46 protein-coding genes, 2 pseudogenes and 1 riboswitch are annotated in these 53,163 nt (G+C 47.4%); of the genes and pseudogenes, 29 read left to right on the plus strand and 19 right to left on the minus strand.

Annotation, left to right across the window (positions count from 1 at the left end):
• Together DXZ20_RS14485 and DXZ20_RS14490 are read right to left on the minus strand one after the other, a co-directional pair.
• The coding region (locus tag DXZ20_RS14485; RefSeq protein WP_250565760.1) for an amino acid adenylation domain-containing protein at positions 1-3,989 on the minus strand (3,989 nt) is incomplete at its 3' end.
• A gap of 1,141 nt (positions 3,990-5,130) precedes the next feature.
• Entirely contained in the window at positions 5,131-5,616 is a 486-nt protein-coding gene (locus tag DXZ20_RS14490) for a GNAT family N-acetyltransferase (protein ID WP_163698868.1), read from the minus strand.
• A gap of 1,031 nt (positions 5,617-6,647) precedes the next feature.
• Between DXZ20_RS14490 and DXZ20_RS14495 the strand changes: the two genes are divergently transcribed.
• Entirely contained in the window at positions 6,648-10,346 is a 3,699-nt protein-coding gene (locus DXZ20_RS14495; RefSeq protein WP_163698870.1) for an NACHT domain-containing protein, read from the plus strand.
• Between the two features lie 38 nt (positions 10,347-10,384).
• Here DXZ20_RS14495 and DXZ20_RS14500 read toward each other — a convergent pair whose 3' ends face one another.
• The 3 genes from DXZ20_RS14500 to DXZ20_RS14510 form a co-directional block, all read right to left on the minus strand.
• The gene (locus DXZ20_RS14500) at positions 10,385-11,935 is read right to left on the minus strand and encodes an IS5 family transposase (protein WP_163698872.1); all 1,551 of its coding nucleotides are present in this window, start codon (positions 11,933-11,935) and stop codon (positions 10,385-10,387) included.
• 259 nt (positions 11,936-12,194) lie between these two features.
• Positions 12,195-12,629: an ExbD/TolR family protein gene (locus tag DXZ20_RS14505; protein WP_163664978.1), complete on the minus strand. Its 435-nt coding sequence runs from the start codon at positions 12,627-12,629 to the stop codon at positions 12,195-12,197.
• On the minus strand, positions 12,616-13,266 hold the full coding sequence (locus DXZ20_RS14510; protein WP_163664980.1) for a MotA/TolQ/ExbB proton channel family protein: 651 nt from the start codon (positions 13,264-13,266) through the stop codon (positions 12,616-12,618). Before DXZ20_RS14510 ends, DXZ20_RS14505 begins: the two co-directional genes overlap by 14 nt.
• A gap of 445 nt (positions 13,267-13,711) precedes the next feature.
• On the opposite strand from DXZ20_RS14510, the gene DXZ20_RS14515 reads away from it, so the two are divergent.
• From DXZ20_RS14515 to DXZ20_RS14560, 10 genes are all read left to right on the plus strand, one after another.
• A complete protein-coding gene (locus tag DXZ20_RS14515; RefSeq protein WP_163698873.1) occupies positions 13,712-15,145 on the plus strand; it encodes a TonB family protein in 1,434 nt (477 codons plus the stop codon).
• A 5-nt stretch (positions 15,146-15,150) separates the two neighbouring features.
• A complete protein-coding gene (locus tag DXZ20_RS14520; protein WP_163664984.1) occupies positions 15,151-16,176 on the plus strand; it encodes a FecCD family ABC transporter permease in 1,026 nt (341 codons plus the stop codon).
• A gap of 4 nt (positions 16,177-16,180) precedes the next feature.
• Positions 16,181-17,242 carry a FecCD family ABC transporter permease gene (locus DXZ20_RS14525; protein WP_163698875.1) on the plus strand — a complete coding sequence of 354 codons (1,062 nt, stop codon included), beginning with the start codon at positions 16,181-16,183 and terminating at the stop codon, positions 17,240-17,242.
• A complete protein-coding gene (locus DXZ20_RS14530; protein WP_163698877.1) occupies positions 17,239-18,045 on the plus strand; it encodes an ABC transporter ATP-binding protein in 807 nt (268 codons plus the stop codon). Before DXZ20_RS14525 ends, DXZ20_RS14530 begins: the two co-directional genes overlap by 4 nt.
• 254 nt (positions 18,046-18,299) lie before the next feature.
• Positions 18,300-18,695, plus strand: a complete 396-nt coding sequence (locus tag DXZ20_RS14535; RefSeq protein WP_163698879.1) for a bleomycin resistance family protein — start codon at positions 18,300-18,302, stop codon at positions 18,693-18,695.
• Positions 18,696-18,737: 42 nt separating this feature from the next.
• On the plus strand, positions 18,738-19,061 hold the full coding sequence (locus tag DXZ20_RS14540) for a hypothetical protein (RefSeq protein ID WP_163698881.1): 324 nt from the start codon (positions 18,738-18,740) through the stop codon (positions 19,059-19,061).
• Between the two features lie 184 nt (positions 19,062-19,245).
• Entirely contained in the window at positions 19,246-20,415 is a 1,170-nt protein-coding gene (locus DXZ20_RS14545; protein WP_163698883.1) for a virulence factor, read from the plus strand.
• Positions 20,412-20,744: a DUF4291 family protein gene (locus tag DXZ20_RS14550; RefSeq protein WP_163698886.1), complete on the plus strand. Its 333-nt coding sequence runs from the start codon at positions 20,412-20,414 to the stop codon at positions 20,742-20,744. Before DXZ20_RS14545 ends, DXZ20_RS14550 begins: the two co-directional genes overlap by 4 nt.
• Before the next feature lie 116 nt (positions 20,745-20,860).
• Positions 20,861-21,121: an AbrB/MazE/SpoVT family DNA-binding domain-containing protein gene (locus tag DXZ20_RS14555; RefSeq protein WP_163698888.1), complete on the plus strand. Its 261-nt coding sequence runs from the start codon at positions 20,861-20,863 to the stop codon at positions 21,119-21,121.
• Positions 21,109-21,438, plus strand: a complete 330-nt coding sequence (locus DXZ20_RS14560; protein WP_163698890.1) for a type II toxin-antitoxin system PemK/MazF family toxin — start codon at positions 21,109-21,111, stop codon at positions 21,436-21,438. Before DXZ20_RS14555 ends, DXZ20_RS14560 begins: the two co-directional genes overlap by 13 nt.
• Before the next feature lie 292 nt (positions 21,439-21,730).
• On the opposite strand, the gene DXZ20_RS14565 is transcribed toward DXZ20_RS14560, so the two are convergent.
• On the minus strand, positions 21,731-23,599 hold the full coding sequence (locus DXZ20_RS14565) for a S9 family peptidase (RefSeq protein WP_163698892.1): 1,869 nt from the start codon (positions 23,597-23,599) through the stop codon (positions 21,731-21,733).
• A 137-nt stretch (positions 23,600-23,736) separates the two neighbouring features.
• Positions 23,737-24,471, minus strand: a complete 735-nt coding sequence (locus tag DXZ20_RS14570) for a nucleotidyltransferase domain-containing protein (protein ID WP_163698894.1) — start codon at positions 24,469-24,471, stop codon at positions 23,737-23,739.
• A gap of 360 nt (positions 24,472-24,831) precedes the next feature.
• On the opposite strand from DXZ20_RS14570, the gene DXZ20_RS14575 reads away from it, so the two are divergent.
• Positions 24,832-25,416: a protein-S-isoprenylcysteine O-methyltransferase gene (locus DXZ20_RS14575; protein ID WP_250564689.1), complete on the plus strand. Its 585-nt coding sequence runs from the start codon at positions 24,832-24,834 to the stop codon at positions 25,414-25,416.
• A gap of 41 nt (positions 25,417-25,457) precedes the next feature.
• Here the strand turns inward: DXZ20_RS14575 and DXZ20_RS14580 are convergent, their stop codons facing one another.
• A complete protein-coding gene (locus tag DXZ20_RS14580) occupies positions 25,458-25,688 on the minus strand; it encodes a hypothetical protein (RefSeq protein WP_163698896.1) in 231 nt (76 codons plus the stop codon).
• 10 nt (positions 25,689-25,698) lie between these two features.
• Between DXZ20_RS14580 and DXZ20_RS14585 the strand changes: the two are divergent.
• Positions 25,699-26,022, plus strand: a pseudogene (locus DXZ20_RS14585) (cation diffusion facilitator family transporter); the annotation flags it as partial.
• 225 nt (positions 26,023-26,247) lie between these two features.
• Here DXZ20_RS14585 and DXZ20_RS14590 read toward each other — a convergent pair.
• The 3 genes from DXZ20_RS14590 to DXZ20_RS14600 all read right to left on the minus strand — a co-directional run bounded on the left by DXZ20_RS14590 (position 26,248) and on the right by DXZ20_RS14600 (position 29,423).
• The gene (locus DXZ20_RS14590) at positions 26,248-26,913 is read right to left on the minus strand and encodes a class I SAM-dependent methyltransferase (protein ID WP_163703495.1); all 666 of its coding nucleotides are present in this window, start codon (positions 26,911-26,913) and stop codon (positions 26,248-26,250) included.
• A gap of 75 nt (positions 26,914-26,988) precedes the next feature.
• The gene (locus DXZ20_RS14595; protein ID WP_163698898.1) at positions 26,989-28,272 is read right to left on the minus strand and encodes a TonB-dependent siderophore receptor; all 1,284 of its coding nucleotides are present in this window, start codon (positions 28,270-28,272) and stop codon (positions 26,989-26,991) included.
• 125 nt (positions 28,273-28,397) lie between these two features.
• A complete protein-coding gene (locus DXZ20_RS14600) occupies positions 28,398-29,423 on the minus strand; it encodes a helix-turn-helix transcriptional regulator (protein ID WP_163698900.1) in 1,026 nt (341 codons plus the stop codon).
• Positions 29,424-29,546: 123 nt separating this feature from the next.
• On the opposite strand from DXZ20_RS14600, the gene DXZ20_RS14605 reads away from it, so the two are divergent.
• The 3 genes from DXZ20_RS14605 to DXZ20_RS14615 all read left to right on the plus strand — a co-directional run bounded on the left by DXZ20_RS14605 (position 29,547) and on the right by DXZ20_RS14615 (position 32,120).
• A complete protein-coding gene (locus DXZ20_RS14605) occupies positions 29,547-30,377 on the plus strand; it encodes an alpha/beta fold hydrolase (protein WP_163698902.1) in 831 nt (276 codons plus the stop codon).
• A gap of 187 nt (positions 30,378-30,564) precedes the next feature.
• On the plus strand, positions 30,565-31,788 hold the full coding sequence (locus tag DXZ20_RS14610) for a saccharopine dehydrogenase family protein (RefSeq protein ID WP_163698904.1): 1,224 nt from the start codon (positions 30,565-30,567) through the stop codon (positions 31,786-31,788).
• A 32-nt stretch (positions 31,789-31,820) separates the two neighbouring features.
• Positions 31,821-32,120 carry a hypothetical protein gene (locus tag DXZ20_RS14615; RefSeq protein ID WP_163660154.1) on the plus strand — a complete coding sequence of 100 codons (300 nt, stop codon included), beginning with the start codon at positions 31,821-31,823 and terminating at the stop codon, positions 32,118-32,120.
• On the opposite strand, the gene DXZ20_RS14620 is transcribed toward DXZ20_RS14615, so the two are convergent.
• The 4 genes from DXZ20_RS14620 to DXZ20_RS14635 all read right to left on the minus strand — a co-directional run bounded on the left by DXZ20_RS14620 (position 32,089) and on the right by DXZ20_RS14635 (position 34,840).
• A complete protein-coding gene (locus DXZ20_RS14620) occupies positions 32,089-32,559 on the minus strand; it encodes a hypothetical protein (protein ID WP_163698906.1) in 471 nt (156 codons plus the stop codon). The two genes, DXZ20_RS14615 and DXZ20_RS14620, sit on opposite strands and share 32 nt — an antisense overlap.
• A 347-nt stretch (positions 32,560-32,906) precedes the next feature.
• Positions 32,907-33,920: an NAD-dependent epimerase/dehydratase family protein gene (locus tag DXZ20_RS14625; protein ID WP_163698908.1), complete on the minus strand. Its 1,014-nt coding sequence runs from the start codon at positions 33,918-33,920 to the stop codon at positions 32,907-32,909.
• Positions 33,921-33,968: 48 nt separating this feature from the next.
• Complete coding sequence (locus DXZ20_RS14630) at positions 33,969-34,520, minus strand: SRPBCC family protein (RefSeq protein ID WP_163698909.1); 552 nt, start codon at positions 34,518-34,520, stop codon at positions 33,969-33,971.
• Complete coding sequence (locus tag DXZ20_RS14635; protein WP_163660162.1) at positions 34,517-34,840, minus strand: ArsR/SmtB family transcription factor; 324 nt, start codon at positions 34,838-34,840, stop codon at positions 34,517-34,519. The genes DXZ20_RS14630 and DXZ20_RS14635 overlap by 4 nt, the downstream gene beginning before the upstream one ends.
• Before the next feature lie 417 nt (positions 34,841-35,257).
• On the opposite strand from DXZ20_RS14635, the gene DXZ20_RS14640 reads away from it, so the two are divergent.
• The 7 genes and pseudogenes from DXZ20_RS14640 to DXZ20_RS14670 form a co-directional block, all read left to right on the plus strand.
• Positions 35,258-35,734, plus strand: coding sequence for a transposase (locus DXZ20_RS14640; protein ID WP_163698912.1), 477 nt, complete (start codon positions 35,258-35,260; stop codon positions 35,732-35,734).
• 103 nt (positions 35,735-35,837) lie between these two features.
• Complete coding sequence (locus tag DXZ20_RS14645; RefSeq protein WP_163698914.1) at positions 35,838-36,683, plus strand: class II fructose-bisphosphate aldolase; 846 nt, start codon at positions 35,838-35,840, stop codon at positions 36,681-36,683.
• A gap of 462 nt (positions 36,684-37,145) precedes the next feature.
• Positions 37,146-38,231 carry a HEAT repeat domain-containing protein gene (locus DXZ20_RS14650; RefSeq protein ID WP_163698916.1) on the plus strand — a complete coding sequence of 362 codons (1,086 nt, stop codon included), beginning with the start codon at positions 37,146-37,148 and terminating at the stop codon, positions 38,229-38,231.
• 301 nt (positions 38,232-38,532) lie between these two features.
• Positions 38,533-39,150: a TMEM165/GDT1 family protein gene (locus DXZ20_RS14655; protein ID WP_163698918.1), complete on the plus strand. Its 618-nt coding sequence runs from the start codon at positions 38,533-38,535 to the stop codon at positions 39,148-39,150.
• 77 nt (positions 39,151-39,227) lie between these two features.
• Positions 39,228-40,406: an MFS transporter gene (locus tag DXZ20_RS14660; protein ID WP_163698920.1), complete on the plus strand. Its 1,179-nt coding sequence runs from the start codon at positions 39,228-39,230 to the stop codon at positions 40,404-40,406.
• A gap of 72 nt (positions 40,407-40,478) precedes the next feature.
• Positions 40,479-40,623: riboswitch (cobalamin riboswitch) on the plus strand.
• A 284-nt stretch (positions 40,624-40,907) separates the two neighbouring features.
• Positions 40,908-41,174, plus strand: coding sequence for a hypothetical protein (locus tag DXZ20_RS14665; protein WP_163698922.1), 267 nt, complete (start codon positions 40,908-40,910; stop codon positions 41,172-41,174).
• A 181-nt stretch (positions 41,175-41,355) separates the two neighbouring features.
• Positions 41,356-41,481: pseudogene (locus DXZ20_RS14670) on the plus strand (SAM-dependent methyltransferase); the annotation flags it as partial.
• Between the two features lie 286 nt (positions 41,482-41,767).
• Here DXZ20_RS14670 and DXZ20_RS14675 read toward each other — a convergent pair.
• On the minus strand, positions 41,768-42,355 hold the full coding sequence (locus DXZ20_RS14675) for a hypothetical protein (protein WP_163698924.1): 588 nt from the start codon (positions 42,353-42,355) through the stop codon (positions 41,768-41,770).
• 252 nt (positions 42,356-42,607) lie between these two features.
• Here DXZ20_RS14675 and DXZ20_RS14680 point away from each other — a divergent pair, with 252 nt between their 5' ends.
• The 6 genes from DXZ20_RS14680 to codB all read left to right on the plus strand — a co-directional run bounded on the left by DXZ20_RS14680 (position 42,608) and on the right by codB (position 48,154).
• Positions 42,608-43,042 (plus strand): ferritin-like domain-containing protein, encoded by a 435-nt coding sequence (locus DXZ20_RS14680; protein ID WP_163660186.1) that lies wholly within the window; start codon positions 42,608-42,610, stop codon positions 43,040-43,042.
• 262 nt (positions 43,043-43,304) lie between these two features.
• A complete protein-coding gene (gene tnpC, locus DXZ20_RS14685; protein WP_163698926.1) occupies positions 43,305-44,879 on the plus strand; it encodes an IS66 family transposase in 1,575 nt (524 codons plus the stop codon).
• A 435-nt stretch (positions 44,880-45,314) separates the two neighbouring features.
• A complete protein-coding gene (locus DXZ20_RS14690) occupies positions 45,315-45,485 on the plus strand; it encodes a hypothetical protein (protein WP_156828462.1) in 171 nt (56 codons plus the stop codon).
• Positions 45,486-45,684: 199 nt separating this feature from the next.
• The gene (locus tag DXZ20_RS14695; RefSeq protein WP_163698928.1) at positions 45,685-46,113 is read left to right on the plus strand and encodes a GIY-YIG nuclease family protein; all 429 of its coding nucleotides are present in this window, start codon (positions 45,685-45,687) and stop codon (positions 46,111-46,113) included.
• A gap of 202 nt (positions 46,114-46,315) precedes the next feature.
• Entirely contained in the window at positions 46,316-46,795 is a 480-nt protein-coding gene (locus tag DXZ20_RS14700; protein WP_163698930.1) for an FHA domain-containing protein, read from the plus strand.
• A gap of 93 nt (positions 46,796-46,888) precedes the next feature.
• Positions 46,889-48,154 carry a cytosine permease gene (gene codB / locus DXZ20_RS14705; RefSeq protein ID WP_163698932.1) on the plus strand — a complete coding sequence of 422 codons (1,266 nt, stop codon included), beginning with the start codon at positions 46,889-46,891 and terminating at the stop codon, positions 48,152-48,154.
• Between the two features lie 192 nt (positions 48,155-48,346).
• Here the strand turns inward: codB and DXZ20_RS14710 are convergent, their stop codons facing one another.
• From DXZ20_RS14710 to DXZ20_RS14720, 3 genes are all read right to left on the minus strand, one after another.
• Positions 48,347-49,882, minus strand: a complete 1,536-nt coding sequence (locus DXZ20_RS14710) for a beta-barrel domain-containing protein (RefSeq protein WP_163659641.1) — start codon at positions 49,880-49,882, stop codon at positions 48,347-48,349.
• 4 nt (positions 49,883-49,886) lie between these two features.
• Entirely contained in the window at positions 49,887-52,865 is a 2,979-nt protein-coding gene (locus DXZ20_RS14715; protein ID WP_163698934.1) for a peptidase domain-containing ABC transporter, read from the minus strand.
• A 39-nt stretch (positions 52,866-52,904) separates the two neighbouring features.
• Positions 52,905-53,163 (minus strand): peptidylprolyl isomerase (locus DXZ20_RS14720; protein ID WP_431732076.1); only part of this gene is annotated, 259 nt, incomplete at its 5' end.

Raw genomic sequence — 53,163 nt, forward strand, 5'->3', positions numbered from 1 at the left:
ATTGCTTTACTCACATAATCAACCGGTGTCATATCAATCATCCAATCTAAATCCGGTGCACTTTCAAGCTGAAGAAGACTACTCAAAAAGCGACACATTAAATCTGTTGGATTACATATTCCTGTTTGGGTGTGCCCAGTTACCATGCCTGGGCGATAGATACAAGCCGGAACCCCCAATGCTATGGCATGCGTAACGAGTTGCTCTGCCACCCATTTACTTTGAGCATAGCCTCCCGAAATACCAGAACCTTGGGCAATATTATCATTCTCATAAATAATCGATGGTCCTGTTGTTACCAAAGACTCAAAGACATCTAAAGTCGAGATATAGTGCACTGGTTTGAGCTTAGTATGAGTAGCGAGATTCAAGACAGATTGGGTCCCAAGTATATTGGTTGCCCTTAATGCTCGATAAGGATAAAACAAGTTAACATTGGCAGCGCTATGGTAGATAACATCTATAGTCTCAGCCAAATAGTTAACGTCTTCAAGGTCTAATCCCAATCCAGGACGGGCCATATTACCAATCAGAGGTTTGATTCTGTTATAGGGAATATCGAAGCCTGGTAAATTTTGTTGCAACGCCTGATGTAACCTTTTTTGACCTTTTTCACGTGTTTGTGCGCGCACCAAACAGTAAACAGTTGCATCTGTCTGTTTTAGTAGCTCATACAATAACGACGTACCAATAAATCCTGTCGCACCTGTGAGTAAAATCGACTGGGGATTGATCCAATTTGATTCAGGTTTTGACCAAGGACCTCCTGAAGAATATAAGTTGACCTCAAACAATGCTTCAGCCTCCAGCTGAGCTAGGGGCATGAACTCAGTAACGGTAGAAGATTTTTGTGTGTGGCCCAGCTGTTTGCATAGATCTGAGATAGTGGGTCGTTGGAAGAAATCGGCAAAGGAAAGCGTTAGTTTAAAGGAGCGTTCAACTTGTGCCATCAGCTGCATCAACCGTAACGAGTCACCCCCCAGTTCAAAGAAACTATCATTAATGCCAATGGGGGATACATTTAGAATGCTTGACCAAATCTCTGCTAGCTTTTCTTCTTGAATGGTTTGAGGGGCAACAAAAGACACCGATAGTTCTGGCCGAGAAGAATCAGGCAATGGTAATGATTTTCGATCAATTTTGCCGTTCGCATTGAGAGGAAATGTCTCTAATATCACAAACGCGGAAGGTACCATATAGTTGGGTAATGTTTGTGCAGCATAGGAGCGTAGCTGACTCGAAAGGATTTGAGTTATCTTGGCTTGCAACGGATTATTAGCATAGACGTTCCAAGGCTGGGGCAGTGGTTGCGGACCCATTGCTGGCAAAGGCTCAATGCTACCTAATTTATAGTCAGCCATATTCGCCTGGGGTTTAAAGAGGGCGTTAAAAGAACCACTATTTTCTGCACTGGGCCAGCTAATGGTAACGTCATAGGATAGCTCAGCGGCAATTTGTCTAAGCTCTTCAGGATCTACGCCATCAATATCTTTGGTTTGTGTCAGATAGCCTTTTAGGTCTGCAACGTTGCCAGAGAGCTGACATTGTTTAAGGACATCCACCGCTTTGATGGATTCTGAAACCCTGGCATTAGGAATATCTCGGAAACCTATGGCTTTCATGGTATAGCTTTTTAAGCGTTGTCGGAGTTTTGCAAGATCAAGGTATTGAGATGTCCAGTCTGACCAACTGGTTTCAACCATTAATTGGGGTGTTGCACCGACGTGTAAGACAACGTCATACCGAAATTGGCTAAGTTCGTTATGAAACTGGCTTTGTTTCAGTAAAACTTGAACCTGGCTAATTTGAGGCAGATAATCTTGCAGGGTTAAGAAAAAGGACGGATCGATGGTGAGTTCTTCTTCCTGACGTAGTCTTTTTTGAATACGTTGCCAGAGATCTGTTACAGGCAGATCATCAGGGGCTTTAAATAATTCTATAGACGTGGCGAATGCCTCTTGTAGGAGGTAGTTTCTAACATCGCCAATGAATAAAGAGCCACCCGGTTTAATGAAACGTACAGCCTGTTCTAGAACGTGGACTAAATAATCAATACTGGGAAAGTATTGTAAAACAGAGTTGAGAATCACTGTGTCATAGGAAGCCGGTTCTATACTGCTAAAGTCATCTGCAGCACAAAGTTTAAGATCAACGCGTGATGCTAGATCTTGTCTGCCTGTCAATTGTTTTTTGATATGTGCCAGCGAAACATCTGAAATATCTGTGCCAACGTAGCCCTTGCAATGGGGTGCCACTTGAAATAGCAAGAGTCCTGTACCACATCCAAGTTCTAACACATGGTCAGGCTTAAGGTTTAGAATTCGTTCAACGGTTGTATCAACCCATTCTTGCATTTCAATATCAGGCAGTAGTGCACCTGTGTAACTGCTAATCCAACCGCTGATATTGAATGTTTCATCCCATTCTGTATTGACAGCATTTAAGTGGTCATCGTTATGGATAACTTGCCACTGTTTGATTTGTTCTTGCTCAAGTTGGGTGCAAATTGACTCGTCAGCGCTGACGCTATCGTCAATCGACTGGCCCATCGTTGAAGACGGTATATGATTGACCACATAGGCAACTAGCCGCTTACTGCCGGAATTATCTTCTTGAGCGACAACAACAGCTTCTTGCACAGCAGGGTGCTGCTCTAGGATAGATTCAATCTCTTGTAACTCGACCCGAAAACCTCGAATTTTAATCTGATGATCGACACGCCCTAAAAATTCTAACTGTCCGTCTTTACAATAACGAGCTAAGTCACCTGTTTTATAAAGTCGAATCGTTTGATTATTTTCGTCTAACGTTGTCACTAAAAACTTATCCGCTGTCAAATCAGGGCGATTTAAATAACCTGATGCTAGACCTCGTCCACCGATATATAACTCCCCCGAACTCTCTGCATGAACAGGTCTCATCTGCTCATCGAGAATATACGCCTGGACATGGCTTAATGGCCTGCCAATGGGAGCAATACCATTATTTACATCCTTATCTGTATAGGGCCCAGCTAAATGGCAATACGTTGCAACCACTGTCGTTTCTGTTGGACCATAGGTATTCACTAGCTGAACCTGAGGGCTCACATACTGTTTCCAGATATTGACCCATTGGGGCAGCACTCGCTCTCCTCCAATAATGGTGAGTCTAATAGTTGGCGATAGGTGTAGAGTATCTAATGAGGCACACAGCTGATGCCAAAAAGCAGTTGGCAAATCTAACACAGTTAGCTGCAATCTCTCGCAGGCTTGCAGAAAATCCGGAATGGATTTCAGCATATCTTTGGTGCGAAGGACTAATGTTGCCCCTTGGGTCAGGGTCAGGAAAATTTCCTCGATAGCCGCATCAAAACTAATCGATGCAAATTGCAATACGCGATCGTCAGCGACAATTCCATAGGCTTGATTGGCCGCAGAGACAAAATTTGCTAAGGCAACGTGCTCAACTAGAACCCCCTTGGGTTGCCCGGTGGAACCAGATGTGTAGATGACATAGGCTAATGAGCCTATTGTCAAAGATGGGAGGTTATAAACAGGATACTGGGCAATAATAGGCCAATCTGCATCTAAACAAATAGTGTTTGCACCATTAACTGGAAGTGCTGAGACTAAAGATTTTTGCGTCAGTAAACATGAAACTTGAGAGTCTTTCAATATCCAATTAAGACGCTCTTCGGGATAGGTAGGATCTAAGGGAACGTAGGCCCCACCTGCTTTTAGAATAGCGAAGACCCCTATGACCATCTCAAAAGAGCGATCAATGCATAGCCCCACCAATACACCAGGTCTGACACCTTGTGTACGCAAGTAATGAGCAAGTTGGTTAGCACGGGAGTTTAAGGCTTGATAACTCAAATGCTGACCCATAAATTCAATTGCCGTCGCGGTAGGTCTGATATTGACCTGGGTTTCAAATAACCGAACAACAAATTTTAGGCTCTCAACAGAACCCTCCGGTGAGCGATTCCTAAGATCTACAAAAACCATTTACTTGATTCCCCCAAACACTGACAACAGGCCTGACAACTTTGGTTCCTAAATCGACTCTAGGGCTGCTGTATCACTAGACACCCACGTTGGTCTAGATAGTGACACTAAAAACCAAGCCCTTATCTAACAGGGACTGTGAAAGGTATGATATAGGACTATTATTGACCACCACCAGGCCGATACCGGTGATCAATGGCCTTGCCTATCCCGACAACAAAGTCATTGCCGAAGCGCCCAAAATCCCTAAAGACCTTGGGGAAGTATAATTCTAAAGAGTGAACATTTTATCGAGCAAACAGAACAGTGAATCCCTCTAAATGGATAGGCTTCATACTTCCCATGACTCTCAAAAAAGACTTTTTGACATCCATAGACTTGGCAATTAGTGAACGTATTATCTCAAATCAAACGTTGACATGCGCTAATTTTCAATACAGTAATATTCTGCATTGATGGGTCGACTGGATTAAAATCGCCAATCATCAATCATCTGAGACAAAGGACAATTCAGTCGAAAAACCAAAACGGGGCTTCTCTCTCCGATCTTGTTTTACGCCTTATCCTACCTTGATAAAAACCGTATTCCACGCTTTGTGTAGTATCAAAGAATACAATAGCTCCATTGCCACAAATTTATATCCAATTAAAATATTAAAGAAACCTTAAGTCCCAAGGGCTGTGCCATAGGTCCTTAGGTGTGAATACTGAGATTTCCCCCTACAAATTAACCTGTCGTACTCTACAGCTTTTTCACGATATGTACTCCAGAACATCGGAGTATGGTCATGAGAACAAAGAAAAACCTTTTTCTTTGTTCTCATTCCGTATTTCCTCTGTTTACATTACAGCTTCTCTTTTGCTAAAGACAATGCCCATAGCGCCAAAAGGCTTTCTGAACCATTTATTGGTGCTATATTGGGCGAGTGAGAGGAAAATATTTTTTGATTTTTAGGTTTTTGTACTGAATAAAATGTACTTAACGCTATTTTTATACTAATAGGCTTATGTATCCCCACGTTAATGTCGTATAATCTGGCAGGGTATCTGTTAAACAATTTTTTCTGTTCTGTTTTTAGAAAACATACGTCAAGAGGATCGTGTTATCTTTTGAGCAAGATAGATTGTTAATGCCATTACATTAACGGTGATCAATTTTAAGTTCTAGTAGGAATAACTCAACCAGATAACGTTCGAACTCTACACCCTGCAGAGAAACCACTTCAGTGTCATACAGTTGAAAACCAAATTTCTTAAATAGCCCTAAGCTAAACTCACTGGCTTCCGCGTAAAGTCTTGGCATGCGATGTTCATGGGCATAGTTCAGTACAGTTTTCATTAATTTAGAACCAATACCCTGATGAAGACTGTCGTATCGAACATAGGCTGATGCCACATGACCATTGTCTCCAATGCCTGAAAATCCTAGGATACCTGTTTTATCAATCGCAACAAACGTGGTAACTTCTAGAATAAGTTGACGAAAATGTTCAACATCTAAAGGGGAAGATGCCCACACTTCCGTTTGAGCCTTTGTGTAGTATTGGGGGGCATGTACTAACACTGTCTGTCGAAACAGAGCTGACAGCTCCAATAGATCTGTTTCATTAGCAAGGCGAATATTCATTACTGATTGCACCTAATTGTTGTCATAAGCTTAATCAGCTTCTGAAGCTATCTTAAACTTCTTCTGACAGAGCGTTAACCTTAGCATTAGATATATGGGTATAGTATTTGCGATTTACAGTGAATATTCCGTACGCGTGCTTTATCTATCTAGATAGCTCTCTATTGAAGTGGAGTATGGATATAACAATTTTTAAGTTATTTTGGGCGTTGCCGCTCTTCAGTATTGTTTCATCTGCCACGTCTAGATTGTTTGAAGGCACTTACGCTTAAATAGCATTCCATTGCCCCATCCACTCATCCACCCCTCTACAGCCCCACCCTGGGCCTTTATTTTTGTACAGTCCCCTAATCCCATGATTACTCAGGGATAAGCTGAAGCTCAGAGGATTATTGGCACTTTAAAGATCTTTGCGTATCTAGCTTTATGGGGAACAGAGCAGAGTCATTGGGCGTGAACATGGGTTTAAAGAGCACCATGGGTTTCTTAGCCAAGCAAGGTTGATGTACAGAAGGCTGTACCCATGATGGGTACCGATCGCCAAGGGGTCCTGAAGCTTCAGAAAGCAAAACTGTAAACACCTTTAGCCATAAACTAATCCCTATATAAAGGGTAATAGAATCAAAGTACAAAGTTTTCTCAACTGTATAAATTAGGCATTGGGTTCAAAAATCCAGTGCCTTACTGATCGTCTGGATTCTGAACACCTAGCTAGTTGGAATTTCTTAACATGAATAGATACGCTAAAATGACTAGATCACGTCCAGAGTGGATCAAGGTAGACTCACAGCATAGTCCCATGTAAAAATCATCACAATGAGTTCTTAAAAAGGAATGATCGTCCTATCATGTCTGAAGAGGCCCAATCGTTATCTAGCCTAATTATTGACGCATTGGGAACCAGGAGAGGATTTTTCTTCGGCCTGCTCAAAAAGCGTCCTAATCCACAGACGAGGCAAGCTATTTTGACTGCCTCTCAGGCATATGTGCACAGATTTAGACAACGTCATGGCAAGCTTAAGGTTCTGGGCATGAGCAAGCCCGTAAGCCTCGACTCGGTTTACGTTCCTGTACGTTTTTTGGAAGAAAGCGAAATTAATAAATCTATGTCAATTGATGACATGGAAAAGGCTTGTCGAGATCGCAACGAGCGCAAGCTACGTTCCAGTTCAAAACGGCAGAAAACAGCCATACATGTTGCCAACGAGCTTCAGTATTTATCAGTGATTGGTGCACCCGGTGTTGGTAAAACGACGCTGCTTCGGAAAATTGGTTTAGAAGCCCTCAAACATGCGAATGAAACTGAGTTTCATCATGCCTGTATACCCCTTTGGATTGATTTAAAAAAATTTACTGAGGGAGCGGTCGGGTTTCAAGCCTATATTGCCAATGAATTAGAATCATTTGACTTTCCAAGCAGCTTAGAAATTACTGAAAATGCCTTAAAGAAAGGACGTTTTTTAATCTTATTTGATGGTCTAGATGAAGTCTCATCAAAGCGTCGTTATAAAGTCCTTGATAAAATTGAGGCCTTTGTAGAACGCTATAAGAAAAATCGCTACGTTATTTCTTGTCGAGCAGCTGCTTATCGTAGTCCGTCGCCAAGTTTTCGAGAGATAACCTTGGCGGGTAATGGTCAAGATCAGATTAAAAATTTTATTTTTAACTGGTTCACTGTCGATCGGGAAGATGGTTCTGAAGCAGCGGAGAAGTGTTGGAAGTCCATTCGGAAATCAGATAATGTTGCGGTTAGAGAGCTTGCCCGTACGCCGCTGCTGCTGACATTTTTATGTCTGGTTTATAGCCGTTCTTTAACATTTTCGGGTAACAGAAGCATCCTTTACCATGAGGGCCTGCGCATTCTGTTAGAGAAATGGTTTGATGAAAAGCGGGTCTCCAACGAAGTCATTTATGAAGGTCTGCATGTAGAGCTTGAGGAGAAACTGTTGGCAGAAATTGCCTACAAGGCTTTTAGAGATGACAAAATTCTATTCACTAAAGTCAATCTAGTCGAGCATATTCGGGAATTTTTGCTCAGAGAATTGAATGCGCCCAGTAACCTGAGTGGAGAGAATATATTAGATGCGATCGCAATTCAGCAAGGCATCCTGGTCGAGCAGTCTGAGGGCATTTATTCATTTTCACACCTTACCTTTCAAGAATTTTTAGTTGCCAAGTACATCCACGAAAACTACAGCAACCAAGCTCTTTCAGAGATGGTACGGCTATACGCCAATGATAAGCGGTGGGAAGAAGTTTTTCTACTGATTGCTGGTCTCAAGTACGACGAAAGTAACGTTATTAACCTGCTGCTCTACCTCAACCAGGTAGCCCAAGGTTATATCAACACAGAACAGCTTAGCTCGCTATGGATGTGGGCTGCCCAAGTAACAGCGGATGAACCTACACCTGAGAAGCTGATCGAAAAACGTGCTAATGCCCTCTACCGAGCATTCCATTATAGTCGAATTTTAGCCCAAAGTTCCAAACTCAAAGGAGAGTTGGAAATCGTCCAAGCATTACTACAACCCTTTATCTATAATCTGAGGGCATCAAGTGATTTAACCCTGACAACCCATCTCATCAATGCATTCCAGAGTGTTGTTTTACAGGTTAAAAAAACGGGAAAACTCAGCGAAACAACAGCAAGAAAACGCACTCAAAGCGAACTTAAAAAAGCTGTTCAGTTAGCGAGACCTTTAGCTAACACAATCCGCAAGCGAGCCAGTGTTCGCAGCATGCGCTACCTGAAGAACCATGGGCAGCGTTCTTCCCTCGATGAAGATCTAAAGAACAACGAAATTTTCTCAGGTTCTGACTTTTTATCACTGTTCGAACAGCTCAACCGATTGAGTCTCAATATACCAGGCACCCAGTTTCCAAGCCATATTCATAAAAAGTTTCTAGATGAGCTTAAGCAAGTATGTCTAGGAATTTTAAAGATCGATGAAGCCTGGTTGATGCTGACTCGCCAGGAAGCCAAGGCCTGTCAAGATTGCTTATACGTAACACTGTTGATGTTGAAGTGCAGACAGGAAGCAAAACGTATATCGCCCGAGCTGTGGGACTCTGTTCAGGAACAAATTCTCTCCCTCACCACAGGGGGGTATCGAACAGCCATGTTGACAGCTCAAAGCTTTTTAGACCAAGTGGGCGCAATATCAAAACAGGAAAATGATGAGAATCTCTTAGTCACCAAGATTTCAGACGAGTTTGGCTTAAACCCACCATTTTTTGTGGCCGCAGTAGCAGAATATCTGACGGAAGATATCCTCAACAAATTATGCCATAAATCTGATGAGATCAAAGCCCATAACGCAGATTTAACTGGGATCATCCTGTATGAGGCGCTACCTGAGAACGCACCGAGAAAGCTAATTGCCGATTTGAGAGCCCATCAAAACTTTAAGGTGATTCCCATTGCTTTGGCGGAAGTCGAACATGTCTTAACTGATGCCGATAGCTGCAAAGAAGTACTGATAAACTATGCTCGTCAATATACTGATACAGTTGACTTCTTCAGGGGCAAAAAGCCGATTCATGACAAACTACTGTTTTTTGGGCACGCTGAACTCCTGGAAGAACTAGCGACCGATTTAAAGGACAATCAAAACATCGGTTTATTTGGCCTGCGTAAGTCAGGAAAGTCATCTGTCCTCCATCAGCTATCTCTGATGTGCCAGGATCACGCTGTTATTTATATAGACTTGCAGAAGTACACCGACATTGGTTATGGCGTTGAGTTACTAGATGATATTTTGCAAACCCTCTATGCTTTAGTAAAAAATAGAAATCCATTGCTAGAGCAGCCCCCTCTTTTCTCAGAAAGTGGTCAACCCATCAAAGACGTATCGCGTGATTTTTACCAGCATTTCAAGAAATTATCTAAGGATCTTGAAGGCGTTGGCTATGAGCTACCGATCCTTTGCTGCCTCGACAATTTAGATAAGATTTTCCCACGTTCCAACGAAAAATTTGAGGAGAAAGCAGAAGAGTTTAATTTTGTATTCAGCGCATTACAGGGGTTGAGCCAGAAAGAACAGCTGGTCTCTTTAGTCGTCACTGCTGTAAGGCCGCAGTGTAATCGGATTAAGCAGTGGAACTTTTCTGACACCGCCGAGAATCCACTGCATCGGTTTTTTAAAGAGACGTTTCTAAAGCCATTTTCGATCCATGAGACCCTGGCTTTAGTTAATGGTCTTGGCAGCCTTATGCAGTGGGAGTTTGACTATCAAACGACCCAGGCTATTCACCGTCTGAGTGGTGGCCATCCCTTTTTGATTAGAAAGGTCGCTGGATTCTTAGTTCGAAAGGCCACCACTCAGACTGAGGCAGGTTCGACAGGGTATATAACGTTTGACTTTGCTCAACAACATCTGAGAAAAGTCTTTCGCGATCAGTCGTTGAAAGCCTATGTAGAACATGGCATTATTGGTGAGCTTAGGGCGTATAAGTCAAAACCTAAGGTGCATCATGTGTTGAATGCTCTGAGTATCATGACAACGGCATCTAATAGTACGGATGGTTGGCTGCGGGCAAGGACACTGTTAGGATTTCTATCTAAGAAATTAAATCTTTCAGAGATCCAATGTTTGGATGCGGTGCATGTCCTACAAAATTTTGGCATTGTGGAGCAGACGGAACATCCAGACGGATATGATTGTTATCGGATTCAGCTATTGTTATTACATCAGTGGTTCCAGATGCTAAGGAAATCTAAAAGTGCTTAATTAGGGTTTGCTGAAAAACTCAATAGAAATCTCAGGGATTATCCAGCAGCCCAGCCAGGGTCAGTAGCCCCTTTCCCAGGGTCGAGCCTTTTCAGCCAGTCCTTGCTGAAGGTGTCTGTAAAGGGTCTCACATCTGCCTGAGAGCGGCGGAGTAAGCGGATCACCCCCATCAAAAACAAGCCAATAAAACGGCGTAGCCGTTTCTCCAAGTTCATCACCAAACAAGTGATGGCAATCATGGTTTCAGCAGTTTGGGCGAGTTTGGCCATGACGTGTCCGAGTCCAAATCGTCGTTTGGCCTGACCAAACTTACCTTCGACAGTGACTCGAATACTCTCATCGTCTCGGGCTTGTTGTCGGAGGAAGGCGTGTTGAGCTTCATCGAGTGACGGTCGACCCAAGGGCGGACCACTTAGACGGATGCCATGCTGTTTACACCACCTCAAGTTATCGCGTGTCCGATAAATCTGGTCGGCATGCACTGAGGCGGGATAGTGTCCGGTGCGGGCGCGAAAGCGTTCTATCTGGGGTATCAAGTCTTCGGATTCATTAAAGTTATCCCAACTGAGACGGTCGAGAAACACATAGCCCGCCACACAACTCATGGCGAATTTGGCTCCAAATTCAACGGGGGTTCCGGCTTTACCGCGCACAATGGGTCGTACATGGGGCTGTGAAATACTCACAATGCGGTCATTAATCCGTCGCTGCTTGTGTTGATACATGTGCTGTTGTTGGCGATAGACCTCATAAATCACCAACAGGGTCTTGTACTCTCGTGGATTCAGCGCTGCAAGCGTTGCGCCTGCTTTGATTAACCGGTCAATGTACCCTAGGTTTCGTCGCACATAGTTGAGTTGTTGTCGGAGGCCTTTACGAATCAACTTGCGTGACTTCTTGCGCCGTTTCACAATCCTGAGGTAGTCTCTGCGGGCGGTTTGTCGATACGTTCGAGGCTTCTTTGGAAGACAGCCTGCTACCTGTTGATACAACTCATCAATGAGCCGTTCACTGTGCTCTCTCGCTTGGTTGAGTAAATCGAGGTCAGTCGGATAGTGAATATCGGCAGGCGCACAACTCGCATCCACAATCAATTGACCTTGATTGCCACTCGATGGCGGGGCTGGTGGATCTGAGTCATCATCGCTCTCGGATGCACTGTCCTCAGATGAGGCGGAGGCGGGGGCCATGCCTGCTTCAACCACCGACTCATTGACCGCTGACACCAGGTCGACACGGATTCGTTTGCGAAAATGAACCAGCATCGACGCATCAAACGGGGGCGTGTCGCTGTACTCATGCAGTCCAAGAAAATATTGCAGATACGGGTTCTCTCGTATTTGGTCTATCGTCTCTCGGTCGCTGGTACCCAATTTCTCTTTGATAATCAATGCGCCCAGAGCCATCCGAAAGCCCTTCGCTGGCGCTCCCATATCCTCGCTAAACTGGCTAGCATAGGTTGATTCGAACTCATCCCATGGGATCATCTCGGCCAGTTTCACCCAGCGATTCTCCGACGATAATTTGCCCCCAAACGGTAGATAAAAATCTTCGAAAGATAACTGGCCAGGTGATGATTGTCGGTACATTTCCCTGAGTAGGTGCAAGGGTTTTAAGCATTTTAGCCACTTTTTCGTGCACTTAAGCACATCTCAATACAATGAAACCCTTGCAAACTATGAAAGCTGGACTTCAACAGCAAACCCTAATTAAAGACGACCTCTGACGACAGTCTTTCTACATAAGAGAACAAAATCTCGATGGCAGCAATTTGGCCACTACTGCATCCACCCATTTACCCATCGACGCATCCACATTGGATAGTGGGCAAACTTACGCCACAAAGTACTAGCGATTTTCAACTGCATTAGGAGAAGCCGGCTTAGGTAAAGTAGCAATACCTAGACTGGCTCCTTCTATGGTTCTTAATTCATCCATGACTGTAATCACCTTGCCATGATAAGTCTGTTCATCTGCTTTGATAGTAATCAACACCGCTTGTTCAGGTTCAAGCTGAACCTGAATTCGCTCACGCAGAGTCTCTTCTGTAACAGATGCATCATCAAGAAAAAGGCTACCATCTGGCTGAATTGTGACCGTGAAGTCAGCCGGATCCTGTGGCTCAGACGTATCGGTTGTAGGTAAATTGACGGGTAGTCCTTCTGTGCGAGTTAGAAAAAGCGTCGAAACGATGAAAAATGCAAGAATTGCAAAAATCACATCGATCATCGGCAGGATATTAATCTCAAACTCATCTTCTTGCTCGTTGTCAAGGATGTGCATATTCTTGGCTTCCTAACTTGTTGGTGTAGTGATTTTCGTACAGTAATTCAAGCTGACCACCATGTTCTTGCAAAAGCGAAATCTGTCGTTTGTAAAGACCACGAAATAAATTAGCGAACAGTAATGTGAAGATGGCAACGACCATTCCCGTTGCTGTTGATACCAATGCTTCGCTAATGCCACTAGTGACCGCATTCGCATTGGTCCCAATACCACCAATTTCAATCGCGCCAAACGAATTAATGAGGCCTAAAATAGTTCCTAGAAGACCTAACAGTGGTGAGACTGTGATAATTGTCTGAAAAACAGTATTAAATCGCTTCAGAATGGGTAATTCTGCTTGGGTAGCACTTTCCAGTGCCAAACGAAACTGGCTAGGAGAAGGCTTCTCAAGCTCTAGCGCTTCAAGAAAAATACGAGAGATGGGTAAGTGAATATTTTGTCGCAAAAGTGTAAACACATCCATGGGCGTGCGACGGTAGGTTGCCAAAACTTGTTTTACGACTTTTCGTTGGCTGCGATTAATACGTATCCAAAAAACTAAGCGCTCAACGGAAAGTGCGATCGCGATTAACGAGAACAACGCAAGTGGCCACATCACAATTCCACCTGCTTGAAAAATCTCAGTCAAAGACATAACAAAACCTAATCACGCCTAAATCTCAAAAATCATCGTTGCTGCCGTCCACAGAAAGCTACCATGACACAAACTGGTAGAGCGTATCAACTGTTGATGACATTAGATGTCATATAGCAGTTCATTCTAATATACATAGATGAAATCTAAACGTACCAAGAACATTTCCCTGACAAGACCGAATAGATTTGATTGTAAGGCTTGGAACCGTTAAGACTTAGATAGAAATTAGATGGAGTCAATCGTAATTAAACTGACTGACTTATTTTCCTTTTTTTATCAATAGAGCTAAAATCAAACAGTCCACACCGAGTCTTAATTGACAAAGGTTATCAATAGCTTTTGTATGGCGCTTTCTCAATCTTGTATAGAGCAACATAATCGGGAAGAAGCTATTGCGCGCAGATGGGTTTGCTGGGGGTTAGTGTGTGCTGCTGGAAGTCATGTGGCACTGGTCCCTTTGTTAGCTCTTAGGCCAAGTTTTCTCCAGCAGAGTGAACCGGAGCGCATTGAGCTGATAGTCACAGCTCCACTTGAACCTGAAACTGAGATAGAGTCAGAGCCAGAGCCAGAGCCAGAAGAACCGCTTCCGCAACCAGAGCCACCCAAACCTCTACCTCAGAACGTCCAGCAGCCAACAGAGCGTGAAGTTGCCACAGAACCTGAGGCTGAGGCAGAACCTGAAGTTACCGAAGAGCCGGAGCCGGAGGCCGAGGTGGCAGAAGAGCCCGATAGCGCTCCTGCCGAAAACGAGCCTGCCGAAGGTCCAAGCGTTCAGCAACCCATACTCGAAGGCAATGGGCCGACTAGGGTGGACGGAACTTCTGGGCCCAGCATTGCCGTGCCTACTCTTGCCACCGGGGGAACAGGTTCAGAGGGCACAGGAACAGGTTCAGAGGACACAGGAACAGGTTCAGAGGGCACAGGAACAGGTTCTGAAACAACAACAGCAGCACGACGGGGGCCTGCTGCGCGCCCCTCGGGGCGAGGGAGTACTCAATTTGGCTGTCGCAATTGTATCCGACCCGACTATCCTGACGAAGCCTTAGACGATGCAGTCGAAGGACAACCAGCAATCGAATTTGAGGTGGATGAGGACGGCAACGTTATTAATGCCCGTGTTACTCAATCTAGCGGTAGTGCAGCTTTAGATCGAGCAGCCTTGGAAGCCGTCAGAGAATCAACATTTACCTCAGGTGGTCAAGGGCGTGCTCGTACAATTGAGGTGGACTTTTCCATTGAAGGTTCTGAACGTAATCGTGCTGCGCGGAGACGAGGTGAACGACAGACAGTGGAGGAATCTGCTCCTGTAGCTGACCCTTCACCTGTAACATCTCAGCCAGAAACGCCTGTTCCTGAAGCAGAAAATCCATCAAATGCAACGCCGCCATTAAATGCCAGCGATGAAACTGATAACAATAGTCAGCCAGCTGGTCCGGCACCAGTTTCTAATGAAACAGATGAAACAGATGAAGATGAATCGTCTTCAGAGCAGGAGACAGATGCGGCATTAGAGTCTCCCGATACGTCTGCCCCTGCTAGCAATGCTAGCCCAGAAACAGCTGAACCAGTTGTTCCTGTAACACCACAGCCATCGACAACACCATCAACGCCAGCACCCAGCAATCCCCAACCGACTACGCCAGCATCTTCGGTGCCCGAAACAAGCTCCCCAACGTCTCCCGCCCCACAGCCGAGTGCTCAACCGGCGGCCCCACAGCCAAGTCCACAACCGGCGGCACAGCCGAGTGCTCAACCGGCGGCCCCACAACCGAGTCCACAACCAGCACTACAGCCGAGTCCACAACCGGCGGCACAGCCCAGGCCACAACCGGCGGCAGATCCACCGCCTACTAGTGCACCAGTACCGGAAAGCTAGTACACATGGAGAGAGTTAAAAATCAATTGTTCATTCCCTCACGAACAACCCTACTCACAGCGGGATATGTTATTGGAATTTCGCTGTTGTTGACATGCTTGATTGCCAGTATCGCTTTAGGCGTTGCTGACATTGCACCCATGGATGTTTATCAGGCATTAGTCTCTCCCAATGGTTCTACAGAACACTTAATTATTCGTACCGTACGATTACCCCGCTCCATAACGGCCTTGTTGGTTGGGGCCGCCGTAGCAGTATCTGGAGCCATCATGCAGGGACTGACGCGGAATCCCTTGGCTGATCCTGGTATTTTAGGGATCAACTCTGGTGCGGCTTTAGCCGTGGTTGTTTCAGTCTTTTGGTTTAACTCCACATCGCTGAGTGTCTATGCTGGGTTTGCATTAGTTGGGGCAGCTATTGCAGCCGTTACGGTTTATGGTTTGGGGTCCCTAGGGCGAGGGGGACTGAATCCTCTTAATCTAACGATTGCTGGAGCTGCCCTGACGGCTTTGGTCTCATCGTTAACGACGGGGATTTTGATCCTTAGCCAGCGGACCTTAGAAGAGATTCGCTTTTGGTTAGCTGGGTCTGTGGCTGGGCGAGATATGGAACTCGTGCTCCAGGTGATGCCTTTCTTGCTGTTAGGGCTGGTTTTAGGTTTAGCCATGGGCAAACAGTTGACCACCTTAAGTCTGGGGGATGCTGTTGCTAAAGGGTTAGGTCAAAAGACTATCTGGGTCAAGGTGTTTGCCGCCATCAGTGTTGTTTTATTAGCCGGAGGTTCGGTCGCGATCGCAGGTCCCATTGGTTTTCTAGGCCTGATTGTTCCTCACATTGTGCGATTCTGGGCAGGGGCCGACTACCGTTGGATTCTTCCTTATTCAGCTCTATGTGGGGCAATTTTGTTGCTGTTGGCTGACATTGGTGCTCGACTCATTATTCAACCCCAAGAACTACCGGTGGGTATTGTTATGCCGCTACTAGGAGCACCGTTCTTCATTTATCTCACGCGTTCTCGGGTGAGGCGATAGCATTATGCAAAAAACAAGGCAGTCCCAAGACCATCTACAGTGGCTAATCCTACGAACAGGGTTTCTGTCTGTACGCCTGGATCGGCGAGTCCCCAAAGTTTTGTTGGGTCTGATGCTAGTGACTCTGTTGGCCATGGTATGGAGCGTTGGTCAAGGCGAATATCCAGTGCCCCCGCTAGATGTGATCCGCACTGTGTTGGGATTACCGACGGATAACCCAGACTATGGGTTTATTGTCAATACACTGCGTTTGCCAAGAACCTTAGTGGCCTGGGGGGTGGGTATGGCCCTAGGCATGGCAGGTACCCTAACCCAGGGGATTACCCGGAATCCCCTGGCCGCCCCTGGCATTATCGGTGTGAATGCCGGGGCCACTCTGGCTGCGGTCAGTCTAATTGTTGTTTTCCCTTGGGTACCGATAGCCGTACTCCCCCTGGCCGCTTTTATGGGGGCCCTCGCAGTTGCTGTCTTGATATACCTGCTGGCCTGGAATGGAGGGGCTTCTCCAGTCAGGCTAATTTTAGTGGGTGTGGGCTTTAGCTTAGTGGCGGGTGCCTTAACGAATCTAATGGTTACCTTTGGTAATATTTACGATGTTAGTCAGGCGCTGGTGTGGTTGGCAGGCAGTGTGTATGGTCGCAGCTGGGCCCAGGTGTTTGCCTTTACACCCTGGCTAATTGTTTTTGGCTTGTTGTCACTGGTGCTGAGCCGAGAGCTGAATGCTCTACAAATGGGAGATGATGTAGCCCGTAGTCTGGGCAGCCGGTTGGAATGGCAACGTGGCTGGTTGTTACTGAGTTCGGTAGCCTTGGCTGGGGCGGCGGTGGCCACAGCAGGGAGTATTGGTTTTATTGGTTTAATGGCTCCCCACATTGCGCGTCAGCTAGTGGGGCCTTCCCATGAGGGGCTGTTGCCAACGGCAGCTCTGACCGGGGGAATGGTGGTGGTGGTGGCTGACCTGATGGGTCGGCTGTTATTTGCGCCCATTGAATTACCCTGTGGCATCATCACCGCTGTGATTGGTGCGCCTTATTTTCTGTATTTATTGATTCGCGATCGCAAATGACAGATCCCGCTCTCACCACCCGTAAACTGACCCTGGCCTATGATGGCAAACCCATTATTGAGGGATTGGACCTGGCCATTCCCTCAAGCAAAATTACGGTTCTCGTGGGACCCAATGGCTGTGGCAAATCCACGTTACTTAAAGGGTTGGGGCGACTGCTCAAACCACAGCAGGGCATTGTCTATCTAGATAGCACTTCCATTTTCAAACTGCCTACTAAAGATGTAGCAAAACAGTTAGGACTATTGCCCCAGGGGCCTACTGCGCCGGAAGGATTGACGGTGCGAGAGCTTGTAGCCCAGGGGCGCTACCCCTACCAGAGCTGGCTACAGCAGTGGAGCCAAGACGATGAAAAAGAAGTCGAAGCCGCCTTAGCAATGACAGAACTCCAAGAATTTGCAGAAAGACCCGTGGACAGTCTTTCTGGAGGACAGCGCCAGCGTGCCTGGATTGCCATGACCTTAGCGCAAAACACCCAGATTTTACTGTTGGATGAACCCACCACCTTTCTCGACTTAGCCCATCAGATTGAGGTGTTGGATTTGCTCTATGACCTCAACCAGCGAGAGGGGCGCACCATTGTTATGGTGTTGCATGAACTCAATCAGGCCTGTCGCTATGGCGATCACATCATCGCCATCAAAGCTGGCCAGGTATGTGCCCAAGGAAAGCCTCACCAGGTGATGACCGAAACATTGGTGAGAGATGTGTTTGGTCTCGATTGTCAAATTGTCAGCGATCCGGTAGCGGGCACACCTCTGTGTATTCCCATTGGACGTAAGGTCTCGGTCTCACAATACTAATGTTGCTCTGTTACTCAGGGATTGTCCTATGGGCTCGTCATGCCTGCACACCATTAAGGTAATCGGCTTGCTAATCCCATATAAGTTATGTAAAGCAGGTTGCCACAGTACAAATTTACTATACTACGATCTAGAGGTCCGGTTTTTAATGAGCCACTGGGTGTTGAATCATGGGCTGGGCTAACTATCGCTCTTTGTCGTGTCGATTAGTGCCGATCGCTTAGCACCGACTTAAAATCACAGAAACTGAGGATATGAAAGCTAAAGTAATCACCCCGATTCTAAATGTTTCGAGTCTACAGGAAAGTTTGGAATGGTTCGAGAAATTAGGTTGGCAGAAGCTCTGGGATTGGGGCGATCCCCCTGGATATGGAGCCGTGGGTTCTGGAGAATGTGAGATTTTTCTATGTCAGGATGGTCAGGGTGGCCGTGGTAAGGGCAACAACTCAAGTACATTCGGCCCTGGTGGTGATGAAACCCAAGACAAAGGGGCCTGGATGTCCATTTTGGTGGAGAATGTGGATCAGGTTTATGCCCTTGCTCTTGAGAACGGGATTGAGGTTGTTTTTCCTCCCGAAGATATGCCTTGGAAAGCCAGGGAATGTCACCTAAGACATCCCGATGGTCATGTGTTTCGGGTCAGTCAGTAGCTCAGTGCGTTGTAGCTAGGATTAAGGGAACGAGGTTTCAGCATGAAGCGTAAAAAATCAGATGACTATTACGTAGAGCTACCGGAGGGTATCTCTACGGATGAAATGCATGGGGTTTTAGAAAAAGCGGCAGAGACTGTGGGCATGTACATCTCCCATGTGGGCGGTTACTCACGTAAGAAATATCCCAATTCTGTACACTGGCATTTTAAGCGCGATCGCAAAGAACCCGGTCTTCTAGATGCCACATTCTGGGATGTTAAAAACTTGTTTTGGTTGATGATCCGACACCGCGAACCCCAGTGGGTCCATGAGATAGTGCCAATATTCTTAACAGCTATAAAAAAAGAGATTCAAGCGTTATAAATAGAGCCATCTGGAAACACCATTACCCCATCACTTATCCACCCATCTACAGCCCCACCCTGGGTCTTTATGTTTGTGCAGTCCCCTTAGCCATGCACTATCTCGCTGATGATCTAGGCTAGCAACCCCATGGTCTCCATCGATATATTTAATATGGTTAACTGAGCCCAGTACCATTAAGACCATGCAACTGCTCTCCATCGAAACCACCCCCAGCCCCAACTGCATCAAGCTCAACCTGGATGGGACCATTAGCCCCAAAGCCCTAACCCTAGACAAGGGCAGCACCGTACCCGATACCCCTGCAGTCATTCAACAACTGCTCACCATTGAGGGAGTGAAGTCTGTCTTTGCAGTCCAGGACTTTATCACCCTTACCCGCCAGGGCAGCTCAGACTGGCAATCCATTTTGGCAAAAGCGGCTAAGGCGATTGGTATAGCCGACAATGCGGATGCGAAGCTCCTGACCCAGGTGGCTGAACCGGCACAGCCAGTTAACAATCAGGCCACCAGCTCAAATTTAGGCATGCTCGAAGTGGCAGTCCAGATGTTTCGCGGCATTCCGATACAGGTCAAGGCCACCGCAACAGATGGACAACAGGCCCGAGTTGCATTACCCGACCGCTTTAGTCAGTCACTCCAGCGGGCCATCAGTGAAACGGGCGCTGACTATGTAATGGAACGACGCTGGGACCCCTATCAGGCCCCAGCCGGTGAGCCTGAGCAAGTGGCTCAGCTGGTGGCCGATGAAATCGATAGTTTGTTTGACCCTGAAGAACTGGCCCGGATTGAAGCCGCCGCCGTTAGCGCCATAGCTCAGTCCCCTGACCACGCGGCTCAGCAACAGATGCTTGTGGCTGAGTTGAACGATCCTGACTGGAAAAAGCGGTTAAAGGCACTACAGCAGCTTGATGTGACCACCGATAACTTTGCCGCTGTAGTAGCAGTACTCGATGATGAGAAAAGCGCTATTCGCCGTTGGGCAGCGGCCCTTTTGGGGGCCAGTACTCTAGAGATTGCGGTTGCCCCCCTGTGCCGTGTGGTGCGGCAGGATCCGTCAGCCATGGTCCGTCGAATCGCCGGGGATGCCCTGAGTGATATTGGCGATGCCAGTGCCCTGGCGACGATGGCTGAGGTGCTGACCGATGAGTCTAAATTAGTCCGTTGGCGGGCGGCTCGATTTATGACCGAGCTGGGCGATCAAACGGTGATTGAGCCCCTGCGCCAGGCCGTGGGTCAAGAATCTGAATTTGATGTGCGGGTGGAGATGGCAACAGCCCTGGAACGCATTGAGGACGGTGGCGATACCCAACTGCCCATGTGGATGCGGCTGACCCAGGGAATGGAGGCATGATTAAGGTCGATGCTCGTAATGAATATCGAGAATTATGTCGCAGGATAGAAAATGAAGATGTTGAATCTTTTATTTGTGAAATTGCTCTAAGTCTTGAATCCATTAGTAGGAAAGATCGTCCAATTCAACTGGGCTTACGCGGTGATGTGATTGCAAAATACGCTCGCGAATGGATACCTGATATTCAAGATATTTCTGGCTTTGTTGCCGAACAACGTTCACATGCGAAGTCCCGCGATTACAATCGGCTGTTCACGCCCACTGAGTTTGCTTACCCTGTAACGACTGGAGACGTTGCGGGAAAACTCGGTTTGTCAACTCCGGCATAAACAAACGCCACATAAATACGCCCTGAGGCAGACGAGGTCAATTTCGCACTGCTTGACAGTCCCTTGGCCTGTGATTACGATGTAATTACATGTTCGTGTTCGCAAGTATCTAAACTATGGGCACAGTTATCAGAACTCGGATCGTCAAAATTGGTAACTCTCAAGGCGTTCGCATTCCTAAGCTTCTCTTAGAGCAAAGCGGTATTCATGAAGACGTTGAGATTGAAGTACAGGGTGATTGTCTGACTATTCGCACAGCACACTGTTGGCGTGCCGGATGGGATGAGGCTTTTGCAGCAATGGCTAAGAATCAAGATGATGCACTTCTAGATGATGTCAGCACTACTGATTGGGATCAATCTGAATGGGAATGGTAGTCAAACGTTTCGATGTTTTTCTGGTCAACCTAGACCCCACTGTTGGTAGTGAAATTCAGAAAACGCGACCCTGTGTTGTTATCTCACCGGATGAGATGAACCGTTATATCGCTACGGTTATCATTGCGCCAATGACTACAAAAGGTAAGCAATATCCCACTCGTCTTGTCTGTCAATTTCAAGGCAAAAATGGGCAACTTGTTTTGGATCAAATCCGTACAGTAGATAAAAATCGATTGGTCAAAAAGCTTGGCCGAATCAGTCAAGATGAGCAAAAAATGCTTCTTGATATCTTGGCTGAAATGTTTGCTGAATAGGTTGCCTAACAAGGGCTTGCAACGGAACGGAGAATAAATTTAGATTATGATGCAAAATCATAATCATATCCCCATCCGCTGAAGCCCAAGCCGTTAAACAGCCACTTTCTTGGTCATTGCCCTTAGCATAAGACCAGAACTGCCCTAAATGGTCTGCTAACCTCGTGGTCTGTCAAGCTTCAGCTTTGGGATAAGGTCAGTGAAGGGATAAAGGATAAAAGTGCTGGGGAGACATACAGATAATCATTGCTGACATTCTCCGAGTCTCCCTGGCACCGATCTCCCTAGCCCACTATTTCACCACGCCGCAGTGCCCTTCCACGTCAGCGGCAGGTTCAGCACGACCACCGATATACTTCGCCAGAAATGCCTCCACGATGCCATAGAAGTGCAAGCGGTTTTCTGGGCGCGCAAACCCGTGACCTTCGTCGGTATACAGGACGTATTCAACCGGCTTGCCAGCCCTATGCATGGCCTCAACAATCTGTTCACTTTCCGCTTCTTTAACGCGAGGGTCGTTAGCACCCTGACCAATGAGCAAGGGCTTCTCGATGCGGTCAACAAAAAACAAGGGAGATCGCTCTTTGAGCATCTCTTCTTCGGTTTCAATATCGCCCACACGATGGGCAAACATGGCCATCATCGGTTGCCAATAGGGGGGCACGCTGCGAATTAGGGTGATCAAATTGGATGGGCCGACAATATCTACACCGCAGGCAAACACATCTGGGGTAAAGGTTAACCCCGCCAGGGTGGCATAGCCACCGTAGGAACCGCCCATAATCGCCACTTTAGTACGGTCGGCAATGCCCTGGTTACAAAGCCAATCTACGGCATCGATCAGATCGTCGTGCATGGTTTTGCCCCACTGGCGATTGCCCGCGTTAAGAAAGTCTTTGCCATAGCCATTGGACCCTCGGAAGTTCACCTGTAGGACAGCGTAGCCTCGATTTGCCAACCACTGTACAGGCGGGTTTAGGCCCCACATATCCCGCACCCAAGGACCGCCATGGACAAACAGCACCGTGGGTAGATTTTTAGCTTCGATGCCCACCGGCAAGGTCAAATAGCCGTGGATGGTGAGACCGTCGCGAGCCTGGTATTCGATGGGTTCCATCGACGCCAGGGCCAGATCTTCTAGTTTGGGCTGGTTACTAAATAGGTAGGTGGCGTCTTTACGATTACGATCATAGCGATAGTAGTATACTGGACCATCGTCAGTGAGATAAGCCACCAGCCATATATCATCGGCTGTAGTGCGTGAGCTAATGACAAACTGACCGGGACGCACCTGGGCCAAGGCCTCAAAATCGCCTCGAATAGCCTCGTCAAGTACCGTCCATTCTTCCTTGGCTTTATAGACAGAAACGGCCTGGATGGTGTGCTCAGTGGGGTGGGTGACGATATTACTAATGTCGTACTGGGGGTCTGCGGCAATCACAGTTTCAGTACGAGCCGCTAGATCGAGGGCAATAAAGCGTTGGGCATTGGCATCGTGGGTGCCCACAACGTAAAGAGTGTTGCCATCTTTAGAGAATCCAACGGCACCGCCCTCGTCATCTGGTCCCCAGCGGCGCAAACTCTCCCAGGCATCATCGGCAGTAGCGCGATAAAGCAGTTCGGAGCCGCCATCGGGGGTGGCTGCCGTGGCTGCACGGATCTGGAACTGATGGTCGGCGGTCCAGCTTACGATATTGCCAGGATTATCGGTGTCAAACTCCACTGCACCCGTGGTGAGATTGATGCTGTAAACGTCGAACTTCTGACGATCCTTCAGGTTAAGGCTGACTAGAGCTCGGTCGGGAAAGTCAGGATCTAGTTCGATAGGGTTAGCTTTAACGCCCTGGAAGGGGGTGAGGTCACGGACCATGCTAGTGGTGACATCCACTAAATAAAGATGGAAGTTTTCATCACCATCGGCATCTTGCAGATAAATTAACTGATTTTCCTGGTATGTCCAAAAATATGACCGAATACCGCGTTTTTTATCCTGGGTGAGCTGACGATCATCGCCGCCTGGTTCCTGTAGCCACACTTGTAGAACGTTATTGGCATCCGGCGCAATATACGCCAGGTATTTGCCATCCGGGGACAGGCGTGGACTGGTGCGCTGGGGGTTTCCAAACAGAGTGGCGCGCGGAATCAGGGGCGGTAGGCTCATCGTGACCGTGGTTTCAAGTTATGTTTGCTTTTCTATCTTGCCTTATGGGTTGCTTTCTGGAGATTGTCAGGGTAGCTAGCTGATTTTGATGACGGTGTACCCTATGGTTTAGAGCCAATAACCTGTTTAGATAGGGGTTAGATAGGTTTTTTCCAGGAAACAGGGGCAACAAGTTTATACCCCTCAAATAACCAACCACCCTCTGGCATTAGCATATTCTCTACTACCCCTATAAGCTGATCAGTCTCTCCATGGGCAAATAGAGCTGCAAAGCTGTCTTCAAACTGAGCAGCAAACTGAGGGGAAACTTGCTGCAATCGTTTGGGAATTGTCTTGCCTGTGGCAGACCAGAGATTCCGACTACGCAGATAATGATTTGCCACCGCATCATATAGCTGAGTACCAGAAGCTATCAGTTCTGCCCTTGAGCGCGGTGCTCGAATATCATCGATCAGCTCTGTAATGGCATAGCGTGACCTATCGATGGCGTCTTTGTCCCAGACCGGTGGACCGTCATCTAAAATATCGTCCGCTAGCTGCTTCAGCTCTCTGGATAGCTCGCTCGGCTGGGGTATCTCGATTCCTTCACTCACCATAGCGGACAAAGAAGGTATCCCTGTGGGGCTATCGACCTCAAAGAAAAAGTACCTCAGCGTTTCAGGATCATGGACAAATGCTTCGACGGGCCAGCCTTCAAACTGAAAAGATTCTCGATATGCCGCAGGCAGTTGTTGAAAGACAACAACAAGATCAAGATCTGAAGTGGCGGTACCTTCACCACGAATGACAGAACCTGCTAAGAAGATAACGTCTGCATCTGGATAGCGATCTTGTTGAATTTTGGTCGCGATCGCAATTAACTCGTCTGTCATAGGGATATTCACTATGCTGAACCCGTACAAGCTCAATAGTAAAGAGTTTTACCCGATCTTGGCATCGGAGTAGACCCAGGGGAAATTATTGATAGTTAATCTCAATAATCTTAAGTTATTGAGATAATATGTCAGTTTGCATGTTAGTTAATTGTCTGCGATCGAACCTCCTTTTATGGGGGGGGCAGGTGAGGACGCAGTTTTGGGGAAGAGATAGCGAAAGGGAGAACATTACAAAAGGTTGAGGGGGTGTCATTCCTGTGGGCCTTCGCTATGATAGTGGAAAGTTATTGCGAAAGATTCTTAATTGCTAGATTACGAATTTTGCTCAGCTCAAAATTGGCAAGTAAGAGGTCAATCATGGACACCCTCACTCTCAAAATCATCTTCTTAGTATTCTTTGGACTCACAGGGGTTATCCGCAAACCCTATCAGCGAGAAATTAAGAGCAATACCATAATCGATAATCGTAAGACGCCTCTAGAGAATGGCTTATTAGCATTTGTTCTGCTGGGGATGTGTGTTTTGCCCTTGATTTATATTTTTACGCCGTTGTTCAATTTTGCTAATTATTCACTGCCGGTTGGGGCGAATGTTTTAGGAATTGTGACATTTGCGATCGCGCTCTACCTATTCTGGCGGTCTCACCATGACCTAGGAAAAAATTGGTCGCCCACGTTACAGGTCCGAGAAGACCATACGTTAATTACCAAAGGTATTTATCAGAATATCCGTCATCCGATGTATACAGCAATTTGGCTATGGGTTATTGCCCAAGCACTGTTGTTAACCAACTGGATTGTCGGTCTCTCAGGGGTGATCACCTTCGGTACCCTGTACTTTTTCCGGGTAGGTAATGAAGAGAATATGATGCTAGAGCAATTTGGAGAACAATATCAGGCCTATCGACAACGGACGAAGCGCTTGGTGCCGTTTCTTTTTTAATTTCCCCACCCATGTTCAAACCCTACGCTCGCATCTTGTCCTTAATCCAGCGGATGTCCCATGGCTATTTTAGCAGAGACGTCCGTCGCTGATATGGCTAAGTTCTCATTTAACAGTTGCTGATTAATCAGCAGAACTAGCCCCTCGCGTAAATTTTCATTGCAAAACTGTTCCTTGCCAAACTGTTCAGGCAAAGTCAACGTACCCTCAAAATCGGAACTAGATTCTTCTTGCGTTACCGGCATTGCTGAAGATGCCCGTTTTCCAATCATTATCAATTCCATGCATATACATATTCTTGACCAGTGGAAACATTCTCACGACTTTTCTAACGATCAGGGTCGTGCAGAAAAAAATACCAAGGTAGTCATGCTGTTTACAGCCGTCACCATGGTGGCTGAGATTGTGGCTGGAACAATTTTTGGGTCAATGGCTTTGCTAGCTGATGGTTGGCACATGGCAACCCATGTCGCCGCCTTTGGCATCACGATTTTTGCCTATCAATATGCCCGAAACCATACCTCCGACCCTAAATACACCTTTGGTACAGGAAAGGCCAGTGTGCTTGGCGGTTTTGCCAGTGTCGTTGCCCTTGTTGTCATCGCTGTATAGAGGTTTCAACCCAGAGTGCTATGAGATAAATTGAACAAATAAAATATCCCACTCTAGTCTGTTTAAGACAGGGCAGAATTTCTCGCAGTGGCCATGAAGGAATGTGAGATCGCACCCCCGTTAATGTAATTTTCAAAGGTTTTGTTTATCCCAACTCTGCAGACCGTTTTTCAAAATTATAGCTTCAGCGCTAGATAAGAGTTTTAGAGACTAAGAGTTTTAGAGACGCTTCATTGCTAAGGTCAACCCGTCGGCGATGGGTAACATGCTTAGCTCAATGCGTTCATCCTGGTGGAGGGTCTGATTCAAGTCTCGTAGTGCTTGTGTATCAGGATCGATAATATCTGGATCGGCTACAGCTCCAGACCACAGAACATTGTCGATGGCGATCAGTCCACCGGGTCTGAGTAATTCTAAAGACTTTTCGTAATAGTGGATATAGTTGCTCTTATCGGCATCGATAAAGACAAAGTCAAAGGTGCCTGACTGTCCTGTGAAGATTAAGTGATTTAAGGTCTCAATGGCATGTGCCAAGTGCAGATTAATTTTGTCAGCGACGCCAGCGGCTTGCCAGTAGCGGCGGGCGATTTCTGTATACTCTTCACTCACATCGCAGGCGGTGAGGGTGCCATCTGAAGGCAACGCCAGCGCCATCCACAGGGCGCTATAGCCAGTAAACGTGCCAATCTCCAACACTTTTTTAGCCCCCATTAGCCGCAGCAGTAGGGCCATAAATTGGCCCTGATACGGTGAGATTTGTATACTACTCACGGGATGTTGGGCGGCCTCCTGACGCAGCTGGGTCAAAATTTGGGGCTCGCGTAGAGAAACAGAGAGCAGGTAGTTATAAAGATGTGATAAAAGTTGTCCAGAATTGTCTCTGATCCCTGGGGAATACAGGTTTCTCCCGTGGCATGCTGAACTGGCCGACAGTTGGCGATGGGCGCAGAGGACCCACCATCAGAACTGCCATGACACCTGTGCTGACACGGTTAAGGGCTGACCTGGAACAATCTCTAGCTCATTGCCACCGCGAGAGGCTTCAAAAAAGTCAATATCAAACAGGTTTTCCACATTGATTTGGGCTCGAAAGCGATCGCGTTGATAATACACCAGCGCATCGGAACGGACATAGGACGATAGCTCAAAGGTGTTGTCAAGATCTCCTTCTCGCTCTCCCGTAAAGAACAGTCCCAAGCCAAATCCTAACCCCTCAAGGGAGCCCTGCTGTAGCTCATAAACTGTCCATAAACTCCCTGAATGACGTGGCACATTAAAGAGCGTGTCTCCCTCTTCAAAAACTTCGTCTTCCGTAATTTCGGCATCCGTGAGTGCATAGCTAGCAATCACATTCCAGCCGGGTAAAATTTCACCTTGCACATCTAACTCAATGCCTCGACTGCGTTGTTCTCCGGTTTGAATTTGAAACAGCCCATTATCTGGATCGGTCGTAAGGACGTTGGTGCGGGTCAGGTCAAAGAAGGCAAGATTTGCAAATAGCTTATCTTGCAACAAATTTGCCTTAATACCCAGCTCATATTGGGTGCCGCGCTCCGGTCGAAAGGAGTCTCTGGTAAAGGTTTGTCCGGCCTGGGGAGTAAAGGAGCGGGCATAGCTGCCATAGAGAGAGACATCCTCGCTGGGTTGATACACTAAACCCACGCGGGGGCTAAAGGCTTCATCTTGTTGAAACTCGTCGGTTTGTGCGATCGCATCATCATTGGTCACCCCGGCAATATCAAATCGCCCCCCCAGCACCAAGATCAGATTATCCGTAAACGAAATCTGATCTTGAGCGTAGATCCCCAACGAATCGGTGCGACTAAAAACATCTTGCCGAAGCACCTCAAAGCCAACGTTATCAGGGCTGTACACCGGATTGAAAATATCAATCGGGTCTAGAAAATTAGCCACCAATCGATCCGTTAAATTTTCCCTGGCCAGTTCCACCCCCACCAGCAGCTGATGGTCAATGGAGCCTGTGTTAAAACGTCCCACTACACTGTTGTTTAGGACATAGCTATCGCGGTCAGTATCCACATCCACCCCTAACTCTGTGGGGTTTACCTGGACGTCAATCACCTGGACAAATGCCTGAGCCAGGGAGTGTTCTCCTTGGACTATGGAAGGACCTGATAGATGATTGGGTCGGACAGTCTCCTCAGCCCAGGCTGATTGGCCCAACAGTGCCAAACTTGATGCCAAGAGCGACACGATCCGATACCCCATATCCTGCTTACCCATAGCCTCACACTCACGCATCTAAAGTCAATCAAGAAAGATTCCTAATAAACTTGACGATACGGGATTTGATAAATTTAAGGTTGTCGCAAACGGATTTTTTTTCTGTCCGATCAGGATTTTTTTCGTCACGCCTTAAACTGACGGCGATAATCGCTGGGAGTCAGGTCTGTATGTCGCTTGAAGGCATGGCAAAATCGGCTAGGACTGGCATAGCCCAACCGTTCGGCGACATCCGCAATTCTCAAGCCGCGATCGCACAGTAGATGCTGAGCCTGCTCCATCCGACAGGCATGCACATACCCAAACACCGTTGTATCAAACACCTGACGAAAGCCTCGCTTGAGCTTATAGTCATTTAGCCCCACCTGCCTGGCCAGCTCCAGCAGAGAGGGTGGGTCGTTAAATTTTTGTCTCAGAATGTCTCGCGCTAGCTGCAACCGTTCAATATCACCTGACCGTAATTTAGGAGACACCAAATCTGACCGCTGTACCTTGCTCAGGTGATGAAACTGCAGTGCCAAAAGCTCCAACACCTTGCTTTCTAAATACATACGTTTTACGGCCCCGCGATAGGGACAGTCCAGCAGCAGCTGGAGAATCTGTTGCATCATCGGAGTGGTGTGATTCAACGATTGATGAAAACTATCCACGGCTTTCCCCTGGGCCAGCTGTCGCAATGGGGGCGGCGCATCTTCCTGGGCAAACCCAAATGAGCGCAGTCGTTCAAAATCAATGGCAATGCCGAGATTTTTGTGGGGTTGTTCAGCCGGGTAGTATTCAATCGATTGCGCCTCAGCAATATGGCACAGACAGGTTTCACCCGCAGTTTCCTCACGATCATCTTCGAGCTGAATACCAGGGTTAATGGTGCGGTGCCCCCCCAGCAAATAAAAATTGGACAGCAGCTTGTCTTTGGTAGTGGAGTGATAGTTTAACTGTAGCGATCGCACATACCAGCTGGTATAAATATAGAGCGTTAGCCCTGGCTGTAGCCTAATAACTCGTTTCTCACCTTTTCCCAATCGCTGGGGAATAGATTGCCAGCATTCAATCCCGTTCCATTTCCAGGCCACCTCACCACACTCACTGGCTTCTTGCCAAATGGCATCATATTCGACTTGAGTAATGGTCCGAGCGTGATTGAGGGGCATGGGACTGCTCTCAGGTTAGTCATGGGTGCACTGGCTGTCCTTCCAGGAGAAGTAGTTAGCTAGCAATTGGGAATTATTCTTAACTAGAATAGACGGAGAGTCAAGCTATGCAAATATTGCGCAATGTCAAAACAATTTATTGTCCTTAAGGACGGCAAAATTGCCTATCAAGTATACGGACAAGGACAACACACTCTACTCCTATTTCATGGTCTGCTCGGCAGCTCGTGGCTCGGCGATGAATGGATACAGGCCATCGAACAAGCAGGTGTACGCTGCATCGTACTAGAACGACCGGGCTATGGAGACTCGTCTATTTTTTCCATAGAATGTGTTGCCGACTGGAATATTATCTTTGCTCAACTCATCCATGCTTTGAATATTCAATCTGCCATTGCCATCGGCTGTTCCGCTGGGGCGGTTTATGCCTATGCAACGGCCTTTGCGTTTCCTGACATCATTACCCATGTTTGGGTATTAGATGGTGTGCCTGCTGTCTTTTTAGAAACTGTTATTCGTCACTATTCCCATGACGATCAAGCCACCTATAACCGTTTCTTAGTCAGCCCCATTGCCGAGATTCAGGATGACTATGCAACGTGGCTAGAGGCTTTTTCTGAGCAGCAATCTGATCATCCCTATATGCTCAACATATTGAAAGATGCTCGCGCCAACCACCATATCGGCATGGCCCGAGAAAGTCAGCTGCAGATTCGCCCTTGGGGATTTGATATCTCAGCCATTCAACAACCGGTGACGCTATGGCATGCGGAGCATGATGCCATGGTGCCCTACAATGCTGCACAAGAGATGACCCAGGTGCTCGCCAACAGTACCCTGATTACGGCCCAAGACCTGGACATATCATCAGAACAAACTATCCATTCAGAAAGCATATCCCAAGGTTTTTTGCACCTGGTAGAACAATTGCAGGATTATAGAGGCGCTGATTAGGGCAAAGGTCCAACATAAATTAAGTCATGATTTTCCAGCCATGCGGTACAAAGATGCAGAAATAGCTCGCAGGATTCTCCACCTAAAGCAAGCACCAGAGCCACCCATAAACGATTATAGCGTATACAATTAGCCAATCTCTAAAAGGTTGTTAGCCTCCATCAACTAGAACAATAGGGAAATTTTCATGGCTTATCAAACTCCCCACTACAATTTAGTTGTTTTTGGTGCAACCGGATTTGTTGGCCGTATCCTCTGCCAGTATTTGTTAAATCAGGTTGGGGTAAACGGTGCTGTTAAGTGGGCGATCGCAGGTCGTTCCCAGGCTAAATTAAATGCCCTGGTGTCTGATCTAGGAGCCAACGGCTTACCCCAAATCATTGCAGATGTCTCCGATGAGGCCAGCCTGCGGCATATGTGCGACCAAACCCAGGTTGTTATCTCCACCGTTGGTCCTTATGCCCTGTATGGGGAACCGCTGGTTAAGGTGTGTGCGGAGACTGGCACTGACTATTGTGATCTGACCGGAGAGCCCCAGTGGATTCGACAGATGAGTCAGCGGTACAGTGCTACTGCTGAGCAATCCGGGGCGCGGATTGTTCACTGCTGTGGGTTTGACTCGATTCCGTCTGATTTAGGTGTGTATTATCTGCAGCAGCAGGCAAAACAACGGTTTGGGAGAGTTTGCGATCGCATCAAAATGCGGGTAAAAGCAGCCATGGGCGGTGTCTCGGGGGGTACCGTTGCCAGTGGCATTAATGTGGTGAAAGAGGCCAGTGTCGATCCGGCCCTGCGTCAGGAGTTGGATAACCCCTATTCCCTTTGCCCCAGCCAGTCCACAGAGCATCCCCCAACGCTGGTGCCAGTGCAGTACGATCAGGACTTTCAAGGGTGGGTGTCGCCATTTGTGATGGCGGCCATTAATACCCGCATAGTGCTGCGGTCCAATGCCTTGCTGGATTATGCCTATGGCAAACAGTTTCAGTATGACGAGGCAGTATTGACTGGGCCTAATGCTACAGGCTGGCTGGTGGCTCAGGGGCTTAGTGTTAGTTTAGTCGGTGTGGCGGCGGCCATGGCATTCTCACCGACGCGCTGGTTATTGGAGACTATGCTGATTCCTAAACCAGGGGAAGGACCAAGTCAGGCAGCCCAGGAGCAAGGGTTTTATGATTTGCGATTCTGGGGGACAACTGCTGAGGGACAGACTATTCAGGTTAAGGTGACGGGCGATCGCGATCCGGGCTATGGGTCCACAGCTAAGATTTTGGGCCAGGCAGGGCTATGTTTGGCGGAGGATTTTCCACCGTCTCTTAAAGCAGGAGGATTTTGGACACCGGCGTCGATGTTTGGCGATGTTTTGATCGAACGTTTGGTGAAAGATGCAGGATTGACGTTTGAGGTGTGCTGATACACTGAAAAGTCACTTGTTAATCTCGATCCGTGAACCCTTTATCACAAGCTGAGCTACTTCAAATTGCCCGCTCCATTACCGGCTTTAGGCGATATACCGATATCGATTTAAGCGAAGGCAACCCACCCCTAGAATTTAGTTGGTTAAATCCTGACGATATTGTTATGGGTGGTGTTGGATTTGCGTTTTATTACAACACCATCGAACAAGCTAGAGAACTTCGAAACACCTTACAGCAAGGGTATTACACTAACTGTCTGGCTACTTCTAATGGTGTTCCTGTAACGTTTGTTTGTCTCAGTGATGAGATTGAGAGTCGATATCTTTAAACTCTTTGCTTAGCCGAGTCAAAAACTGAGTGGGTTTATTCCAGCCATTGGCTTTAAACCAACTTAGTTTACGAATCGACCCACCACGAATGCCTGTCCAGTTAAGGACGTCTAACGTATCGTTGTCAGTAAGCTTGTAACGGGTTTGTAATGCCTGCCATATATCTCCTTCAACCGTTACTGGTGGATCGGCTCGAAACGTAATGCCTTGGGGACTGATAACTACGAGTTCTATGGGCTCTATTGGAAATCTGTTGACTAGGCTAATCATCTCTGCTATCGATTTCAGCTCAGTCCCTGGGACAACTATGACACAGGGCTTCTGGTAGGCTTTGAGTTCGTCGTTGAGCCACTCATAGGATTGCTGAGGGGTAAACTGACTCTCACTAAAGATGTCTGAGTGTATGACTTGCAGTTTGAATTGGTGGCCTAGCTCCATATGGATACCTGTAGGAACTGTCTGTCGCTGACATGATGGTAGCAAATCTATAAAGTTTGGAAACTTGGAAAAGTATCGGTGTGCACTTCTCACCTTAACTGCTATGAACAAATTTGACTGGCATTTGGACCCAATTCCTAAAACCACATGTACTCACAATCAGTATCTAATATGGGTTGGATGAAAGAGAATGTGAAAAAACGATGGGCGATGCTGTTAAGGAGTAGCATCGTCAGCAGGCGTTAAAGTGATTTGAACTAACTATGCGGTTGAGCGGCAGCAGAACAACCATAACGAAAGATGAAAAGACTATCCACTGTCTGCTCCAACCGAATGGTTATCCTGCTTTACCTTGAAGCTAAAATAGCATCTTCTATCGCATAGTCTAAAAGTCCCGTGGCTGAAAATACTTCTGGGGGATTTGCTCGCTCCCAAGCAATTGTTCGCCTTAATGCTTCATCCCGAGCAATTGTCTCAGTATAGCCCAACTCTTCACGAATACGAGTGGAGTCGGTCAGCCAGTCCTGTTCAGTATTTAAAGAAACACTATTTGGAGGCAGATGGATTTTTGATGCAATTACAATGTCACCGCGCCAACCCACAATTTGTCCGATTGCGCCAATTAATTCTGCTTGGGACAATACAGATGATTCTGCAACATTATAAGTACGATTTGTTGCACGTTCATCCGTTGCGGCAAGAACGATCGCGGCTGCGACATTCTCAACATAGCCATAGCATCCGTGCCAGTGAGCATAGCCCTCCTCTAACACAATGACAGGACGCTTATCGTCCATACGCTTAATGTAGGGGTAGAAGCGATGTTGATAATCTCCCACGCCATACACCATCGGTAATCGCAGAACTGTTCCTGGCAAGCTTGAGTCACTGGCAACGACTCGTTCAACGAGAATTTTATCGTAGTCGGGAGGCAGGCTTGACTGGATTCCAACAGCTTGATATGGATAAAGTTGTGATCGCAATGGTGCATCTTCAGCCAATGGAACTGGATCAATCATGCCTGTTTCACGTCCCCAAAGGATGTCACGGGCGCGGTAAACATCTTGACTGCTAATGGTGACGATTCGCCTAGCAACTCCCTTAAATGTTTCCATCGTGCTTCGTGCATGCGCTTCAGTGAGGGCAATCATATCAATGACGACATCGGGAGCGAGTTGTTGGAAGGTCTGCCGATAATCTGTTAAATTCTGACGATCGCCCCGAATATGATTCACTTGTTGGGGCAAATTCGCGGGTGTTACGCCTCGATTGAATACGCTAACTTCATGCCCTTCTTGCAGTAATTGCTGAGTGACGCAGCGACCAATAAACCAAGTGCCTCCAATGACTAATATTTTCATAGGTTTTCTCCTCTGGTAGTTTCTGTAGTGGCGCAAATTAGAGAATCCTTACAGATGCGATTGTATTAGCAATTCTGCTAATCGTTGTTCTAACCAGTAATGCCAATTTGTTCGACGATTTAGGGACTCTAAGACTTGATGTGAATCATTTTTCACCATGCATGATGCTGGCTGTAACGGAGGCATTGCTGGGATTGGAGCTGTGAAATGGTCATTCATTGTGGCACGAGCGGCTCGATCAATGATAGAAATTCCAAATCCAGGAACCGACGTAGCCGCCTCGGAACGATGATAAAGTTGTACCTGAGTCCCGTCTTCAACGGGGGCTAAAATCCAAGTCACTCGTGAGGGTTCACTCGTTGGGTGCTCTTTCCAGCTATAAACAAGGCGCTTTGGTGCTTCTATCTCAAGTACTTCACAGTAGATCGTGAGTTTTTGTCCTAGCGGGGAACAACGTTGAAATTGAAACTGATGCCCTAAGCAAGCTTCAAAATCGTTGTCCATCATCCAAGCGTTTAAAGCGCGACGATCGGTCAGTGCCTTCCAAACTCGCTCTGGTGGGTGAGGGTAAAACACTTCCAGTACAACATCCTGGCTCATGATTGTTCCTCCAAATATTCACCCAGAGCATCCAGTTTTATTTTCCAAAATTGTTCGTACTGGCTCACCCAATCCGAGACTTGTTTAAGTGGTGTTGGATTTAATCGGTAGATGCGCTGTCGTCCATTGCGTTGCTGAGTCACTAATCCTACGTCGCATAACACATGTAGATGCTGTGAAACGGCGGGTAGAGATATCGCAAAGGGTTCCGCAAGTTGCTTTACAGGTTGTTCGCCCTGCTGTAACTGATCGAGAATGGCACGACGAGTGGGATCTGCGATCGCTTGAAAAATGTCGGAGCTGGCAGTGGTTCGACTCATCAAAAATATTTAAGTGAATGCTTAATTGAAATATACTTAAGCATTCACTTAAATGTCAAGCCCTTCCTCAGCCAAAAAATCAGCAGGATAACTACGCGTTATCCAGAAACGTTCTGGATAAACGCCCTATAACCGAATGGCACTGATGTAAAAGGCAAAGAAAAGGCCCCAGGCATGATGATCTGAGAAAATCAAAACCTGGAAGCCCAACATACTGCCTTGACTATGCCGAATCGTGCGGAGATCCTCGTGGGAAAAGTTGGGGATTGGCGACCATCGTGTTGTTTGGCACCGTCCCACGAGGTGTCCTCAGTCGATGTCTCAAGACGCATTCGAGGCCTTACCGATGACCCTTGAGGTGAGAGAAGTCCATCTGCTGATACAACACCATGATGATTTCGGTTGGACGAAATCATCATGGTGACGACCTTGCAGGATCCCAAATGGTATCCGAAAGCCAAGTTAGCCGATCTCTATCAGCTACATTGGGAGGCTGCTGAGGTGAATCTCAGACATCTCAAGACAACCTTAGGCATGGAACTGCTGGCGGCCAAAACACCCGAGATGGTTCGTAAAGATCTCTGGGTCCATCTACTGGCTTACAACCTGTTGCGTAGCTTAATGTTGCAGACCAACAAGTACACAACCGTCAAGACTCCAAGGCTTTCATTACAGGGTACTCGGCAACAGTTTAACCAGTTCAGGTCTGAACTGGTTAGCGCTAAAGCGTCGGAGCGGCAACCACTCTATCACGCGTTGTTGACTAGTGCTGGAACACTCATTGTTCCTCTACGGCCTCATCGTTGTGAACCGAGAGTCGTTAAGCGTAGGCCCAAGCCCTACCCCAGAATGCAGCAACCTCGCTCAGTTCTTAAAGCTAAACTGGTGGCTTGATTCAAGCTACGTCAGTGACATTCGCCTATACACGCTCATTAGTAAATAATATAGGCTGAACCCATTCCGTTTTACTCAGTGACATCTACCTCAGCCCCCTTTTATGCTCACGTCTACCAAGGAACTGCTAGAGAAAGCTCAAAAACAGGCCTACGCTGTCGGTGCTTTTAACTTATACAACCTCGAAGGTGTCAAAGCCGTTGTTAATGCAGCTGAAGCTGACAATAGTCCGGCAATTATCCAAATTTTGCCAAATATCCTAGAGTATGGAGGGACACCTCTGGTTAAACTCTTTATCGAAGCAGCGGACTCGGCTAAGGTACCGATGTCAGTTCATTTGGACCACTGTGACAGTCGTACCCATATCGAAACGGCTTTAGACGCTGGGGTTCAATCGGTTTTAGCGGATGGTTCTAAATTTCCGTTTCAAGAGAACCTTGCGTTTACCCGTGAAATGACAGCCTTAGCCCATGCCCAGGGAGCCACTGTCGAGGCAGAAATTGGTAGAATCAGCGGTACTGAAGATGGCATGACGGTGGCTGCAAAAGAAGCCAAGATGACCGACCCTTACCAGGCGAAACAGTTTGTAGCAGAATCGAGGGTAGATTTCCTTGCGGTCACCATTGGCAATGTTCATGGGCGGTATCACAGTGAACCCCGGTTGGATTTTAAGCGTCTGGCCAAGGTGCGTCAGCAGCTCGATATTCCGCTAGTGCTACACGGTGCGTCTGGCCTACCGGCTCTGATGATTCAACGCTCAATTGAATTGGGAGTCTGCAAATTCAACGTTAATACTGAGGTTCGACAAAAATATCTTCAGTTTTGGCGAGAATATGGAAAAACTGATTCTAAACGTGATCTCTTGGATTGTCAGAAGGCATCTACAGGTGCCATGCAAGAGATTATTGCTCAAAAAATTAGGTTGTTTGGCAGTGCTGGCAAAGCCTAGTAAAGCAGGGCTTACAGAGCCAATATGCTTGATAGGGGATCTCCCCCAGCCCTATTAAAGCCGTTACGCAGCACCCGTGCGCCCTGCCCCCCACAGGCTAAACTCAACTGATTCAACACTGAACCGGAGTTTATTTAACCCCAAGCGAGAGCTTTGTTACATAAACTGATTAATTACGATGTGGATTATTTTTGTATTTGAGTAGCTAGAACAACACTTAGAGTAAATTTAAAGATTGCACTCTACTTTAAAGAGTCTTCATAGAAACATAAAAATCAATGGGTTGTTGCAGTGGAAACTATAGTGAAAACTTTTGAGTTTCATAGGATTTAGATCCGGATACTAACCTTAACTCAATCGAGCTATTTCACTATTTTCGAAATACTTTCTAGTTGTTGCCTTAGTGAATTTCTGCCTTAAACATTTCAGTACACAGTTCTAAAGATAGATTAATCTAATCCTATGAAATTGTTGATACTTCAAAAGCTTGGCCGTTATTTTATCCTGCCATCTATGTTGTTTCTCAGCAGTAGCTGTTCTTTGTTCTCTCTCGAACGCATCGGAGATCGGGGAGACTGCAAAGATATTAGCAATGGGATATCTCAGAATGATGCCCATTTCCTAAGAAGTAAGCAAGACGACATAGATATTGAGAAACTGTTGACCTCTCTCGAGAGTTGGAATAGTACAACTCGCTATAAATCCCTTTTAATTCTCATTTCTAATACGGACCCGACTACACTATTACCTAATCTCAGGATAGCTCTCCAAGATAAAGATCCAAGGGTCCGAGCCACCAGCATTGAAGGACTCGCTACAGCGGCTGCATCCCAAGAGACACTACTGCCTGAAGTTCTTCCAATCTTGACTCAAGGAACGCAAGATGAAGATCCAGGCATCCGTTTAAGTAGCTTCGATGGACTAACTGAAGTTGTTGTCAGTCATCAGACGCTGTCTCCTCAATTGGTTCCCTTAATTGCCCATGGGTTGAAAGACAGCAGCGCTTGCGTCCGTGCAAAAACTGTATTCAGTGCGGACTGGCTTATATCCGTATTAGATTCCTCTAATGCTGAGATAAAAGCTATGATTCTAGACTTAATTTCAGTCGCATCAAGCGATTCTAGTGTTTGGGCTCGTCGACATGCTTTGGGTGCACTGAGAGATATCGATGTCGCTTCAGAGGAAATCATTCCTATGGCAGTTAATGTTTTGAAACATCATCCAGATTCGACTGTCCGTTCTGCTGCAGCTTATGCATTGATGGAAAAGGAGGCAAATCCTGCATCGACAGAAGCCCTACTTGCAGCCATTAATGACGAAAATGCACCAGTTCGTAGTATGGCAGCCGCTGCTTTATTTGCGCAACAACCGACCTTATTAATAAGCCAAGATGCCTTATCTACTCTATCTGACACAGGGCTTGGAACAGCTATTTGGTATGTGAAGCAACGACTAGATAATTTAGATGCGACAGACGAGTCGAAAGCTGATGTGCAAACGGTCTTTAATGTTTTGGCTGCAGAGTATAACTCCCGTCTAAATAAGTAAGGCCGTTGTTCCGTATGTACCTGCTAGTAATCCATTGTATATGTATTTTATAGGAAGTCATGCAATTAAAAATCATAAAGGTCCTATTTGTCGTATAATCCTTCTCGAAGGGGAGTAGCTATCGGTTTAGCCGACATCTTTGAATCAACATACTGGTGATGAGCCTGGTTCAGAGAATGATAGGGAATTTCCACTAGTCATTAGCGAGACCTTCACTAAATCTGCTGACGCGGATTTGGTGGAGTCTTGTGCCTCGTCAAATTCGTGCCAGAGACCGTTGTGATCTGAGGAATTTGAAAGGATGCTAGCTGCATTTACGGCCAGTCTGTTATTGATCACTGTCTCTGAGTTGGGTGATAAGACCTTTTTTATCGCCGCCATTTTGGCCATGCGCCATCGTCGCCGCTGGGTATTTGCAGGGGCGGTTGGGGCATTGGCCCTCATGACAATACTCTCCGTTTTAGTTGGGCAGGCTGCATCACTGTTACCCGACTCAGTGGTTAAATGGGCTGAGGTTTGTTTATTTATTGTTTTTGGTATTCGGCTGCTATATCAGGCTAGCCAGATGGCAACAACAGGAGACGAAGAGAAAGATGCGGCTGAAGCAGTAGATAGGGCAGAAAAAAGCAAGAGAAAACCGAAAGAGACTCCCTTGGCAATTATGACCGAGACCTTTGGGTTAGTCTTCGTGGCGGAGTGGGGCGATCGCACCCAAATTGCTACCATTGCTCTGGCCGCAGCCCATCCACCTGGCGGAGTAGTGATAGGTGCCGTCCTGGGCCATGCTATTTGTGCAGCCATTGCCACTAACTGTGGTCGCTGGCTCTGTGGCAGGGTTTCAGAACGTACCCTGACTGCATTAGGTGGAGGACTGTTTTTACTGTTTGGCAGCTTGGCTCTGTTCATGCCTCAAGCTTAATTTTTGAGGGCAGGGGGGATAGGACAGATCATCTTATCCCCCTGCTACTTCATCCTGAGAACCCCCAGTAGGATTCTATGACTAATCAATCACGTAGGCTGACACGAACCGTTCAAGCTCTAGGCTGGGTAAGTTTGCTGACTGATTTTGCCAGCAAGATGGTGTATCCACTAACACCTTTTTTCTTGACGAGCATGCTGGGTGCTCCAGTTTGGACAGTGGGGCTGATCGAGGGGATTGCTGAGAGCACGGCCAGTATTTTGAAACTGTACTCTGGCTGGCTGTCGGACTGGGCCGGTCGGCGCAAACCTTTTGCGTTGGCCGGTTATAGCTTAGGGGCATTGTCTAAACTAGGGTTAGCTCTGTCGGGAACCTGGGGCCATGTGTTAGGGGCACGTTTGTTTGATCGGATTGGCAAAGGATTACGAGCTGCACCACGGGATGTTCTAATTGTTGAGAATTGTACTGCTGCCCAACGGGGACAGGCATTTGGCTTACACCATAGTTTGGAAACGGTGGGTGAGGTGCTGGGGCCACTGGTGGGTTTTGTCTTTTTGCAACACTCTGCAGGAAATTATCGAGGCGTGTTTGCGATCGCATTTTTCCCAGCGCTTCTGGGTGTTCTGATCTTACTAACTCAGGTCAAAGAACAACGTCCTCACACTAGAAAAGCACGTCCCCAATTTACATTACAAGGATTAAGCCCCACCTATCGACAGTATTTACTAGCAATTATTCTCTTTAGCTTAGGAAATTCATCGGATGTTTTTCTGTTATTACGAGCCCAAGAGCTGAGCTTTACCGGCTCTACACTTCTGTTACTATACGCAGCTTTTAACCTGGTAGCCGTTGGATTAGGACTGATCGCTGGTCGCCTATCTGACCAAATAGGGCGACGACCGCTACTCGTCAGTGGATATCTTGTCTTTGCTATCACCTATCTTGGATTTGCCCAAGCCGAGACGCCTGCTGTTATTTGGTTACTGTTTATGTTATACGGTCTCTATGGCACTCTAACGCGGGGTGTCCAAAAAGCATTTGTTGCCGATCTGGTACACCCCAACCGACGAGGCGCTGAAACCGGCACCTTTCATATGGTAGTTGGCTTGGCCGCACTACCCGCCAGTCTCATAGCTGGCTGGCTCTATGCAGTAGTCTCTACAGCGGCTCCTTTTTATGTCAGTTCTGTCGCTGCTGTGATCGCCACACTATTACTAATGCGAATGCATTTGCCATCGTTAGAGTCAGGGAGTTGAGGATAAGCCACCTAGCACAGACAGCAACGCAAATTGAATTAACATTCCGTGTTGTGGGTAGTCAGAATGTGCTAGATTACTGGGCGTATCGGTTCTAAGGGGAAACAGTCCTTAGAGGAAACGGGGAAAGAGCAGTGAGAATCTGCCGCTGTCCCGCAGCTGTGAAGGAGGTGTCGCACCTCTCAGTCAGAATGCCCGCCGATAGTCCAATTCATGTTCTACAACATCTGCGAGGTACGGATGATGATTTTAGTGCGTAATTGTAACTATGTTGCCAGGGGAAAATCTCTACAATGCTCTACCCTAGGCATATATAGCTCCATAACTATTAAGTGTGCCTGTTAATTTTGGGCATCTGTTAGTTATCTAATTAATTTTTTGAAAAACTGTTGGCCAGTGTGTCACGGATTGTTATGCCTGCAAAAGGTATGAACAATCTATTGCTCTTAGCACTGTCTAACCCGTTCTCAACAGATCATTTTGAAAAAAGTTAGAAGCATTGTGCCATCCATTATACTGCCGCCTGAAGCACTCATGTTGCAACAGTATCTGCATCGCCCTGGATGTATTCCTGCGTCGGTTCATCCGTTTGTGAAACAAGCGGCACTTACGTTTGTTTCACAAACGGCACTTACCCATAAGATGCGGAGCCAAAAGACCTTTGGAAAACCAGCCAGGCGATTTCCATGGCGGGGTTGGTTGATGTTGATTGGATGTGCGATCTCATCTCTCTCTCAATCAGTGACTCGCCGCATGCGTCGATGTTGACAACGGCAGTTCTCTCATCGTATTTCCATTGCCCCAGTGGGCAACCGCCTCCATCCTAAAAATGAGAATAGTTACTAACATGAATATTTTGTCATTGCTTGTTGCCCTCCTAGCGATTTTGCTGGTGGTTGACATCGTTGTTTATCTGCTGACTCCCCGCACCCATGGGTCATCATCATCACTGATGCGGTTTGGGGTTGTCGGACTGCTCAAATCATTGCGAGAAGTACCCACATTGCTATTAATGCGTTTGGCCTTTGGGGGTGGCCTGTGTCGCTTCGGCGTGTTCCGTGCCGTGCGGGCTGACTCGCTAGACTTGGGTGAACGGCCCCTCTCAGATAACGGACAAAAGATGGTCGTGGCTAGCCAGGCCCTTCTTGCATTAAACTGGTATCCGTCCAGTGCCACTTCACAGCAGGGAAACTCAGAAACATGAGCCCTCCAGCCTAGGCAAACTGGCAGTAGGTGTTAGTCGCCACTAATCTTTCCCCTCGGATATAATGCCTGGAGTGGCTTTCTAGCTGGGGGGTGAGGTGCCGTTGTATGTGCAAATCAAGCTAACTCATCCATCAAATTAATGAACGAGTGCTGTCTTAAAATGGCTGAGCAAGATCAGTGGCATAGACCGTTTTCCAAGCTTTAACGGTGTCCTCGCCAATTTTGCTATCGATTGCTTCGCCGCTATCAGTCACCAGTCGAATATCAAGCGTTGTCTCTGGTGCGTTTTGCAACGCTTGAGCTAACTCATCGCTGACTGAGAACACATTATTTTGTCCATCAATTTGAAACACATCACCATCAACTTTAATGAAAAGTTGAATGATATTTCTGGCGTTACTAAATTCTGAGCAACTTAAATCTGAAGAAACCCGAAACGACCCGCTGAGACAGTCGCGATCGCGAATAATCGACAGCACCCGAATAAAATCACGACTCCAGAGGCTCTGCACCTCAATTCGGGCGGTTGTATTCAAAAAGCGATCGCTAAAGGAATGACGGTCAAATACCCCAACAAAGCTGCCTTCAAACGGATCATTGATTTGAACTGGCTCTGACCAAGGTAAATTACGGTGGGTTCCTAATGTGGCCGAGTCGACAACAGCTAGCCCAGCGGCAGTGGCTGCACTCGTTATACAGATACTCCCCAACAACCCTAAACTAATCACTAAACGCCCAATCATAATAGAGCGCCTCTGCTTTATGAGACTCTACTTTGACGATAGCACAAGGGATTGGAAACAGTTGAAATATGAGCTTTCTCTTATTAGTTGCAATTGAAATTGCAGGCTTCCAGATGATCTACCAGATGATTTATGTCTACTTAGCTAAACCCATGCCCCAATCATCTTTCAACTCCAACCATTAAATCATAGCCACCCATAAAACCTATTCCATGCTTATAATCAGAACTCGTTGATTCTCAACATGACTAAATGAAAAACCTTGACACCTCACAAACCATTGAACTGCTCAATCAAATTATGGAATTTGAGCTAGCTGGTGTGGTGCGTTATACCCATTGTTCTTTAATGGTTACTGGGCCCAATCGCATTCCGATTGTAGATTTTTTCAAGACTCAGGCAAATGAATCTTTACTCCATGCCCAAGAAGCCGGTGAGATTATTACTGGGCTAGAAGGCCATCCCAGTCAGCAAATCTCAGCTATTGAGGAAAACAACCGCCACTCGGTTAAAGACCTCCTGTCAGAAAGTCTAAACCATGAGCAAACGGCATTAAATATGTACAAAAAGCTCCTAGATGTGGTCCAAAACGCCAGCGTTTATTTGGAAGAATATACCCGTACCAAAATTGGACAGGAAGAAATGCATACACTCGAGATCAAAAAAATGTTGCGTGATTATAGTTGAGCTCGTGGAACCGTTGCTTAGGTAGTTTGGGGGCCTATCTTAACGCGATGGGCTACCAAGCCCTATGTGGTCAAATCGTCGATGTCACATTAGTACCGGTGCCCAAACAACGGAATCGTTGAGACGATGATAACGAGATCAAAGCAGGCAAGGTGCCTGAGCCTTGGCAGGATAAGCTTCATCTACTCCAAAAGGGTAACCGTCCCAGGAAGTTAAAGAAAATTTAGGGCGTCAGTGCATCAATCTTCGCTAAGTTGTGAATATGAGCGAAGACATCGCAATTGCAGGCATTAAGGTTCCAAAAGCGGACTGGGAGGCAACGCCACCCAGCATCCAAGCGTTGGTGAGGGTGTTGGAGGGGCGATTAGCTCAACAGAATGAGCGCTTAATTGAGCAGAGTGCCCAGTTGGCTAAGCTGAATGAGCGGCTTATCGATCTAGAAGAGCGTCTGAATCAGACCTCGAAAAATTCATCGAAACCACCCTCAACAGATGGCTTCGGTCAGGTGGTTAACGGTAAAAAGAAGCGCCAAAAGAGTCGGAGAGGGGGACGCTCGGCAAAGTCTCCCCGTCAAGTCCGCAAGCTCAAGCCCAGTGAGTTCTGTGACCAGGTGTTGGAGGTCAAACCATCGGTGTGTCAGCAGTGCGGTGCCCGGTTGAGTGGTCATGATCATTATCCCCATCGTCATCAAGAGATAGAGTTGCCGCCTATCGAGCCGGTAGTGATTGAATATCGTTTGCATCAACTCAGTTGTGATGTGTGTGGAGAGATGACACGAGCGCTTTTACCGCCGGGTGTTTCAGCGTCAGGATATGGAGAGCGAGTGAGTGCCCTGGTGGCCCTGTTGAGTGGCCCCTACCGACAAAGCTATCGTCAGGTATGTCGTTTCATGGACACGGTGTTTGGCGTGCGGCTGTCGCGTGGGAGTGTCGGTCGTTTGCGGGATGAACTCAGTGTGGCCCTTGCAGAGCCCGTGGCTGAGGCTAAAGCGTATGTCCAGTCTCAGTCCAGAGTGCATAGTGATGAGACAAGTTTTCCCCAAGGCAATCGAGACGGCAAGAACCCCGAGAATCGTAAAGGGTGGTTATGGGTGTTAGTGACGCCGTTGGTCAGCTTTTTTGAGGTTGTTTTGAGTCGCTCTCAGGCGAGTGCCAAAACCATGCTGGGTGAGTCTTACCCAGGAATTGTGACCTCTGACCGGTGTAGTGCCTATACCTGGATTGCACTGGAGCAATGGCAACCGTGCTGGGCTCATCTCAAGCGTGATTTGACCGCCATGGCTGAGCGGACGGGGGCCTCCTATGAGATTGGCGATGCCCTGCTACGTCGTCAGAGACGGTTGTTTCGCTGGTGGCATCGGGTCAGAGATGGGACCTTGTCGCGCGAGCAGTTTATCGCTCAGGTCAGGTATTTACGAGATGGATTCAAAACAGAGCTTGAAGAGGCCGCATCGTTACCGATTGAACCTGATGAGACCACACCGTTAGCCAAAACCGTTAGGACCTGTCGACGATTACTCAAGGTTGAATCGGCCCTCTGGACATTTGTGGTTACAACCGATGTCGAGCCGACCAATAATGCGGCTGAGCGCGCCTTACGACCTGCTGTGATTTGGCGTCGCACCAGTTTTGGGTCTCAATCCCAATCCGGCAGCGAGTTTGTCGCCAGGTTACTGACCGTGACGACCTCCCTCAACGCTCAGGGCAGACATCTTCTTGATTTCCTCACTCAAACCTTGTTAGCCAAACGAAAAGGGCAAACGGTTCCTTCGTTGCTCCCTCAACGCGAATTGTCGGTGTCAACTACATCTGCTGACAGACTATTGCCTGCTGCTTAAAAGACTAATATGACGGACGCTTACGATTATAGGGGCCTAAAACCATCTTTTTTGCCAGGAAAGTCATGTGCCACTTATTTAAGTTGGTCGCGAGGGCGTCAATAATTGCGATCGCAATGCTATGCAAATGGCTGTCCCTTAAAACTACGGCCTGTCTGAATACTCAAGAGGATTTTGGTTGATGTACGTGTGAACGTATAGTGGGTGAATGTAAAGTTGATGCGAAGGAAACGAGTGTGCCACTTAAACCAACACCCCAAAGGTGGCACATTGGCCGTTGGCAAGGTTGATACGTTAGGAGGGCGTTAGCAACCTGCGATCAATGGCTGAGGTATCAGTCTATTTACCATTAGATTTAAGCTCGTTGTGACGCCCACACATCAGGGGAAATAACCAACGGAGACTTAAGTTCTATATATAGGGAATTTCAAGCAAATGATGACGACAGTAGCCTCACCCCTGACCCAAGATCAAATGCTTGTTGTAGTCGACGAGCCAACGCGGCAGCCAAGTTCCTGGCGTAAGTGGGTGGTAAAAATAGTTTTACAGCCGTTTCTATGGGCTGCCTGGGTACGCTCCAAAGTAATTCTTCGCGAAGATTGGTAAGCTGCTGAGCTACATAAGCTGCTGAGCTACATTTTGGTCACTAAGATTTAGAAAGCTTTGTTGGTAGCAGCTCTAGAATCGTTAACTCACTAAATGCTGCTGATGAAAATGGTCTAGGGGTCTCAGATAGGAGCCCTTAGACCATTTTTTGATGATACTAAGATACTAAAATGGGGGTTGCCGTTTAAATCCCTACTGAATGAGAGCGCACCCTCACCCACGGCGTTGGGCCTCTGTACTGCTAGAGGAGCGACGCAGTTTGCCTCAGACATCAGGTGTTTATGCGGTCATTAAACAGAAGAAAATTTACTACATTGGCTTTTCCAGTAATCTAAATCGAAGATGGCGGGGTAAAGGACATCATCGGTTTGCTCAAGCCGATAAACTCGGGCGTCCTAGCCTGCACTATTTGCCATTGCCCAAGCAAGCTGCACGCACCCTAGAAAAGCGACTCATTTCTGAATACAGTCCGCCATGGAACTATTCAAAGATACCGGCACTGTCTAAGGTCCATTGGCTACAACGGGTGTTGATGGCAGCCACCTGCTTATGGGTGCTATTTATTTCAAGTCATAGCTTGATGTTGGGGGTGATGGCAGCAGCAGTTGCGATCGCTCTATTTCATTGATTCTGTTCATCAAATTCATTGATTCTGTCTATCAAACTAGGGCAAGACTACATTTTTGTTAAAGCTTCTCCAAAGCCAAAGACTATTACGGGGGAGACGGGCGAAATAGTTGTAAAACTAGACCTATTCAGTAGTTTCTAATGCCCGATCGCATTAGGAAAATTACTTCTTATAAGAGTTTAATCATTACCATTAAAGATTAATGAAATCCAGTTGTCTCTCCAGTATTCTTATCGTTGAAGATAATCAAGGCCGAAGAGAGATTGTTCTTGATGATTCTCTCTACTCTCTCGGGCGTGATACTAAATGCGATGTTCGCTTAACGTCACAGTTTGTTAGTCGACACCATGCCACCTTAGTTCAGCTTCCTAAGGAAGATGGGAGTTTGTTTTATCGAATTTTAGATGGCAACCTCCAGGGTAGAGCCAGTGCTAACGGCATGCTAGTCAATGGCCGTAAGCTCGAGTCCCATGATCTGCAAAACGAGGATGAAATTATCTTTGGCCCTCAGGCTCGGGCCGTCTACTATCAGCGCCAAAAAGATACAACCTCAAGCGTTTCATCTGACTCTGTTGCATCAGATGGCTCAACAAAGTCCAATTGGCTCCGTAATCCATACCCACTACTGCCTGAATTGGAGGCAGATGCTGGGTTAGGGGATGTAATTAGGTGTATTCCATAGATCGTTGCAATGGATACTATCTAAATCCGTAAAAACCCGTATGAATAGAGACTAACTAGAAACACCTTCACGCTCTACTGGTGAGGTAACTTAATGTCTCTATCTACAGAACCGAATGTACTCGAAACCTCGGTGGCCGAGGACTATCCGCTCAGTGCGGTACCTAAAACAGCACGTAAACCTTTTTGGTCGCTGTGCTTATTGCTGATGGGATTTGCCCTGACATCGACCACTCTGTTTGCAGGGGGTGCCCTCGGACCGGCATTTAGTGTCCCGCAGCTGATGACCATCATTATCATTGGCAACCTGATTCTCGGCTGCTATTGTGCAGCACTGGGCTACATTGCTTCCCAAAGCGGTCTGACCACGGTACTTATGGCCCGGTTTAGCTTTGGTAACGTGGGCTCTCGCTGGGTAGATTTCATTATGGGCTTTACCCAGATTGGCTGGTATGCCTTTACCACGGCCATTGTGGTGCAGGTGTTATTAGAGCTGTTGGGGGTCCCGAACCAGGGCTTTCTGTATATGGTGCTGGTATTTTTTTTTAACTATGCCTTTTGTGCCACTGCCTATGTAGGCTATCGAGCCATTGACTGGCTGAGTCGATTAGCTGTGCCTGCCATGTTGATCTTGGTAGCCATTAGCTTGTTTCTAGCATTTAGAGACTTTAATGGCACTCTCCCTGAGCCTACGGGTGAGATTAATATGGGAGCTGCCTTAGCCATAGTCATTGGCACCTTTATCTCAGGGGGAACCCAATCCACTAACTGGAGCCGCTTTGCTGATTCTGGTAAAAGTGCCATCATTTCCACATTGAGCGCCTTTATGGTGGTCAATGGCATTTTGGTGTTTGCAGGCGCATTTTGCACCCTGGTCTATGGGTCAGAAGATTTGATCAAGGCGATGGCGACCCAGGGCATTTTGGCAGGCGGTGTGATTCTTTTAATCCTTAACGTTTGGACCACTCAAGACAACACCATCTATGCCTTTTCAGTGGCAGGGGCCAATATGTTCCGCACTCGCAAACGTCATGGGTTTGTACTGGGTGGGGCAACATTAGCACTGGCCTTTACTCTTTCTGGTATTTACGAGCTATTACCCCAATATCTGATTTTTCTGGGTACTGTGATTCCCCCCGTAGGCGGCATCATTATGGTGGACTTCTGGCTGCGCCATGGGGGCCGTTTTCCTAAGCTGTCATCCCGTTTACCTGCCTTTAACTGGACCGGTGTGATCGCCTATGTAATCGGGTCTATTGTGGCCTACGTGACGGGTAATGCTGGTATAGGCATTGGTCCAGTCAATGGAATTGTGACTGCAGCTGTGATTTACGGTATTTTGTGCCGGGTACTGCGGTAGTCGCAAGACAGTGCCCCAAAAAGACAATGCCCCGAAAAGAGAAGAGTCACCTTTTCCTGAGTACTCCTCAAAGTCCTTCTCCCTGGGGGAGAAGGATTTAGGATGAGGGCTAAAATCCTACGGGAGACCTTACCAGTAGGGACTATCTTTATGCAGCCAAACGACCTAGAGATAGACAAAATCGATCATTGCTTACTTCGAGAAGAAGCTATCCTTCTTGCGCACAAACAAGTCTGTAAAGAACGAGATCACCGTGCGCTTCTCGGTCTTAATATTGACATTGAGCGACATGCCAGACCGTAGCGTATAGGTCTCACCTCTGGATTCCAATACCTGGGACTTAAGCTGAATCTCAGCTGGGAATCGGTAGAACGGATATATTTCATCAGGAGGTAAAGCATCTGAGCCGATACTGACCAAGTGGCCGTCAATGTCGCCATATTCGCTGTAGGTAAAGGCATCGATTCTGACATCCACTGGCTTGCATTCAGCTTCGATCCCGGCTTGGTCTTCTGCCCGGACGGCGGTACGGCAATCATCCGTCAACTGTACAAAGCCAATGTCCTTATTGGGGATAAAGACGCGGGCAGTCAGGTTATCTTGAGGAACAATTTCTAGAATCGGCTCGGTTGAATTGGCCGCATACCCTGGTTGGTTGGCTTTTAAATTAAATACCTCACCACTGACAGGAGCCGTCAGTTCGCGGAACTGTAGTTGCTCTTCCAGTTGGGCAATGCGGCTGCCTAGCTCCTGACGCTGGGTCTCGTTTTGCAAGACGGTTTGCCCTAAATCACTGTCAATCGATGAAATCCGCTCGCGGTTATTGCGGATCTGATCGCGGCGGCTGCGCTCAAATTCGAACTCGGCCCGCTCAATTTCGGCTTCAGCTTGATTAATTTGGGCATCAAGACGGCTAATTTCATCTTTGAGAGTACTGACTCGGGTAATTCGAGTGCTGACTTCCTGCTCTTGTTGCAATCGGCTTAGTTCGGCTACGGCTCCTTCTTTTTCTAGCCACTGTAATCGGCTGAGAATTTCTTCGTTCGTGTCCAAGTCATTTTCAGCGTTAACCAGTTCGGAACGAGCCTGGCTGAGACGAGCTTTGAGGTCTTTAATTTGCTCTTGGTTTTGGGTTTGCCGTGCTTGGGATTCCCCGATGGCACTGCTAACGTCTGCCGCAGCCTCGGCGGATAAACCACTGGTATCGCCATCAATTTGAGCTTGATAGATACGATTGCTAGCTTCTAGCTGATTTCTTTCTTCTAGTCGCTGCTGTAGATCGTTCGCTGTCATGCCACTGACTGCTTCTCCATTACCATTGCCATTCTGGGACCGATAAATTTCAGTTTGGTCGGCGAGGTAGCCACGAATGCGTAATAAAGAATCTAGTTCAGCTTTGGCCGCTGATTGGTTGAAGGTAATGAGCACATCACCTTTTTCTACCAGGTCACCTTCTTTTACGTGAATTGTTTCGATGACCCCACCGCTGGGGGTTTGTACGGGCTGCACCACACCCACGGGTTCTAACTTGCCTTGGGCGGGAATGGTTTCTTCTACCTTGGCTAAAAAGGCCCAGAGTACACTGATGCTGGTGACACCAAGGATGGCCCACACAATTGCCCGTGACCACAGGGGCGATTGACGTAAGATAACGGGCTGATCAAAAGGCTGGGCCTGACTGCTGGGAGCATTCGGGACACCGCTGTTGGGTATTTGTTGAGATGTCATTTAACTAACCGTTCCCTTGTTGCTGGTGTAGACAGTAGTAGCGCCCTTTGAGAGCAAGAAGCTCGTTGTGGGTACCTTCTTCAACGATAGAGCCCTGGTCCATGACTAGGATGTTATCGGCTGTCCGTAACGCCCCTAGTCGGTGGGTGATAAAGAAGACTGTACGGCCTTTAGACCATTTCATCAGGTTAGTGGAGACCTGGGCCTCGGTGTCATAGTCCAGGGCACTGGTGGCCTCGTCCAAAATTAATAGACGGGGATTTTGCAGAATTGTGCGTGCGATCGCAATCCGCTGCCGCTGTCCCCCCGATAAGGAAGACCCCCGCTCACCCACCCGAGTGTTGTATCCCACCGGTAGACCCATAATGAAATCATGGCAGCAGGCAATCTTGGCCACTTGAATCACTTCTTCGGTAGTGGCTTCCGGATTTGTCAGGGCAATATTTTCCTGGATGGTGCCCTCAAACAGCAGACTATCCTGGGGCACAATACCCACCTGCCGACGCAACGAATACAGCTCAACCTTATTGATGTCGTAGTTATCAATCAAGATCCGGCCTGAGTTAGGTTCATAAAGTCTGGGCAGTAGTTTCATCATGGTACTTTTACCCGAACCACTCTGACCCACTAAGCCGACAAACTGCCCCACCGGAAACTCCACATTAATATTAGATAGCTGGAGCGGACCCGATGCACCGAATCGGAAGGAGAGATTCTCATAGCGAACATGGCCTTTGATATCCGGCATGGGAATCTGGCTACGCTGCTCTTCCTCTTGCTCCTGGGGATGATCGATAATGTCGCTCAAACGCTCCAGGGACAAGGCAGTTTCTTGGAAGTTCTGCCATAGCTGAGTCAGGCGGAGCAGGGGCTGGGTTACATAGCCTGCAATGATTCGGAAGGCGATTAATTCACCCAGGGTCAAATCACCTTCGAGCACCAAAAATGCACCAAACCAGAGGACGAGCAAACCCGAAATTTTATTGAGGAAGTTACTGGCTGAGCTGGCAGTGGTGGATGTGAGTACCGTCTTAAAGCCATCGCTGACATAACGGCTGTAGCGATCCTGCCATTTCCAACGGGTGTTGAGCTCAATGTTTTGGGCCTTAACCGTTTGAATACCCGATAGCGCCTCCACCAAGAACGATTGGGTCTTAGCATTTTGCTCTGCCTTAGCCCGTAGCTGACGGCGCACAATGGGTGAAACAAAAAACGTAAGACCTAAAAATAGAGGAATGGTCGCCAGGGACACCACCGTCAGCTTGATGCTGTAGATCAGCATCACGATGATGTAGACCACGGAGAAAACCGCATCCAACACTACGGTTAGGGCGGTACCGGTGAGAAACTGCCGGATATTTTCCAACTCGTTAACACGGCTGGACAGTTCACCCACAGGCCGCCGGTCAAAGTATTTGAGTGGCAACCTCAGTAAGTGATCAATGGTTTGGGATGCCAGGGTCATGTCGATCCGGTTAGTGGTATCGACAAACAGATAGGTGCGCAGACTGCCTAGAATCGCCTCGAACACTGCCACAATCACCAGGAAAATTCCCAGCACATGGAGCGTATCGACACTTTGCTGCACAATTACCCGGTCAATAATCACCTGAATCATCAGGGGATTAGCCAGTCCAAAGATTTGATAGAAGAATGAGGCGGCTAGGACCTCGATCAAAATCCACTTGTACTTCTGTAGGGAGGGGGCAAACCAGGACAGACCAAAACGCTGCTGGGGTGTTTGGGCCGTGGTTTCTAGCAGCAGTACTTCCCCCTCTTGCCCCCAAATTTCCTCAAAGGCCTGGGGAGAATGGTGGACGATTTCCCGATCTTCAGGGCAGCCGATGACGTATTTCTTCGCTGAGGTTTCATATAGCAGGGCGTAGCTATCGCGCCACTTGATCAGCGCTAACTTTGGCAGTCGTCCAATGGCACTGGCGGGTACCTTAGCCAACTGGGGTTTTAGGCCCAACATGTCAGCCACGGCTCCGCAGGATGCTAGTGACACCTGACCCAAACGAGCCTTTTGGTTAACCAGGACTCGGCGTACCACATCTTTTTTAAAGGGCATGCCAAAATGTTTGGACAACATTTCAAAGCATGCAATTAAGGCGTCGATTTCGCCACGAGCGCGAATGTGGGGATAGGTCTGATTGCGGCGGCTGGGCTCTGTTTCTGGACCCAGGTCTTGGGGGAGCGCATCGGCGTAGGGAATCGCTGTAGCCGTTGTTTCAGCCTCCCAGGGATCATCTTCGACGATTTCTGCTGCCTTGGTTTCAACCTGGGCCGCAATCATGGCATGGGGAATCCCCAGCAGACGAGCACCATTGGCACTTTGCACTTCGGTTGAGGCCATGGTGGGGCTCAACTGGCCACCCTGCTCATGGAAGGCAACGTTGCCCCGACTAATGAACCAAAGATTTTGGCCGTCAAGGTCGCTGTGCTTTAAGGGACCGGCGGGGACTTCTTTAACGGAAACACCTGACGCTTGAATGTTTGCCGTAAGCTCAGCTATGTCACCGGCATTATGGGCCTGCTTCTCAAAGTATTTGCTGAGGATTTCAAATAGCTCTGCCAAATAGCAATGGTTTTGGATGGCGTTGCCAAAGTTGGGATGGTCATGAACCAGCTGTTTAATAGCGGCCACAGGGATCGCCACGGCCACAATTTCAGTGGATGCGATCGCACTCTCACAGGCGACCCCACGAGCTGGGCCTGCCAGACCCAAAATATCTCCTGGACCCAAGAGTTTTAGCGTAATTGGATTTTTAGTATAGGGGTCGTATCCCAGCAGGCGCACCTGTCCTTCTTTAATGAGGACAACCTGATGCGGCATGGTTTCCCGTCTGAGGATGGGCTGACCCATGCGATAGCGTAACAGTTGGCTGTTGTCAGCCAAATCCTGTAGCACCTTTGCAGGCAACTGGTCAAAAGGCCTAGTGTCGCTTAGCTGTTGATGGATAGGACTAGCGGTATAAGTCATAATTTAATACGAACTCTGCGTGCGTAAGCAGCTGATGCCTCAATCTAAAAGGGGTTCGACGGCTGTAGACTGCGTAGTTTCTTGGAGCCATTTTTTAAAAAGCTCATCCAAGAGGCGCTGCCGCATGGACTCATCAAACTGTGCGGGTACAAACTTCTCTAGCCGAGTAATCACGTACCATTCGCCGATGGGGGTGGGGGACCACAACTGTCCAGGATGGCTCACAGAAAGCATCCGGCCAATCATTGGATGGGGCACGCTCAGCTCAACAGGTCCAATTAACCCTCCTGTTTGAGCT

Source organism: Adonisia turfae CCMR0081, from assembly GCF_011009555.1.
In the GTDB taxonomy this organism is placed as follows: Bacteria; Cyanobacteriota; Cyanobacteriia; order Phormidesmidales; family Phormidesmidaceae; genus Leptothoe; species Leptothoe turfae.

Excerpts from the sequence above, each read along its gene's own strand:
- DXZ20_RS14490 (WP_163698868.1), bottom strand. The coding sequence starts at position 5,616 with ATGAATATTCGCCTTGCTAATGAAACAGATCTATTGGAGCTGTCAGCT.
- DXZ20_RS14495 (WP_163698870.1), top strand. The coding sequence starts at position 6,648 with ATGAGCAAGCCCGTAAGCCTCGACTCGGTTTACGTTCCTGTACGTTTT.
- DXZ20_RS14500 (WP_163698872.1), bottom strand. The coding sequence starts at position 11,935 with ATGTACCGACAATCATCACCTGGCCAGTTATCTTTCGAAGATTTTTAT.
- DXZ20_RS14505 (WP_163664978.1), bottom strand. The coding sequence starts at position 12,629 with ATGCACATCCTTGACAACGAGCAAGAAGATGAGTTTGAGATTAATATC.
- DXZ20_RS14510 (WP_163664980.1), bottom strand. The coding sequence starts at position 13,266 with ATGTCTTTGACTGAGATTTTTCAAGCAGGTGGAATTGTGATGTGGCCA.
- DXZ20_RS14520 (WP_163664984.1), top strand. The coding sequence starts at position 15,151 with ATGGAGAGAGTTAAAAATCAATTGTTCATTCCCTCACGAACAACCCTA.
- DXZ20_RS14525 (WP_163698875.1), top strand. The coding sequence starts at position 16,181 with ATGCAAAAAACAAGGCAGTCCCAAGACCATCTACAGTGGCTAATCCTA.
- DXZ20_RS14530 (WP_163698877.1), top strand. The coding sequence starts at position 17,239 with ATGACAGATCCCGCTCTCACCACCCGTAAACTGACCCTGGCCTATGAT.
- DXZ20_RS14535 (WP_163698879.1), top strand. The coding sequence starts at position 18,300 with ATGAAAGCTAAAGTAATCACCCCGATTCTAAATGTTTCGAGTCTACAG.
- DXZ20_RS14540 (WP_163698881.1), top strand. The coding sequence starts at position 18,738 with ATGAAGCGTAAAAAATCAGATGACTATTACGTAGAGCTACCGGAGGGT.
- DXZ20_RS14545 (WP_163698883.1), top strand. The coding sequence starts at position 19,246 with ATGCAACTGCTCTCCATCGAAACCACCCCCAGCCCCAACTGCATCAAG.
- DXZ20_RS14550 (WP_163698886.1), top strand. The coding sequence starts at position 20,412 with ATGATTAAGGTCGATGCTCGTAATGAATATCGAGAATTATGTCGCAGG.
- DXZ20_RS14555 (WP_163698888.1), top strand. The coding sequence starts at position 20,861 with ATGGGCACAGTTATCAGAACTCGGATCGTCAAAATTGGTAACTCTCAA.
- DXZ20_RS14560 (WP_163698890.1), top strand. The coding sequence starts at position 21,109 with ATGGGAATGGTAGTCAAACGTTTCGATGTTTTTCTGGTCAACCTAGAC.
- DXZ20_RS14565 (WP_163698892.1), bottom strand. The coding sequence starts at position 23,599 with ATGAGCCTACCGCCCCTGATTCCGCGCGCCACTCTGTTTGGAAACCCC.
- DXZ20_RS14570 (WP_163698894.1), bottom strand. The coding sequence starts at position 24,471 with ATGACAGACGAGTTAATTGCGATCGCGACCAAAATTCAACAAGATCGC.
- DXZ20_RS14575 (WP_250564689.1), top strand. The coding sequence starts at position 24,832 with ATGGACACCCTCACTCTCAAAATCATCTTCTTAGTATTCTTTGGACTC.
- DXZ20_RS14580 (WP_163698896.1), bottom strand. The coding sequence starts at position 25,688 with ATGATTGGAAAACGGGCATCTTCAGCAATGCCGGTAACGCAAGAAGAA.
- DXZ20_RS14595 (WP_163698898.1), bottom strand. The coding sequence starts at position 28,272 with ATGGGTAAGCAGGATATGGGGTATCGGATCGTGTCGCTCTTGGCATCA.
- DXZ20_RS14600 (WP_163698900.1), bottom strand. The coding sequence starts at position 29,423 with ATGCCCCTCAATCACGCTCGGACCATTACTCAAGTCGAATATGATGCC.
- DXZ20_RS14605 (WP_163698902.1), top strand. The coding sequence starts at position 29,547 with ATGTCAAAACAATTTATTGTCCTTAAGGACGGCAAAATTGCCTATCAA.
- DXZ20_RS14610 (WP_163698904.1), top strand. The coding sequence starts at position 30,565 with ATGGCTTATCAAACTCCCCACTACAATTTAGTTGTTTTTGGTGCAACC.
- DXZ20_RS14620 (WP_163698906.1), bottom strand. The coding sequence starts at position 32,559 with ATGGAGCTAGGCCACCAATTCAAACTGCAAGTCATACACTCAGACATC.
- DXZ20_RS14625 (WP_163698908.1), bottom strand. The coding sequence starts at position 33,920 with ATGAAAATATTAGTCATTGGAGGCACTTGGTTTATTGGTCGCTGCGTC.
- DXZ20_RS14630 (WP_163698909.1), bottom strand. The coding sequence starts at position 34,520 with ATGAGCCAGGATGTTGTACTGGAAGTGTTTTACCCTCACCCACCAGAG.
- DXZ20_RS14635 (WP_163660162.1), bottom strand. The coding sequence starts at position 34,840 with ATGAGTCGAACCACTGCCAGCTCCGACATTTTTCAAGCGATCGCAGAT.
- DXZ20_RS14640 (WP_163698912.1), top strand. The coding sequence starts at position 35,258 with ATGGTGACGACCTTGCAGGATCCCAAATGGTATCCGAAAGCCAAGTTA.
- DXZ20_RS14645 (WP_163698914.1), top strand. The coding sequence starts at position 35,838 with ATGCTCACGTCTACCAAGGAACTGCTAGAGAAAGCTCAAAAACAGGCC.
- DXZ20_RS14650 (WP_163698916.1), top strand. The coding sequence starts at position 37,146 with ATGAAATTGTTGATACTTCAAAAGCTTGGCCGTTATTTTATCCTGCCA.
- DXZ20_RS14655 (WP_163698918.1), top strand. The coding sequence starts at position 38,533 with ATGCTAGCTGCATTTACGGCCAGTCTGTTATTGATCACTGTCTCTGAG.
- DXZ20_RS14660 (WP_163698920.1), top strand. The coding sequence starts at position 39,228 with ATGACTAATCAATCACGTAGGCTGACACGAACCGTTCAAGCTCTAGGC.
- DXZ20_RS14675 (WP_163698924.1), bottom strand. The coding sequence starts at position 42,355 with ATGATTGGGCGTTTAGTGATTAGTTTAGGGTTGTTGGGGAGTATCTGT.
- DXZ20_RS14680 (WP_163660186.1), top strand. The coding sequence starts at position 42,608 with ATGAAAAACCTTGACACCTCACAAACCATTGAACTGCTCAATCAAATT.
- tnpC (WP_163698926.1), top strand. The coding sequence starts at position 43,305 with ATGAGCGAAGACATCGCAATTGCAGGCATTAAGGTTCCAAAAGCGGAC.
- DXZ20_RS14690 (WP_156828462.1), top strand. The coding sequence starts at position 45,315 with ATGATGACGACAGTAGCCTCACCCCTGACCCAAGATCAAATGCTTGTT.
- DXZ20_RS14695 (WP_163698928.1), top strand. The coding sequence starts at position 45,685 with ATGAGAGCGCACCCTCACCCACGGCGTTGGGCCTCTGTACTGCTAGAG.
- DXZ20_RS14700 (WP_163698930.1), top strand. The coding sequence starts at position 46,316 with ATGAAATCCAGTTGTCTCTCCAGTATTCTTATCGTTGAAGATAATCAA.
- codB (WP_163698932.1), top strand. The coding sequence starts at position 46,889 with ATGTCTCTATCTACAGAACCGAATGTACTCGAAACCTCGGTGGCCGAG.
- DXZ20_RS14710 (WP_163659641.1), bottom strand. The coding sequence starts at position 49,882 with ATGACATCTCAACAAATACCCAACAGCGGTGTCCCGAATGCTCCCAGC.
- DXZ20_RS14715 (WP_163698934.1), bottom strand. The coding sequence starts at position 52,865 with ATGACTTATACCGCTAGTCCTATCCATCAACAGCTAAGCGACACTAGG.